Below are 57,671 nucleotides of genomic sequence, written 5' to 3'. Positions count from 1 at the left end.
TAAACTCCTAACGGAGTTGAATGAACTTAAAGCATAACATATAAATTTTATATCTCGGAGAGATTATATATTGGTAGCAGAAAAAATATAAAATCAGATAGAAATGTTGTAAATTAAATTTAGGTTTCTCAGGTTATCTTTACAAGTCTAAAAGATAATATTATGAAAAATAGATATATAGCTCCGGTTCTTATTGGGGCAGGAGTTGCACTTGCGCTTTATTCCTGTGGAGCGACAATTCCGGAAAAAGCAAAAGCAGTCACTAATTTTGACAAATCGAAATACTTAGGAAAATGGTACGAAATTGCCAGACTGGATTTTAAGTATGAAAAAGATCTCAACAATGTCACAGCCGAATATTCTTTAAACGATAACGGAACGATAAGAGTAGATAATAAGGGCTACAATGTCAAAAAAGACAAATGGGAAGAAAGCATAGGAAAAGCCAAATTTGTCAAAAAAGACAATATTGGTATGCTTAAGGTCTCATTTTTTGGTCCTTTTTATGCCGGATACAATGTAATTGCTATTGATGAAAATTACAAGTATGCACTTGTTGCCGGTGAAAATTTAAAATACATGTGGTTACTTTCAAGAGAAACTACAATGCCGGAAAGTATAAAAGCAGACTACCTGATTAAAGCTCAGGATATTGGTTATAAAGTAACAGATCTGGTTTGGACAGAACACAATAAGGCAAATTAATAGAGATTATAACGTTGAGTCTTTATTAAATAAGAAACCCGATGCTCAAGAAAGTATCGGGTTTCTGTATTTTAAATATAAAGATTATCTGGTAAAAACTGATTTATAATTATCCCAATATCTGTAAATCAAGAATAAGTTAGCCAGGAACAATAAAACCGCAATTGGTAAACCTTCCGGAGCTAAAAAATAATTGATGAACAAAATGTTTACCGTAATAGGTAAGATCAAAATATTGGCCAATGTTACATAACGCCCGGTTACAAAAGCAATTCCGCAAAGCAATTCAATCGACTTTGCTAAAGGCATAATATACGTAGAGGCCATTAAACCAACATTAAAAGCTTTAAAGTTTCCTGTTGTTTCCTGTTCAGGTGCCAGATGAAAGAAATAACTTATCGAAGCAAAAAGCAATAAAAGACCAATTAAAACGCGGACAATAATGGTAGCGATTTTCATAATAGTAGATTTAATAAGGTTAAAAAAATATAATTTATTTGCTGATAAACATCTTAAATCTGAATTCCCTAATAAAATGAAAATCTGTTTTTATCGTTATTTTATTGAGGATTCAATAATCATTATAACTTTAAATTGTATTTAATTTAATGCTATATCAAATATAACGAATTTTTCATTATGAAATTGCTAATTTATTAACACTTTTCTTATTTCTTCCCGTATTTTTTATAAAGAAAAAATCCACCTAAACCAATTAAAATGAATGGCCAAAGATTAATTAAGAAAATAAAAACTGATTCAAGAATATACCAGCCATTTTTAAGCGAATCGAGAATTTGCAAACATAGATTTGGTTTGTAAGCATTGCTGTTTTTCTCGCTTGCCATTGTTTCTTGTCTGATGGTTTCATTTTGATAAAGCTGCAAAGTAATAGTGCTAAAATTAATCTGATCTTTTAATGATAAATTATCAATGGTACGATTGTCGTTGGCTTCTTTTTGGTTGGCCAGCGTATTTTCGGCTTCAATAACATCATTTAGTTTTTTGCCTTTGGCATCAATTGCATTTTCAACTCTTTTTTCGTTCGTTGCACTTCTTTTTTGCGAAAGCTGATTCGATAATAATTTCAATGAAACATCATCGGCTTTAATTACCCTGAAATCAAGAAAATCAATTTGTTTGGCAATAGTTTTTATAACAGTATCAAGCTGCGTGTTAGGAACACGAATTGTAATATTATTTTCGACCGTATATTTCGTAGTTTCAAGCGTACTATCCTGACTGATTTTCGTTTTAATCTGATCGTGAATATTGCTTTGTAAATTGGTGTAGGTAACATAACCGCCAAATTTTTGAGTAGCGTTTTCAATTGCATAGGTAGACTTGACGACATTCTTGACCTTGAATTTAATATCGGCAGTTCGAATAAATTTTTGCTTACTGTTTTTATCGACTACCGCTGCCGATGATGAAACAGCCGTACTATCTGCTGAAACTTTCATATCTGCCGATTCTCCATACGAAGAATTATCAGCTTTTTTACAAGAAAATAGTAATGCGATGATTACTACAGAAGTCAATCCTAATTTTGCAATTGTTTTCATGGGTTTTTTAAAATTTGATTAATAAATAATGTTTTTTAGAGTTATTAATTGTGATTTTATGTTAAAAATCTGCTTTCATAATAAGTCTTAATTCGGTGTACTAAAAAGTGTGCCAATAATTTTTGAGTATTATTTTATCGAAGGATTTTTTTTGTCGTAATTTTGAAATCTAAAAATTATACTTTTTTGAGAGTTTCTATTCATAAACATATTTCAAATCCAGAGCACTTTAAACAACAACTTTTAAGCTGGTCGCAACAATTTCGCGAGGTCATTTTTCTGGATAGTAATTCGTATCCGCAAGAATATTCCAGTTTTGATTGTGTCTTGGCTGTGGATGCTTTTACATCTTTAAAAACCGATTTTCATAACGCTTTCGAGGATTTAAAACAATATCAGCAAACGACCAAAGACTGGCTTTTTGGTTATCTTACATATGATTTAAAAAATGATGTTGAACCGTTAAAATCTTCTAATTTTGACGGTTTAGATTTTCCGGATTTGTTTTTCTTTCAACCAAAAAAAATATTTTTATTGAAAGAAAATCAACTCGAAATTCAGTATTTATTGCTTTGTGATGATGAGGTTGAAGATGATTTTGAGGAAATAGTTAAAAGTAATGATGAGCTGTTTGTTACACTGAGCGGATTCGAAGTGGAGCAACGAATTTCAAAAGAATTTTATATCGAAAAAGTAACAAAAATGCTGCATCACATTCACGTAGGTGATATGTACGAAGCGAATTTTTGTATGGAATTTTATGCTGAAAATGCAGTTATAAATCCGCTTGAAAAATTTCAGAAACTAAATGGCATTTCGCAAGCGCCGTTTTCTGTTTTCTTTAAAAATAATAAACAATTTCTGCTTTCTGCTTCGCCTGAAAGATATTTAAAAAGAGTAGGAGAGACTTTGATTTCGCAACCTATAAAAGGAACTTCAAAACGATTTTTAGATCCTGTTGAAGATGAAAAATCAAAACAATTTCTGGAATCCGACTCAAAAGAACGTGCAGAGAATATCATGATAACCGATTTGGTACGAAATGATTTATCACACACGGCGCAAAAAGGTTCGGTTGAGGTTGTTGAACTTTGTAAAATCTATTCATTTTTGCAAGTGCATCAAATGATTTCTACTATAACTTCAAAATTAGATCCGCAATATTCGCCAATCGATGTTTTAAAAACCACTTTCCCAATGGGAAGTATGACGGGCGCTCCAAAGATTTCGGTAATGAATATTATCGAAAATCTCGAAGAAACCAAACGCGGTTTGTATAGCGGATCGATTGGATATTTTACTCCGGAAGGCGATTTCGATTTTAATGTCGTTATCAGAAGTATTTTGTACAATCAAGAGAATCAATATGTTTCGTTTTCTGTGGGAAGTGCAATTACAGCACAATCAATTCCTGAAAATGAATATGAAGAATGTTTGTTGAAGGCGAAAGCGATGCATGAAGTTTTAAGATAAAAAAGGTTTCCCACGAATTATTTTTGCCGCAAGGACACTAAGACGCAAAGTTTTTTAATCTTTTTAATCCTTTAATCTGTGGCAAAATAAATCTGCACAATCTGCGTGAAAATAATTAGCGAAAATTCGTGTAATTCGCGGCAAAAAACAAACGCTTAACATTTCATTTAAAAATAGATCGAATTTAATTTTTTACATTTATCGAATGTTTTCAAAATTTCAAAATCATATCGCTTCAAGATTTCCATTTCTGGAAGATCAAAAAATATTTCTTGCTGTTAGCGGAGGATTGGACAGTATGGTTTTATTGCATTTAATGAAGCAATTGCCTTATGAAATTGCCGTTTTGCATTGCAATTTTCAGCTTCGCGGATTAGAAAGTTTTGGCGATCAGAGTTTTATTCAGGAATATTGCGATCAAAATAATATTCCTATTTACACCACACAATTCGATACCGAAGCTTTCGCTAAAGATTATAAATTATCGACGCAAGTTGCAGCACGTGAATTGCGTTACAGTTGGTTTTACGAACTTTTAGAAAAAGAGAATTTCGATTATATCTTAACTGCACATCACGCCGATGATAATCTGGAAACCTTTATTATCAACCTCACCCGCGGAACAGGATTAGAAGGTTTAACGGGAATTCCGGAACAAAACGATCGAATTATTCGTCCGCTTTTGCCATTTTCAAGAGAAGAAATCCTGAAATATGCAGAAGAAAATAATATCGAATGGCGGGAAGACAGCAGTAATGCATCTAATAAATATCTTCGAAATAAGATTCGCCATGATTTGGTTCCGATGCTCAAAGAAATCAATCCTAATTTTTTGACTGCTTTCCAGAAAACACAATCGTATTTGCAGGAATCGCAGGAAATGGTCGAAGATGCTTCGATAATGATTTATCAGCAAGTTGCGAAAGAAGAAGGTGATGACATTCATTTTGATTTGAATCAGCTTAAAAAATTACCCAACTATAAATCGTATTTGTACCAATGGCTTAATGAATTTGGCTTTTTGGCCTGGAATGATATTTATGATTTGGTGGATGGGCAATCTGGAAAACAAGTACTTTCGGCAGAATTTCGCTTATTAAAAAACAGAGATACTTTGATTTTAAGTCCAATTTCTGAAATGTCAGAAAAGGAAGAATTTGAGATTACTGCAAACGATACAGAAGTTAATTTTCCCTTAAAATTGAGGCTTTGTAATGTAAGTCACATAACAATAGATTCAAATAAGGCTATATTTGTCGACGCTGAAAAAATCCAATTTCCGCTTGTTTTACGTAAATGGAATGAAGGAGATGTTTTTCAGCCTTTTGGGATGAACGGAAAATCGAAAAAAGTGAGTAAACTTTTTAAAGATGAAAAATTATCCTTGATCGAAAAAGAAAAAACATGGATTTTGTCTTCGGATAATCAGATTGTCTGGGTTGTTGGAATCAGACAGGATGAACGTTTTAAAATTGAAAATACCACAAATAAAATACTTAAAATAGAATTACATAATGAACTTTAATCAATACCATCATACGATAATGTCGAAAAGTGTTTGGAATAAAATCATCATATTTTTCCTGTTTTTTGCTTTTGCAAAAGGAAATGCGCAAATCCTGGAACCAGTAAAATGGACTTCTAAAATTGAAAAGAAATCAGGTAATAATGCTGTTTTGATTTTTGATGGAACAATAGAAAAAGACTGGCACATGTATTCGCAATTCACGCCTGATGGTGGACCGCTTGCGTTGGAAATTGCATTTAAAAATCAAAAAGGAAATTATACTTTAGTTGGAAAAGCGAAAGAAGGAAAAACAAGAACAGCTTTTAATGATGTTTTTGGTGTAAACGAAACTTTTTTTGAAGGTAAAGCACATATCGAACAGGAAATCACCATCATAAATCCGAACTTAAAAACGGTTGATGTTGAGTTTGATTTTCAGGTTTGTAAAGAAGTTTGTATCAATTCGAATAAAAAATTCTCTATTCCAATTCCGTCAACATTTAAGATGGATGCGGTTGCCAGCGTAGCGGAAGTAAAGAAAGATGAAACTAAAGTAGAAGGCTTGGCTGTTGATACAGTAAAACCAACTATTGAACCGGTTAAAACTGAAACTGCAAAAGCAGCTGTTGCTGATGCTTCTGCCGAAGAAGATATTCCCGGACCAGCTCCTGCAAGAAGTTTATGGTCGATCTTTTTTATTGCTTTTATATCAGGATTCGCAGCGTTGCTAACGCCTTGTGTTTTCCCGATGATACCAATGACGGTAAGTTTCTTTACCAAACAAAGTAAAAGCAGGGCAAAAGGTATTCGTAATGCAATTTTTTACGGACTTTCGATTATTGCTATTTATGTTATTTTAGGATTAATTGTAACTAAAATATTTGGTGCAGATGCATTAAATGCTTTGTCTACAGATGTTTGGTTTAACTTAATCTTCTTTATTATATTGATCATTTTTGCTACTTCATTTTTGGGCGCTTTCGAAATTATGCTGCCAAATTCATGGGGAAATAAAGTAGATCAACAAGCAGACAGAGGCGGAATAATCGGAATATTGTTTATGGCTTTGGCTTTGGCAATTGTATCTTTTTCTTGTACAGGACCAATTGTAGGGACATTATTGGTTGAAGCGGCTTCAAACGGAGGAATTGCTCCAGTGATTGGAATGTTAGGATTTTCTTTAGCATTAGCTTTGCCATTTATGTTATTTGCGATGTTCCCGGGCTGGTTGAATTCTTTACCAAAATCCGGAGGATGGCTGAATACTGTAAAAGTAGTTTTAGGATTTTTAGAATTGGCTTTGGCATTTAAATTTTTATCAAATGCCGATTTAGTGCTACAATTGCATTTATTAGAAAGAGAAGTTTTTATCGCGATCTGGATTGCCATTTTTGCAGCATTGACTTTGTATTTATTCGGAAAAATTACTTTACCGCACGATAGTCCGCTACAGCATATTTCAGTGGGAAGATTGTATTTAGGATTACTTACATTAGTATTTACAGTATATTTAATTCCTGGACTTTGGGGAGCACCATTAAAATTAATCAGCGCTTTCCCGCCACCGCCACAATATAGCGAAAGTCCGTTTGGAGTAGGAGGTTCTGCTAATTCAGGCGGAAGTGCCGAATCTATAAAAGGATTGCCTGACGGAGCTGAGTTAGGACCGCACGGTATTATGGTTTTTCACGATTACGAAGATGGAGTGGCATATGCAAAATCAATCAACAAACCAATTATGCTTGATTTTACCGGTTATGCTTGTGTGAATTGCAGAAAAATGGAAAACAATGTTTGGTCTGAGCCAACGATCTTACCCATCCTGAAAAACGATGTTGTTTTGATTTCTCTTTATGTAGATGATAAACGCGAGTTGCCAAAAGAGGAACAATTTGTAACTAAATCTGGCGATAAGATCATTACAGTTGGCGACAAATGGACCGATTTTATGATCTCAAAATATAAAACCAATACGCAGCCATTATACATTATTACTGATTTAGAAGGTAAGAATTTAAACACTTCAAAGCCAACTATTAGTTATGTAAATGCAGATGAATATTTGCATTGGCTGAAAGAAGGAATTGGAAATTTTAAATAATCTTTTTTTAAAGAAGATAGAATATAGATAATAGAATAAAGAAGTTAGGGAATCTAAAATCTGAATTCTAAAATCTAAAATTATAATAATAAGGTTGAATTAATTCAAAATAAAAAGCACTCTGGGTAAAGAACTTAGAGTGCTTTTTTTGTTTTTAGGAATGATGAAAATAGTTTTTTTCAGGAGCTAATCCCGCTATCCGTTCCAATCTTTTGTGCCGAACCCCGGCACAAAAGGATTTCCACTACTATCGGGGCTAGGACAAACAGTATGGATAATTGATATTTATAAAGAGAAATGAGATTTTTTTTGTCATTTTTAGAGTCTATCTTCTATTCTCTTTATTCTATTTTCTATTCTCTATTTTCTATTCTCTATTTTCTATTCTCTATATTCTATTCTCTATATTCTATTCTCTATATTCTATTCTCTATATTCTATCCTCCTTAATCTAACAAAAGCAAAAAGCACTCTAAGTCAGACTCAGAGCGCTTTTTTAATTTTGGCTAGGTTTTGGTTTTGGTTTGTTTTTTATAAAAATTCTCCGTGTTGAGAAATGTCTAATCCTAATTCTTCTTTTTCTTCAGTAACTCTTAGTGGTGTAATTTTATTTACAACAAAGAACAAGATGTAAGAACCTACGAAAGCGAAGATTGAAACGATTACTAAAGCGGTTAATTGGTTGATGAATAAAGTTGGAGTTCCAAAGATCAAACCTTGATTATCTCCAACAGCAGGGTTAATTGCTTTAGAAGCAAAAACTCCTGTTAACAACATTCCTACCATACCACCAACACCGTGACAAGCAAAAACATCTAATGCATCATCAATTTTACCTTTAGGGAATTTGCTTACTACAAGGTTACTAACGATTGCAGAGAAAGCTCCGATAAAAATAGCGTGAGGAATACTAACGAAACCTGCGGCAGGTGTAATAGCAACAAGGCCTACCACAGCTCCGATACATGCACCAAGTGCAGATAATTTGTGTCCTATGATTTTGTCAAGGAAAACCCATGCCATAGCAGCTGCAGCAGCTGCAACAGTTGTAGTTCCTAAAGCCTGAACAGCCAGGCCGTTTGCTCCAAGTGCAGAACCTGCGTTGAAACCAAACCATCCGAACCAAAGTAAACCAGTACCTAATAATACGTAAGTAATTCTGGCAGGATTTACTTTTTGAATTTTTCTTTTTCCTAAGAAGATTGCTCCGGCCAATGCAGCCCAACCAGCACTCATATGCACAACTGTTCCTCCTGCGAAGTCTAATACTCCCATTTTAAAGAAAACTCCATCAGGATGCCATGTCATGTGTGCTAAAGGAGCGTATATAAGTAAGATGAATAAAACCATGAATAATAAGTATGCCCAGAAACGTACACGCTCTGCAAATGCACCAGTGATTAATGCAGGTGTGATGATAGCAAACTTTGCCTGAAACAATGCGAATAACATAAACGGAATAGTTGGGGCAAGACTCCATGCAGTGTTAGTACCAACACCCTCAAAGAATAAATTAGTAGATGGATTTCCGATGATTCCTCCAATAGTAGGACCAAAAGCCAATCCGAAAGCAACAACAACCCATAAAATAGTAACAATTACCATTGCCATGAAACTTTGAAGCATTGTACTGATAACGTTTTTCTTACCTACCATTCCTCCGTAGAAAAATCCTAGTCCTGGTGTCATAAGCAATACAAATGCAGTTGCTACGATCATCCAAGCTGTATCTCCTGTGTCAAACTTTACAGCCTCTGCCGGAATAGGATTATCAGACAGGATAAAGTTGGATATAAAGGTTAGTACCAAAATAGTGATAAGGATCACACTTAAAATAATTTTTCGCATAGTTATTTAGTTTTAAATTTTTTATAAAAGTATAAAATCAATCGACATCCCTATGAAAAATAGGGTCAGATGTTTAATTTTTGTTAATTTTAGAATTTAACCCCCTGTATTTTGCGTGTATTTGTTAAAATCAACTTAAAATTTATAATTTATTAATGAGAAACATCAAAATTTGCCTCTGAGAAGCTTTTGTTAACAGAAAAATGAAAGAATAGTTTTAAATTTAAGAGTAATTATGTTCAACTATTTAAAGATTTGATCACAATGATGATAATTTTAAATAAAAAAGGCATCAAATGAATTGCTCAAATGATGCCTTTTTTATCGAAAAGAGTTTACTTATTTCTGGTTGTACTTTGCTTTGAATTTATCATTCAATTTGGTTTGAAAAGTTTCTAAATTAATTGATCTTCCCTGAATGAAAGCCGTTGTTAATTTATTTGTTTTCATATCAAGTGCATCACCTTCAGATATAAATAACGTTGCGTCTTTACCTGTTTCTAATGTACCGCAAGTAGCATCGATACCTAATAATTTGGCTGTATTTAAAGTAATAAGCTGTAATGCTTTTTCTTTGTCCAGACCAAAAGCTGCGCAGGTTCCTGCCAGGAAAGGAAGGTTTCTTACGCTCATACGTTCGTGATCACCGCTATTTTCAAGTCCTACTACAATACCTTTATCAGTAAGTATTTTAGCCATTTTATACGGAAGATTTACATCCTGGTCGTCACTTGTTGGCATATCGTGAACACGTCTTAGTAAAACACCAACATTGTATTTTTGCAATACATCCGTCGATTTATAAGCTTCGAATCCTCCAACAATAACAATCTTTTTGATCTGATTGTCAACTGCTAATTGTATGGCATCTACAATTTGTTTTTCTTCATCTGCGTGAATGTAAAGTGTTTGAGTTCCGTCAAAAAGCCCTTTTGTAGCTTCCAGAACTACATTTCTTTCTTTTGAAGGAGCTTGATTGTATGCTTTTGAATTGATTAAAAACGCAGCGATTTCTTCGACCTGTTTAGGGTAATCTTTGTTTGCTTCGATTATTCCGGGTTCAAACCATGATCCTGATCTTTTAAAGTTCGATGGAAAATTAAGATGAATCCCGTCGTTCTCTTTTAAGATAGCATCTTGCCAGCTCCAGGCATCCAATTGTACTACTGAAGAAGTTCCTGAAATTCTTCCTCCTCGAGGTGTAATCTGAGCAATTAAAATACCATTAGGACGAACCGTTTCTACTACTTTCGATTCTGAGTTATAAGCAATAATACTTCTCACATTCGGGTTAAAACTACCAATTTCTTCCTGATCGTCTGATGATTTTACAGCATCAATTTCTACCAAACCTAATGTTGCGTTAGGAACAATAAATCCCGGATACACATGTTTTCCGAGGGCATCTATAGTAGTATCGTAGGCATTCGCAGCAAGTCTTATGGTTGTAGCATCGGCTACTAAGGTAATTTTACCGTCTTTAAAACCAATCGCACTATTTTGAATAACAGTTCCGTTACCTAAATGTGCAGTGGCATTTAAAATTAAAACCGATTTAGTTTGTTTTGGTGCCGGTATTTGTTGTGCTTGTATTTGTACCGAAGCACAAACTGCGAGCAGCATTATATATATGTTTTTATGTATCATATTGTCTTTTTTTAATCTTTTCGAATTTATAACACCTTAATTATTGTTCTAAAGTATCACAGTGGTATTCTGTTTTCTCTTTCTTTGTAGGTTGTTGTGTGCTCATTCCTTTGTTTTTTTCTTGTAGCATTTGCCCAATCAACAAGCTTCTTTCTTTGGTAATGGCCAATTGTTTTTCGGCATCTTTTTCAATATCAAAATAAACAACACCTTCAATAATTGTTTTTTCGGCTTTAGCATAAATCGATAAAGGATTATCACTCCATAATACAACATCGGCATCTTTACCTACTTTAAGACTTCCTACTTTATCATCAATATGTAATAATTTGGCAGGATTCAGGGTTACAAATTTCCAGGCATCTTCCTCAGAAATGTTTCCGTATTTTACTGCTTTTGCAGCTTCCTGATTCAGTCTTCTTGACATTTCGGCATCATCAGAGTTATAAGCTACAACCAATCCTGCGTTGTGCATAATTGGCCCGTTGAACGGAATTGCATCATTTACTTCAAATTTATAAGCCCACCAGTCAGAGAAAGTCGAAGCTCCAACGCCATGTTCTTTCATTTTATCAGCCACTTTGTAACCTTCAAGAATATGCGTGAAAGTATTTACTCTAAAATTGAATTTCTCGGTAACATTCATCAACATCAAAATCTCAGATTCTACATAAGAGTGACAGGTAATAAAACGCTCTTTATTGATGATTTCAGCAATAGTTTGTAATTCTAAATCAACTCTTGGCGCTTTTCCTTTTTTCGAACCGCCGTTGAATTTTTTCCAGCTTTCGTCATATTCTTTTGCACGTTGAAAATAATCGGTAAAAACTTGTTCAACACCCATTCTGGTCTGCGGAAAACGAGTTGGATTGTCAATACCCCAATTGGCTTGTTTTACGTTTTCTCCCAAAGCAAATTTGATAAACTTAGGTTGGTTTTTGTATAACATATCATCTGGTGCAGATCCCCATTTCCATTTTACAATTGCAGAACGCCCGCCAATAGGGTTTGCAGATCCGTGTAATAATTGTGAAATAGTAACACCTCCGGCAAGATCCCTGTAAATATTAATATCTTCAGAATTCACAACATCCTGAATCGTAACTTCGGCAGTAGAGTTGTGCCCCATTTCGTTTACACCTTTAGAAATCGCGATATGAGAGTGCTCATCGATGATTCCGCTGGTGATATGTTTGCCTTTAGCATCAATAATAGTAGCAGAAGCATCTGAAAGATTTTTGCCAACAGCAGCGATCTTACCGTTTTTAATTAAAACATCAGTTTCTGTTAGAATACCTTCTTTTTCATTCGTCCAAACCGTAGCATTTTTAAACAATAAAGTTTGAGCCGTTAGTTTTTTAGCATCGCCAAAAGCCACGTTCGGGTAAGTTACAGGTAGAACAGGATTAGGTTTTTCTGGTTTTACAGTATCTTTTACAGCAACAAATGCACTTGTTTTTAAAGCTGTCCAAACCAATTCGTCTCCGTTCGCAAAAACGGCTTTTCCGGATAAACTTTCCGGTTTTTCTATAAATCCTGTCAAACGGGTAAAGTTAGCTTTAATAGTATCTGCAGGTTTAATCAAAAGGGAAATCCAATTTTTAGAAACTGCAAAAGTGCTGTTTACTTTTTTGTCGTCAGTTGTCGTTATTTCAGATTTTGGAGCATTAGCAGTTCCTTCAATCTTCCATTTGTAAGTATCTTTTCCAACCGTTAAATTGTAGTTGCCGCGAATGTCTTTTGAGTTAATATCATTTACGACATATTTAGTTCCCTGAACCCAGTTTTCGTATAAAACTGTTTTTTCGTCGAATATTTCACCTGAAGTAATCACAAAATTGGCATAACTTCCGGTTTTTAAACTTCCAATTTCATTGCTTTTTCCAAGAATTGCCGCCGGAATTGTCGTCAGTGCTTCTAAAGCTTTTGTTTTATCAAAACCATATTTAATGGCTTTTAATAAATTAGGTTTAAAGTCTTCGGTCTTTTTTAATTTGTCTGTCGTAAGGGCAAAAACAACACCATTATCAGATAATACTTTTAGGTTTGATGGTGCCTGATTCCAAAAACGCATATCGGTCAATTCGATTTGATTTGATAAATACGGATTTGAAACATCATAGGCTTCCGGAAAACTTACCGGGATGATAAATTTAGCATTAGTGTTTTTGATTTCGTCGATGCGTTCAAACTCATTTCCGCTTCCTTTTAGAATATAGTTTAAACCAAATTCTTTGGCAATTTTAGCTGCTCTCAAACTGTTTAATTTATCTTCTGTCGTAAAAATCTGAACTAGTTTTTCATTATTTGCCAAAGCTTCTAATGATAAATCTTTAGTATCAGAATTTCCTTTTTTGTACCAATCCAGATCCAGGTACATTTGGCGTAACAAAGCCATCATACCCATTAATGAACTTGGATAAGCCTGATTTGTTAGAGCGCTTCTTGAAAAAGCAAGGTGATTGGTAATTTTGTTAGCAATAATTTGTTTACTGTTTTCAGTATTATTCAGGGCAACCAAAATTCCGGTTCCCTGAGCAATTCCATCAGGAATATGCGTTCCCACAACTCCAAAACCAGCTTTTAATAATTCTTCGGCTTTAGGCTGATCGTATTTAAAAGTTTCATAAGTGTTTATTTCTGGTCTAACGCTTTCGTTCCAGTAATAACCCACTCTCTTTGTATCGTACATAGGATCGCGGTAACGGCCTAAATTGCTTTTTGGTTTTTCAATTCCAAAACTCGTGTAGATATCAATAAACGAAGGATAAATTGTTTTTCCTTCAAGATCGATCGTAATACTGTTTTTAGGAATGTTAACACTATTGCCAACTGCAACAACTTTACCATCCTGAACGAGTAAAGTTCCTTTTTCGATTTTTTGAGTTGGAGTAACATAAATGGTGGCATTGGTAAAAACAGTGTAATTTTTGTTTTTGTTTTGCACACTTTCATTAATAGGGAAATAATCCTGAGCGTATGTTTTTGTTAAAAAAACGCTCAAAAAGAGTAGGAGTAGGGCTTTTTTCATAGGTAATTTGCAAATTTGTTGCTAAAAATATGAAATATATGTTATCTATGATTTATTTTTATAAATGTTTTTTCTTTATTTACACAACAATTTTATTAAACCATTGATAAGTAGCTCTTATAACATAATATGAAAAACGACAATAAAGTAAAGTGGGGTATTATTGGCTTAGGAAATATTGCAAATCAGTTTGCTGCTGATTTATTGTTACTGCCAGATGCAGCATTATTTGCAGTAGCTTCAAGAGACCATAATAAAGCAATTGAGTTTGCCAAAAAATACAATTGCACAAAATCGTACGATTCTTATGAAGCACTTTTTCAGGACGATAAGGTTGATATTATCTACATTGCAACGCCACACGATTCGCATGCTGAATTATCTATAAAAGCATTAGAAAACGGCAAACATGTTTTATGCGAAAAGCCAATGTCGCTTTCTTATAAAGATGCATTACGAATGATTGAAGCTTCAAGAAAACATAATAAGTTTTTTATGGAAGCATTCTGGACACGTTTTATCCCGTCTGTAAAAGAAATTCTCGAAAAAGTAAATCAGGGAATAATTGGCGATGTAAAATATGTAAAAGCAGATTTTGCTTTTTATGCAGATGAAAAACAAGGAGGACGGCTTTTTGATAAAAATCTTGGCGGAGGAGCTTTGTTTGATATTGGCGTATATCCGTTATTTCTTTCCTATATATTACTCGGAATTCCAAAAGAAATAATAGCAAAATCTATTTATAATAAAAACGGAATCGATTTACAGACTTCGATGATTTTGCAGTACGAAAATGCCCAATCAGTTTTGCATGCTTCCATAATTTCAGAATCTGACATGAAAGCGACGATAAGCGGAACGCAAGGACATATTCAGCTTAATTCTCCGTGGTACATCGCTGATGGATATTCTGTTTCTAAAAATAATAAAGAAGAAACTTTTAGTTTACCAAACTTAGGCATAGGTTATACACATGAAGCAGTCGAATGTCATAATTGCATTAGAAACAACCAAATCGAAAGTAAGCTTTGGTCACATCAGAATAGTCTGGATTTGAGTAAGATTGTAGAGGATATTAAAAATAAAATTGGGTTAGAGTTTTCTTAACCCGATTGTATTCAAAAAAGAATAAATTTCTGCAGAATAATAAATAATACATTTACAAGTAAATTTTAAATAAATAAAATGAGTTTCAAAATTACAAAAATGCAAGATTTAAGTATAGCCGATTTAAAAGCTGCTTATGATTTTAATGAGATGAAAATAAAAAGTTTAAAGAAGTCATTTAAAAAAAGTGGTGCTGTTGATTTTAAGAAAAGTGGAGGTTATCAAGACCTATTAGTATATAAAGAAAATCTTTATAAAGAATTGGAAAAAAGAGTTAATTCTATTGAAGTAATATGGTAGAATTTTTCTTAATCGAACACATTATTTATTTTAATAAAAATCACAATAAAACACCCATTCTTCGGTCTTTCTATTTTTGGCTAAATAAATATTTCCGCTGTCTACAATATTTAAATTTGCTTTTTCATCAGAAGCAATTTGGAAAACAAATTCAAAACCTTCTCCAAAATCAATTCCGGATTGACAATATGTTGCATATCCGCCAATTTTATGGCTATAATTGTTTTCGATAATATCGTAATAAGAATCAATAATTCCTGAGTCCTCAAGTTGATTGATTTTATCTGATATGTCATCTGGTATTTCAGGATCTTCCCAAACCGGATAATCTTCTTCAATTAGTTTATTTGAAAGAGGAAATGGCTTTACAAACGAAGCTTCATTTTTTAAATCCTTAACTACAATATTATCTACGCTTTTATATTCACGCAAAACCCAATTATTTACATTAGGAGTTAAATCCATTGGGAATTCTTTAGAAATGAAAACGGTAATAATTTTAGTTTCTTCTAAAATTTCAGGAACAAAAGGCAGTTGATTTAGGCATAATTGAAAAAGGGGAAGCATCAATTCACCATTATTATCCAAAGGAATTTCTTCATTTTCGTGATATAAATAAACGCTTCCAATCCAGCTTTCAGAAATTGAGTTTGTTGGTTTAAAACCGCCTGCCGTAAACCCGGTTGCTTTTTTTGCAAGGCTGTTTTTTATTTTTTGAATTTCAGTCATTTCTTTTACTCTATATTTTTATCAATATAATTGGAATTAAGCAAGTACAAAGCCCCCATGTATTTAATATTAAAAGAGATTAAATCGCCCACTTTGTATTTTTGTTCTGAATGCGAAATATCAATTACCAGCATATCAGAGCTGGCATCTACAATCGTAATTTCTTTATCTACGGCTTCTAAATATTGAGGTTGCATGTCCAGCAATCCAACATCTAGAATAGCACGTAATGAAGTTCCTCCAAAGCTCTCGATATCCTGCATAGAAAAACTATTTCCGGCTACATTTTCGCCTAGTTCTCCCGTCGGAACATCTGGTTTTTCGGTTATTTCGATAATTTCAGCAAAAAGTTTAAAGACATCATTGTGCATACCTTTGATCGTTTCTCCGGTAAATAAATCCTTTCCAAAAAATAGTGCTTCACCAATTCTAAAATGATTCACAGCCATTGGTCTGGCATTTTTTAGAAGTAAAGGAATAGCAACCGAAGTCCCTCCGGAAACCCACGGAATTGTAATATTGAATTTAGCCTCAATAAGTTGTTTGTACAAACTCAATTGTATCAGTTTATCCTGCGTTGGCATTACACCGCTAAGGCAATTTAAATTCGTGCCAATTCCACGAATTTCGATGTTGGGCATACTAATAATTTTGCCGTAAAATTCGATTAAATCTTCGCCCATAACACCTTCCCGCAAATCTCCCATTTCGATCATAATAATGATTTTATGAACCTTATTTTGTTTTTGGGCTTCTTCTGAAAGGAGTTGAATCGTATAAAATTCAGTATTAAAACTTACATCAGCATATCTTACAATGTTAGCGATACTGCGTTTAGCGGGCGGTTTTATATAAACAGTCTGTATAGTAGGATCAAGCGATTTAATTTTCTTTAGATTACTAACTCTTGAATCATGTATTTCTTTAGCTCCCAGTGAGATAATTTCTTTTAAGTACAATTTGTTTCCACATAAAAGTTTTGACACCACTCCCCATTGAATATTTTTAGATTCAAAAATTGAATTCAGGAAATCGTAGTTCTCTTTTAGCTTCTTTCGGTATAATTTTATGAATGCCATTAGGCTTTGTTTTTTATTGAATTAATGAATTTGCGATTATTTTACTAAACGCATTTCGAGATACTTATTCGTAAAACCAAGTTTCTCATATAGAACTTTCGCAGGATTATCCGGTTCTACGTGTAATGCAATATTGCCTTCGACTACAGAAATCGCTTTTTCCATTAGTTTTTTTCCATATCCTTTTCCTCTTTCAGAGTTGTCAACGGCAATATAAACCAAAATGTTTTCAGGAATATAATCCTTCATTCCGGTATTGTTTAAAACTACAGCTCCAACAATTTTTTGGTCCTCTAAACCAATAACGATATTACCGCCCTTATCAGGATTCATGGCATAAGCAATAGCTTTTAGAATATCTTCTATTTCGTCGCCATATTGTTCTAAATGCGTATGTAAAAAAGTGGCAATTATTTTTTGAGTATAGGTCGCGTCGTCTCCAGAAATTGGATTAATTAATTTAAATTCCATTTTTTAAATTTTAGATTATTTGTGCTGATAGTAAATTTTCAGCTTATATAAGATGCAAAATCAATTGCAGAAGATTTCCAGAATTAGAAATCGAAATTATCACGAGAAATCGATGATATTTTCGCAAGATAGGCATAAATACTGGTTTTATTGTAATGAAATCTCGTTTTTCTGGCTTATGAGACTCTTAAGTCTTATTCTCATTAAACAACGAAATTATTTATTTGTACTATTTTAATTGTTAAATAAATTATTTTCATTAGTTTTAAAACCAATTAATGAAAAAGATTTTATGTTAGTAAAAGTTTACGGAAGTGCCGTTTTTGGAGTAGAAGCTACTACGATTACAATAGAGGTACATATGGACAAAGGGATTGGTTATCATTTAGTTGGATTACCAGATAGCGCCATAAAAGAAAGCAGTTTCCGAATTGCCGCTGCCTTAAAAAACAACGGTTTAAGTTTGCCTGGAAAAAGAATTACCATAAATATGGCGCCTGCTGATCTTCGAAAAGAAGGTTCTGCCTACGATTTACCCCTTGCAATGGGAATTTTAGTAGGTTCAGATCAGATAAAAGCACCCGCAATCGACGACTATATTATTATGGGCGAACTTTCTCTCGACGGAAGCTTACAACCCATTCGCGGCGCTTTGCCCATTGCCATAAAAGCCAAGGAAGAAGGTTATAAAGGATTTTTTCTTCCTATTCAAAACGTAAAAGAAGCCGCAATTGTAGCAGGATTAGATGTTTATGGAGTTTCGAATTTGCAGGAAGTAATTGATTTCTTTGCAGGGAAAGACACGCTTAAGCCAACAGTAATCGATACAAGAGCCGAATTTTATAAAACTTTAGATTTTCCTGAACACGATTTCTCAGACGTTCGCGGACAGGAAAGTATAAAACGCTGTATGGAAATTGCGGCAGCCGGAGGTCATAATATTATTTTAATTGGTCCGCCCGGAGCAGGAAAAACGATGCTTGCCAAACGTGTACCGAGTATTTTACCGCCAATGACATTGCGCGAAGCATTAGAAACTACTAAAATTCATAGCGTTGCCGGAAAATTAAAAGAAGTTGGACTAATGAATCAGCGGCCATTTCGTAGTCCGCATCATACTATTTCGAATGTAGCACTTGTAGGCGGAGGAAGTTATCCGCAGCCGGGCGAAATCTCGATGGCACACAATGGCGTTTTGTTTCTGGACGAATTGCCGGAATTCAAACGAGATGTTCTCGAAGTGATGCGCCAACCGCTCGAAGATCGCGAAGTAACCATTTCACGCGCTAAATTCACCGTAACTTATCCGTCATCTTTTATGTTAGTGGCGAGTATGAACCCAAGTCCGAGTGGTTTTTTCAACGATCCAAGTATGCCCAATACTTCGTCGCCGCACGAAATGCAGCGGTACCTCAGCAAGATTTCCGGACCTTTATTAGACAGAATAGACATTCATATCGAAGTGACGCCGGTTCCTTTCGAAAAATTAGCCGATGATCGAAAAGCCGAAAGCAGCGTCGAAATAAGAAAAAGAGTTACAGCAGCGCGCGAAATTCAAACCAAGAGATTCGAAGCGCTGGAAAACATACATTATAATGCACAAATGAGCAGTAAATTAATCCGCGAATATTGTGCCCTCGATGAGCAATCAAAAGAACTACTAAAAACCGCCATGGAGCGTCTCAATCTTTCTGCACGAGCCTACGACAGAATTCTAAAAGTTGCCCGCACAATTGCCGATTTAGATAACGCACCAACCGTAGTTTCGCAGCACATCTCCGAAGCCATTCAATACAGAAGCCTCGATAGAGAAGGGTGGCTGGGATAATATTTTAGATTTTAGATTTCGGATTTTAGATTTTGAAACTTGGAATTGCACAAATTTTGGAATTTAGTCCCGATAGCTATCGGGATTGGAATTTGGAATTTAAAATTTGGAATTTAATCTTTAGTAGCAGAAAAATCAATTTTCATAAGAACCTCCAGTCCCGCTGTACACTATATCTTTTTCTGTCTAAAGGAGCCAGAAAAAGGATACCGCTTCCATCGGGGCTAGGCGAGAGGTTTTGTCATTTACAAGAAAAACCATAAATCAGCATTAAAAGAGAAATATAATTAATAACTAAAAAAAAAAACTGCGATAATCAGTTTAAATCTGTGCCAATCTGCGTGCTATTTCTTCCACAGCTTTGTGAATTCTGCGTTTTGTCAGCATAATCTATTATAAAAACCTTGCTCCCGATAGCTATCGGGATTGCGGTTAAAAATCTCACTCAAATTTTAAACTTGCATTTCTCGACATCAAATACGAAGTCAACTTTTTTATTTTTCCTTTTTCCATTTCAAAAACATCACAAAAGACAGCATCCAGCATATTTCCGTTTTTCATGTTTCCTTGTACAGCACCTTCTGCAATGACAATATCATTTTCCTCTATCAATTTTATAATCTGAATAGTAGGACTTCCAACAAAATTATCATTCTCAATTTCTTTATCAAACGCTTCTTTGCCAACATGCCGGTAAATACCAGGCATTTCCCAAATAACATCATCGGTGAGGCAGGCAAGTATTCTTTGATGATCACTTACTCTAAAAGCGGCCATGTATTCGTTTACAGTTTGTTTGTTTAATGTCATGTCTAAAACTAATAAGAGTTAATCGTCTATTCACTAACCTTTTTATATTCAAAGGTTCCTATCTGTGGCGTTGTAATGATACGTTTATTAGTATCAAAATAATTGACAGAAAATTTTACAGGCATTAAAACGGCAATAATGGTAAGTTCAGAATTATCCTTTGATAGTTTCCATTTTGCTTTGTGAGATTCATCACCAACCAAACTTTCAAAATCTCCATTCTCTTTAAAAACCTGATACACCTGATCTGTTTTATAATACTCCTGAATGTTTTTTTCTTTTCCTTTTTTGGTCCATTTTACCAATTGCCATTTTCCTATAAGTTCTTTTGAAGTTTGGGCATTTACAGAGAATCCTATTATAGTGATAAGAATTAAAAATATTTTTTTCATTGTTTAAATAATTAGAGGTGAAATATAAAATTACTAATTAATCTGTTTTGTACGTGTAAGTTAAGTGAGTTTTCTATTTGAAATTTATGTTTTCCAATTATTAAATCCAAGTCTGATATCCGGATGAATATGCCTTATTTATACTTTTTTTAACACGAATCTCATAATCTGATAAATATCATTTAATTGTAGGAATTCCTCATGTAATTTTGATCGTAAAATTAAGGGAAATTATTATGATTAAGATTTTAAATTATTTATTGCCTCCACGTAAATGGGTACCCTTTGTTATAGTGGCAGTTGGAGTAGGAACAGGATTATTTGCTTATTTATTATATGTGTCTAATGCAGTATCCTATCTCTCAGATGATCCTAAAACATGTGTGAACTGCCATGTAATGACTCCTTTTTATGCCACCTGGCAACATAGCTCGCACGGACGTGTGACCACTTGTAATGATTGCCATGTACCTCATAACAATGTTTTTAATAAATATTTTTTTAAAGCTAAAGATGGTATCTACCACGCAACAGTATTTACATGGCGTGCAGAACCACAAGTTATTCATATTAAGGAAGCAGGAACAGATGTGGTTCAAAAAAACTGTCAGCGCTGTCACGGAGATCTTAATGCCAATGTAAAGACAACAGGAGTTACACTTGAAAGCAAAAGTCATGGCGAAGGAAAATTATGCTGGGATTGTCACCGCGAAGTTCCGCACGGAAAAGTAAATAGCCTTTCATCGGTACCCAATGCAAGAGTTCCTTTATTAGAATCTCCAATTCCGGAATGGCTGCAAAAACAAACCGATAGCACGGCAACAGAAAAAAAGAAAGAAACAAAACAAACTAAATAAAAATCAAACAAAACAATTAATTAAATACAGATATAATTATGGCACCACTAAAAGAAACTATAAAACGCAAACCATGGTTAGGATGGGTAATGTTTGGCGTTACAATGCTGGTTGTATTTATGCTGGGATTACTGGTAAATAGTGTAATGGAGCGCCGTACAGAAGCTTTATTTGTAAACAAAGTATTAGCTCCTGTTGGTGAATTTGAATCTAAAAATGAAGTTTGGGGAGCCAATTATCCTCGTGAATTTCAAACGTATTACGAAACAGCCGATACAACTTTCGCAAGTAAGTACGGAGGAGGAAAAATGAAAGATATGTTGCATGAAGATCCGCGTATGGTGGTGCTTTGGGCAGGATATGCTTTCTCTAAAGATTACAATCAGGGAAGAGGGCATTTTTATGCGCTGGAAGATATTTACAATACTTTAAGAACAGGAGCTCCAAAAGGACCTCAGGACGGACCACAACCTGCCAGCTGTTGGGTATGTAAATCACCAGACGTACCACGTATGATGGATAAATTAGGTATTGATGAGTTCTACAAACAAACATGGGCTGCCCTGGGGCCAGAAATTGTAAACCCTATTGGATGTGCAGATTGTCACGATTCTAAAACTATGAACCTGAAAATTACACGTCCAGCGTTAATTGAAGCATTTAAAGAACAAGGGAAGGATATTACAAAAGCTACTCACAACGAAATGCGTTCATTAGTTTGTGCACAATGTCACGTTGAGTATTACTTTGATAAAAAATCTGTAGAAGGTGCTGCTAAAGTAAAATTCCCTTGGAAAAATGGTATGGCAGTAGAAGATATGGAAAAATACTATGATGGTATTGAGTTTTCAGACTTTACACATGCCTTGAGTAAAGCTCCTATCCTTAAAGCACAACATCCTGATTACGAAATTCATCAAATGGGTATTCACGGACAAAGAGGTGTTTCTTGTGCAGACTGCCATATGCCATATAAAAGCGAAGGCGGACAGAAATTTACAGATCACAAAATACAATCGCCTCTTAATAACGTAGCAAATTCTTGTCAGGTTTGTCACCGTGAAGAAGAAAAAACATTGGTAGCAAACGTAACCGAGCGTCAGGATAAAATTTATCAAATACGTATTGAGCTTGAAGATCAATTGGTAAAAGCACATATCGAAGCAAAATTAGCCTGGGATAAAGGAGCAACAGAAGCTCAGATGAAAAATATTTTACAACTAATTCGTCAGTCTCAATGGCGTTGGGACTTTACTGCAGCATCACACGGAGGATCATTCCACGCTCCGTTAGAAACTGCCAGAGTAATTACCAACGGTTTGAACAAAGCAGCAGAGGCAAGAATTGCTTTGGGTAAAGTATTAGTTTCTTTAGGACAAACAGGACCAATACAATATCCTGACATTTCGACCAAAGCAAAAGCACAGCAATTTATTGGTCTGGACATGGCTAAAGAAAGAGCGAATAAAGCGGAATTCAAGAAAACACTTTTGCCACAATGGCTGGAGCAGGCAAAGAAAAAGTAATTGCTGTAGTCAGCAAATAAATATAAAATATATTGGAGAGGGTTCATACAAGTTTTGATAAATTGTATGAAACCCTTTTCAAGTTAAATGTTTCAAATTCAAAATAAGAATGAGAATAGTTAATTTAGAAAATCAGAAAGTTGCTAAAAAGAAGCTTTGGCAATTTCCGTGGGATTATAAAGAATCATTTATAATCGCTGCCGGATTACTGATAACGGGATACTTATTACAGATTACTACAAGAACAAGTATAAAAGCGGTAAGTGCGCCGGTAAATTATATCATTGGCGGGTTGTTTATAGTGATGCTGCTTTTACTGCATTTTACGAGCAGAACACATCCCTGGGTAAAATGGCTAAGATCTGTTCCTGCATCTGTAAGTGCTATTGTTTTAGTATTAATTCAGGCCATTATTATGGGAACACTTCCGCAACAAAATTTTGTTGAAGGTGTAAAGCCTGATTTATTTGGTTTTTCTTTTGTACTAACGAGCTGGCCATTTATAATAGCACAATTGTATTTTCTTACTACTCTTGGTCTTGCAACTCTTAATAGAATGACACCCTGGCAATGGAAAAACTGGGGATTTATACTAAACCACTTAGGACTTTTTATCGCAATGACAGCAGGTATTCTGGGAAGCGGAGATCTACAGCGATACACAATGAAATTGTATGAAAATCAGTTGGTTTGGGGCGCTGAAAATGAAGAAGGTGTAATGGTACCAATGCCAATTGCTTTTGAGCTTACCAGTTTTGATATGGAAACCTTTACTCCAAAACTAGCATTAGCTGACATTACAAATAATAGTATTGAAACAAAAGGAGTCAACGCGTTACGAATGATTAGCAAAGGCGACAGTTATGATTATAAAGGTTATAAAATCAAGATTGTTAATTATATCGAAGATAGTAAGTTTACAGGAAACGGTTATTTTCCTGTCAATGAAGAAGGTGCAACGCCGGCAGCTCTGGTCGAAGTAAAGTCTGCAACAATAGACACTACTGCATGGATTAGCTGCGGAAGTTTTGCAACCGAATATTCTTATTTGCAATTGAATGATAAAGAGGCCATTGTAATGTTACAGCCTGAGGCAAAAAAATACAGTTCGCATGTAAATGTATATGTAAAAGATGGAAAAAATGACAAAACGGTAATCGAAGTCAATAAGCCTTATAAAGTTGGAGGATGGAAAGTATACCAGTTAAGTTATGACGAAAAGTTTGGGAAATGGTCTAAATTAAGTGTTGTAGAATTGGTACGTGATCCTTGGTTACCCGTTGTCTATTCTGGTATTTTTATGATGATTATTGGGGCGGCTTATTTGATATTTAAAGGAAGAGGAACTGTGATTTAACTCCATTACGAGATAAATTAAGTTTGAATTATATATAAATAAAGATTTTTTTGATGAATTACTGGATCTATTTTTCTCATTATGCATTTTTAGCCATTATTTGCTGGCTAATTTGTATGCTTTTTCAGGTTATAAAAATTAAGCGTAATAAAATGTTGCCTATTCTGCTCTTTGCAGCGTTGGGAGGTGTGTCGATGATTGTTTTTACGTTTAATTTATGGCAAAATCTGGGACGTCCGCCAATGCGAACCCTTGGAGAAACCAGGCTTTGGTATGCTGTGTTTTTACCTGTTATTGGAATAATAACCTATATAAGATGGCAATATAAATGGTTGCTAAATTATAGTTTGGTGATGGCCACGGTGTTTTTAGGTATTAATTATTTTAATCCGGATACTTACAATAAAGCATTGATGCCGGCTTTGCAAAGTGTTTGGTTTGTGCCACATGTTTTGGTGTATATATTTTCGTATGCCTTACTTGCCGCTTCTTCAATTGTGGCATGTTACGGATTATTCGAATATTATAGAGGCAAGTATAAAAACAACATCCTTCAGTTGGCTAATAATTTAGTCTATGTAGGTTTTGGTTTTCTTTCGTTAGGTTTATTGTTTGGAGCTTTGTGGGCAAAAGAAGCCTGGGGACATTACTGGACCTGGGATCCAAAAGAAACCTGGGCAATGCTTACCTGGTTAGGGTATTTAATTTATATACACATGCATTACCGTTATCCGGATAGTGTTAAACCAGTTTTGATAACTTTGGCGCTGGCGTTTGTGGTATTATTGCTTTGTTGGTTTGGGGTGAATTATATGCCATCTTCGGCACAAAGTGTTCACACTTATACCAATGGGTAAACTAAAAAAAAGGAGCAGAAATCTACAACAAATTTCTGCTCCTTTTTCTATCTATTGATTTTTAGAGATATTCCAAAAACTCATTTTTCTTCTGGTTACAAAACCTAGTTTTTCATACAGCCCAATTGCTCCAATATTGCTTTCTACTACGTGCAAATAAGGAGTTTTATTTTCATTAAAAATGTTATTCACACAATGGGCAATTAATTGTTTGGCATAGCCTTTTCCGGTATGGTCAGGATGGGTAATAATAGCGCTGACTTCTGTAAAATCATTCATTTTCATGCGTTCGCCTGTTATGGCAACCAATTGATTTTCTTTAAAAATTCCGTAATAGTTGCCTAATGTAGCTGTTTTGTTTTTAAAATATCCGGGCTGAACTAAATTGACCAACTGAACCAATTCTTCATTATGTTCTTCAGTAAGTTTTACAATTTTATCCGTTATTGATAGTTCGATTTTGTTGTAAACAATCATTTGCAGGCAAATTAATTCTTTTACAATTTGTAATGAATTCGATGTTTCAGGTTTTTCTCCAACAATAAAGAAATTTTCTGTTGCTACTGAATATTGATTTGATGCTTCTAAAGTACTTTCGGAATTTATAAAACCTCCAAAAGGACAATAATCCGGATTGTAAAATTTGGTTCCGTTATAATCAATAGCAAATGCTGAGTGGATTTCTGACAATGAATTCCAAACAGGATTGTCTAGTTTGTTTTCTTGTATACTTTTCATTCTTGTAAATTTTATCTTTTGATAAATCTTAAAATACTTTTTTACTCTTTATCTTGTAGTGGATAAAAGAACTTGAAAGAATTTGAAACTGCGGGATGCAAAATAGTGCCATGATTTTCAAGAGGGAAATAATCAAAATAAACTTTTATGTTTTTACTTTTTGATGCCTTGATTTTTTCAGTTAGTAAGTTAGCATCTACTTCCATCACTCTCGGGATTTCGGTAGGAGTAAGGCCTTCTTTACCAACAGCGACATAAACCTCAGTTTTTTGATTAAAGTTTTCCTGAAAAATAACACTATCCTGATTTAGAATAGAACCATTATTCCACCAAATACTTGGGCTCACAATAACGTATTTATTAAAAAGAGAGGGCTTCTTTAATAAGATTTCAGTTTCTAATAATCCTCCTAAGGATTGTCCGATGATAGTTTTAGAATCGGTTGTTTTATATTTTTTATCTATAAATGGTTGTAATTCCTTTTCGATAAAAGCAATAAAATTATCTGAATGTCCGGAAGTAGCAAAACGTTTTTGATCTTTTTCTATAGTTGTCGGGAAAGTAAAATCTCTTCTTCTGTCAACCGTTGCAATTCCCACCACAATTGATTTCGGAACCTGATTGACCCATTCAAAACTATTAAATTGTACCAAACCAGCAATATGAATAAAGTCTTCATCTGCCGAACCGTCTAATAAATAAATTACAGGATATTTTGTAGCATCTTCTGGTTTATAACCTTCAGGAAGATAAATGTTCAGGATTCTTTTTTCGCCCAGTTCTTTCGATTGTATTTCGTCTATGACACCTAACACAAAAGGTTTAGCGGTATCTGTCGATTTAGATTTACTCGTTTGACTAAAGGAAATTGTTGAGGTAAAAAGGAGAAAAGCAAGGGCAATAATTTTATTCATTTTGTGGTATTTGGCAATCTTCACTAGCTAAATAAGATCCGTAAATTTTAAAAAAAGGAGTACCCCAATATTAGAGAAGCCGTTTTAAAAGAAGAATTCCAAGTGACATAATTTTCAAGAATCCCGCGACCTGTTTGATATCTAAATTCTAAACTATATTTATCTTTAATTTTTCCTCCAATTCCAATTGAAAAACCACTTCCAGATTTAATATCAATTGAATTTATTTCTGATCCATCAATTCTGGTGAATTCCATTTTTGATTTTGAACTAAAATCGAATACTACAGAAGCATTTGCAAATATTTTAAATCCATTTTTTAAAAAAAAGTAATGTCTGATACCCACTGGTAATTCTATTGAAGTGTAATCAACTTTGCCAACTACTTCTCCACCTAAAAAATTAGCGTCTTGTTCCTTTTTTTCAGTATTATAATATTGATAAGTGGGTTCTACAATTATAGCCCATTTGTTTTTGTTAAAGGGAAGAATAAATTCAGCTTCAATTCCTAAACTAACATTAGTATTATTGTCAAATTTAAAATCAAATGTATCAGACATTGAATTACTGACTGATAAGGAACTGCTATTTATTCTTGGTCTTACATTCAAATTGAATAAATCCTTTTTTTCACTAACTTCATAATTTACAAAATTAGAATCATTGCACTTATTGTATTTTATAAAGAATTTTTCAAGATCTTTCTTTTCATATGTCAGACTTTCATATTCTCTTTGAGTAATATTATCACATTTAAAATCAATATAAAGCTGTTCTCTGAAATAATTATTTTTTGCAATTGAATAATCATTTTCTAAGTATAATTTATGTACTAACTGTTTAATTTCGCCATTATTATTTTTGTAAAAAAATCTTCTTAAGTTGCCATCATCATATATATAAAGAGATGCCTGACCTTCGATAAGAGCTTTTAAGAAAAGTTTCTCTTCATTAAATTCAGGGTTTTTCACTTTACTCATTGATTCAATTTTTTTCCCCGAGCGATCTATTTTTACGATACCTCTAATAAATTTTGATTGACCATCTACGGCAAACTCTTTAATAGTTTTGATGTCGGCAGTAATTATCTGTTGGTTATCTCCCAATTTGTACTTAAAATTAGAGGGATTATTTTTCCAATCCTGATTTTCAATTAAACAAGTAATTTTTTGATCATTCTCATTAATGAAATATCCATTTTCAAAAATTATTTGCGAATAACAATTGTGGCTAAAAATAAAAAATAAAGCAAGTAGAGTAAAGTTTTTAATCATAAGATAGTTTTTAATATATTTAGTTAAAAAGATTTTCATGAAATTTGATAGCTGTACCAATTGAAATGAATTACTTTGGTAGCAAATATAGTATATAAGAAAAGCTATTTTTTACGGGAAACCGTAAAAAATAGCTTTTGCTTTCTTTTTATAAAACTATTAAGCTTTCGAAGCAAAAACTTTGTCTAAACCTTCCAAAGCAATGGTAAAACCTTCTTTGAATCCCATTTCGATAATTTTCTCTAAATCGGATAGTTTTTCGTGTTTAATAGCAATGTCTACAAAAGTAGTATCGCCTTGTTCTGAAAAATTAACATCCCAATCAGAACGTGGAAAATCATTGTTTAGATTCCCTTCGTTATCGCAAAAAGCATCCAGATATTTAAAATTTTTCTTTGGAGTTATCGAAGTAAAATCAGCCAAAGCCCAATGTTCTTCGCCTTGAGGCCCAACCATTGCGTAAAGTCTTTGTCCGCCTTCTTTAAATTCCATTCTTTTTGTTTTAGATTTCCAAGGGGCAGGAGCCCACCATTGATCTAAAATTTCAGCTTCTGTCCAAGCCGACCAAACGTTGGCAAGTGATGCATTGAACTCACGTTTTACATCTACCGTACTGGTTTCTTTGTTTACAGTAAAATTCATTAATAAGTTAGATTTCATTTTCTTAAGATTTTAAATTCATTACTATTTACCGGGCTTATTGCACTGTTTACTTCTGTGCTTCAAGGATCTTATCTAAAGTTTCCAAAGTGCTTGTAAAGCCTTCTTTAAAGCCCATTTCAATTATTTTTTCTAAATCAGATAAGCTATCGCGTTTGATTTCAATATCAACAATTACGGAATCTCCTTGCTCAGAGAAATTGACACTCCAATAAGAACTTCCAAAAATGGAATCCGGATTACCTTCAGAATCACAAAAAGTAGAAGCGTATTTAAAATTCGTTTTTGGAGAAATCGAACTATAATCAAGAATACCCCATCGTTCCTGATTTTCAGGCCCAACCATGGTGTACAATCTATGTCCGCCTTCTGTAAAATCCATACGTTTTGTTTTAGATGTAAATGGGGCAGGAGCCCACCATTGATCTAAAATTTCAGCTTCTGTCCAGGCCGACCAAACATTGGCAAGCGATGCATTGAACTCCCGTTTTATATTTACCGTGATAGTTTCTTTGTTCACGGAAAAATTCATTAAAAGATTAGATTTCATTTCCTTTAGATTTTAGATTCATTAATACCTGATCGAGTTGACTGAAACGATTTTCCCAAATTGCTTTAAACTGCTCTAGCCATTTGTCAACTTCTTTCATTTTGTCAATTTTGAGTTGATAATATATCTCACGGCCTATTTTTTTCTCGGCTAATAAGTCGCATTCATTAAGGATTTTGATGTGTTTAGAAACGGCCTGTCTTGTGGTATTAAATTGCTCTGCAATCGCATTGGGTGTCAGTGCATTTGTAGCCACCAATACTAAAATAGCCCTGCGGGTTGGGTCAGCAATAGCCTGAAAAATATCTCGTTTCATTTTTTGATGAATTTTAATTAGCAACCAATCAGTTGCAAATATACATAATGTATTGGTTTTGAGTGATATTTTTTTGTTTTTTTTTGAAATAGACTGGTCCAAACAAAAAAAAAGACGCAATGCTGCGTCTTTAATGGTATTGAAATTTTATAATAATCGAATGAAAAAGCGAGTAACTACTCAGATTTTGTGTGCCAGGACTAACCCAATATATTTTAGTTATCCCATTTTTCCATGAGATTTTCTTTCCATAAATTTTGAGCATATTCCCTGAATACTTTCGGTCCATTTTTAAAGTTGGCATCCAATTTATATTCACCTCCAATAAAGGATGCCTTATCGTTTACATCGCTTCCAACCTGAACTTTGTTTTCTCCGCGCATGGCATATTTATTATTTCCTTCGTACATGATTATTTTCATGTTAGACGGACTCACATCACCATGGCAAACGGTTTTATACATGAGCCATACTTCGGCAATTCCGTTTTTATTTAAGTCGGTGATTTTAAAAGTTTTTTTAACAAAAGAAGCAGTAATATCCACGGGACAATCAGCAATAAAATCCTTCACTCTCCAGGTTTGAGTTGCTAAATTATTTGAAAGTATAAAGTGATACGCATATAATTCAGCATCACTGCTATCTTCAAATTCATGTTTCAGTTGTTCATTTCTGTAGATTCCGGTTTCGGTTGTAATGACAATATTATCACCGGATTTATCTTTCCAGCGAACGGCATTTTTTATAAAACCTTCGTATTTTATAGAAGCAGGAAATTGAGTAGAATCGATTTTATTTACAACTAAAGAAAAATCTTTAGCCTCTGTTGATGTTGAGGTTTGAGATTCTTCTTGGTAATCTTTTTTATCTGATTTACAGCTCGAAAAAGTAATAAGTAATAGACATAAAACGGCAATATTCTTCATAGAAAAGTGTTTAAAAAAATGATTTATTCCTGCTGAATCCATTCGTATTTCCCGTCTTTCAGATAAATCACGCCACCGCCGCAGCTTTCTTCGGCATGAATATATATTCCGTCATTCAGGAGTTTTATCTTATCTTCTTCTTTGATTTCTTCGTCGCCCATAATTTCACCATCGTCATTTACATTGTTCCAGTAAACCTCATTTTTAGGTGCTTTTTCGAATATTCCTGCCCAGTCAATTTCATCGAAACCTTGGTGCAGAACATTAGTCCCTAACCCTAAATAATCCGTCTTATTTCCGTTGCCAAATGTTATTCTCAAACCGCTTTTTCCGCTTTTTGTGCTTCGTACAATTTCGACAGTTTCATTGATATTATCTCCGTCAAGAGCACAGACAATTTTATTTACTTTATGCTTTGTCGAAATAACAATAGTGTCGGCATTGTTTGTATTTTCAACTGGCTTTTTGATACTGTCGGTTTTTACAGTTTTTATTTCTGTTTGTTGTTTCTCTTCTTTCTTGCACGAAATGAAAAGAAGCGTAATAATTACCAGAATTCTAATTTTCATAATTTGCTTCTTTTTTGAATAGCATAATATTTTTAAAAACTTATTTCAACTCTTCAACAATCTCTGTAAATTTCATTTTTGCAGCAATTTGAATTGGTTTTTCTCCGTACGAAATATCATCTCCGGCATCAAAAGTTTCAGGTTTGTTTTTATCTGCACCTTTTTTTAAAAGGTATTTCACCATCTCCGGATTATTCTTTTTTACAGCAATTATCAATGCAGTTTCTCCGTCGTAATTATGATAATCTATATCACCTTTATTGAATTTTAAAGCATTCAAAACCTCATAATCAGACCTTCTTACAGCTTCTTCAAATACATGAAATTTCCCTCGAATATCTCCTTTTTCCTGATTGGCACCTTTTAATAAAAGCAGTTTTGCACAGTCGTAGAAATTACCAAAACCAGCAGTGTTAAAAGCATCAGAGTTGCTTATATTCCTCCTTTTTCTATTAGGTATTTCAAGATTTCCAAAGTGCCTTTATCAGCTGCAGTTTCAACATACGATTCGTCCCTTTTAGGTTTGTTAATTACCGCTCCGCCTTCTACAAGAGCCTTAACCACCGCGAGATTATTTTGCCAGATGGCAGCCTGCAGAGGCGCAATTTTATTTTTTGGTTCATAATTGGCAGGGAATTTTGTACCAATCATTTTAAGTGCTTTTTGAGTATTATTTGCAAAAACAGCATCATAAAATTCATCCACAACTTCTGGTGAAGGAACGACTTGTTTTGGTTTTGATTCCGAAAAACAGCTACTCAAAGAAAAGACCAGAAGGGTTAAAACAATCAGTTTTATTTTTTTCATAACTAAGGTTCTTTTTTTATTTTTTAGCATGCCGAAAATATTCTAAAATCCATGTTGGAATACCGCAGAATATGATTTTATCCCCTAATTTTATTACTGACAATTATATTTTTAAGTCTCGCTTTTAAATCTTCTCCCGTATCAAAAACCATTTGTTCATTATTAGGGAAAGGCACTGCGCGTTTATTAAAATACGACATATAATTCTCCTCGCAAGCGCTTCTGTCTCCTTTATAAGTAGAATAAATATTCTCAAAAATAAATTCGCTTGTTATCGGAAATGATTGTAGTAACTGATTTGTTTTCACATCAACATAATCTATTTGAGCCGTTACCTGACAGGATTTAAATTGTCTGAATTCATATACATTTGCACGAAGCATTCTGTAGTTATCGACTTTTATTTCCTTGCCCAAACTATCTTTTACAGGTCTTCCTCTGCTGTCTAATAGTGTTTTTACACCATCTTTAACTTGTCTTTCTTTAATAAATTCTTTCTCCTTAATTTGTTCCGGCGAAATATTAATTTGTCTAAAATTGATCACCAAACTATAATCGTACGTAACGTTTTTTTGTCTCAGGTTGTGGTAAACCGTCCATTTATCATTTAATCCGTAGGTTTTAAAATCCAGTAAATCATCCTGAAGCACCTTCGGAATCACCATATTAGTCTCATTTTTGGCATAAACATCCACAAAATCAGTTCCTTTAAACTGTGCATCCTCCATCAATTTTCTGGTGTTTTTATAATTTGGACTCAGACTTTCCAAATAGAAAAAATCATCATATGCTTTTCTAAAATCCAGTTTGTTTTTTGATTTTAAAAGTGCCGAAGCATTCTCATATAAGTACTTCGAAAGCGCAATTTTGCTGCTCACAATCTGATCCGAATAATTATCAAATACAAACGAAGCATTTTTACCCTGTTTTAGTAAAGGCAACGGCAGTAAAGGCCTAATTTTTTCCTGACGATTATTCAATTGCAAATACGTATTGTAAACTCGTTCTGCATTGGCCGGAGTAGCTTCTTTTATCATCAAGTCAAGATTGCGTAAATCCCTTTCCTTTGCTTTTGCAAAAGCCTCTTCGAGCAAAAACACATAATCTTGTTTCCCTTTTGAATCTTTTTTGGTTCTCAATGCCTCTACGGCGCGGTCTATTGCAGCATCATAATTTCCGTCGCTTAGCAACGATTGGGTGGTTTTTACACCGCATGACGAAAGTGCTAAAAATAATATAGAAAACAGTAAAGTAATTTTTTTCATCCTAAAAGACCAATTGATTTTGAAGCTGTAAATATATCAGTTTTTGGATGAATTAAGATAATGTAAATTTTAAATTTCAGGAGCAGAAATTTCTGTTTCCACAAGAATAAGTCGTCCCGCTTTCACCTTTATCTCTTCTCCCGATAGCCATCGGGATACGAGGATACCGGCTCTATCGGGGCTAGATTAGAAATTTAGTTTTTCATAATATGAACTGTAATGTTTTTGCAAGTAAAGACTGTTTTAATTAGGACAAATAGGGGATGAAAAACATTTTGTACAAAGTATTTTATGTAAATAATTTTTTACAAAAAATAGATCGAATTCTTATCTTTGATAACTTTGTTATTTCGTTTTTGAAAGCAAGAAAAAGAGATCAACGGGCAATCAATTAAATAATTTAAAACAAACAAAATCTAATGGATTTAAAAACAATAACAAAAAAAGTGGTAATGGTATCTGATCAGTATGAAAAAAACTGTGATATTAAAAGAGATGCAGATTGGTATATTTTAAAATTACATGAAGAAGTTGGAGAATTGACACAGAATTATCTTTCCTATACGCTTAGAGGAAGGAAAAGAAATCTAACACAAGCAGAATTAAAGCAAAATATTTCGAATGAAGTGGCTGACATTCTGGGACAGATTTTATTATTCGCAAATTATCACGATATTGATATAGAGAAGTCTATGGAAGATAAATGGTTTTCGTATCTCAAATTAAATGATGGGGAATAAATTAATCTTTCAAAAAATAAAGAATAATTTATTCATTTAGAAGTTTATAACGTAGAGTGCTTTAGAACAAAAAAAATTAAATTAAAATAAAAAAAGCGCAAAGTCAAGATGATATCTACGCATTTTTTTACAATAAATTTTTAGAGAATGTTAGATTAGAAATTTAGTCTTTCATAGAAAGTACGCTGTAGAGACGCACAGCAGTGCGTCTAACATTAAGGAATATGTTATTTTATTCAGGCCAATACAAAACATTAAATTTGTGACCATCAGGATCAGCAAATCCAAAGAAATATCCTTTTTCAAAACTTTGTGGCTCTGCAAAAACTCTTCCTCCTGCATTTTTAACCGCGAGTAACCATTGATGTACTTCATCTACACTTTCGGCCGAGAGAGAATATGATTTCATTTCCAAGTTTTAAGTCAGACGCTTCATCATTAACAGCCCATTTAAATCTTTCTTTTGTAAAAAAATGAATGATAAAATTGTCTTGTCCAAACGTAAAACTTGTCAGCATATCATTAGTACCATTAGGCTGAAAGCCTAATTCGCTATAAAATTTGGTAGTTCTTGCCAAATCTTCTACGCCTAAGTTGGCCCATATTTTTTTAGTTTTCATAGTATTTACTTTAAGAGATTGATACTCATTAGATCTAATAGTAAATTTATGAATTTATAAGTCATGTCTCATCAAATGGAACCTTTTATAAAAAAAAAGGATTCAATTCGATATAGTTTCCAAATTAATTATTGATTTATTTCGTTTGCAATCACATTAAGTTCATGATCTATTTCATCCTGCGTTGGATTTTCGGCAATTCGAGTAATCTCCTGAACGACCCATTTATTTTTGATGTTTTTTCCAAAAACTACAAGAATCCAATACTTCCACATTTCGTCTTTGCCTTTTATTATTTTTACTATTTCAGGAGCAATTTTTTCAGAGAACGGAAGTAAAAATGCAGCAATGGGTTGACTAACTGGCCAGTTCATATCTTGCAGCCATTCTAATAAATCCGGAATAATAGGTTCGATATCTTCAAAAGAATACTGTTTTAGTTTTTCAACAGTTTCAAGATCAAATTTATCTTTTGGTATCAAGCTTTTAATATTCATAAAAGATTCATTTATAAACGATCAGCAAGAGATAAGTTTCCGTTTGTGCTTAAAATAATCGCTTTCCTGCTTTTAGGATTGAAAATAATATTGGATTCATCTTCATATAAAAATGAAATCCAGTATTTGCAAATCAAAGCCCATTTAGATTCTATTCCCGAAGTTTTGTTCCAAAAAAAGATAACCGAATCATCATCTTCCCAATCAATAAGATTTTTTACATTTTTGTCGAATGCGTCAATATTAGATTCATTCCAGTCGTTTTGCCAGTTATATTCCTTTTTAATCTCATTTTTTATTTTCAATTCTTCAGGATGATTGATAAGCATCAAATGTCTTTTATTTTCCGAAACATATTCAGTCCAAAGCGCAGCACAATAATCATCAGTCAAAGCCTTTATTTCAGGTTTATCAACATCGGTTAATTGAGGTTCACAATAATCATTTTCAAAATAATAGAATTTTTCGAGAACGTCATATTTATTTATATTCTTTTCCATTAAAAATTAATTTTGATGTCGATTTTTTAGTCGTTTCCTTAGAGATACAATCATCATTTGTAGGAGTGCTGATGCTTTTTACAGTTGTGGTCTTCACTATGATATTGTTGTAATTATTGGTTTGCGTTTTGTCTATATCAAAAGTCGAATTACGATCCTCAAATTCTCCTGCACAATTGGTATCCCATTCTCCGCCAGATCGCGAAATAGAATAATTGTTGAGCACCAGTTTCAAAGAATTTTTGTCTATAATGTACAATGATAATTGCGTTTCACTAAAAGGATTAGGCCTGCTGCTGCCGTTATAAGACACCCTAACTCCAAAGGCTCTCGTAGTGTTATTAAAGATGATATAATCCGGTATCAATCGAAATACTGCTTAACATTAATGCATCAGATGTCCATGCATTGGGTTCGATAAATTTACAGATTATTTTTCCTGTCACATTTTCGATCACAACGATATAAGCATCCAACACAAAATAATCATGACCTTCATTATCTTGTTCGTTAATGTCATATTTAGGAATAACCAAAACACTCTTACCCTTGTCATACGGTAAGACTTTTTGAGTGAAAAATTCCTGATGTACTTCGCTTTTTTTAATTTTAAGTTGTTTTAAAACAGTATTCAAGTGATCTGTATTTTGAGAAAACGAAAACTGAAAGCAAAGCATCAGAGCAAATAGATATTTTTTCATGGTTTTACGTATTCTGTATTTACTAATTCGAATTTTTTAATTACCGGATTAAATTCATAATCCAAAGTATTTCCTTTAAAACAGCTTTTCGATTCTTCGAGCAATGAATTTGTAATGTGTATTTTTTTTGTTCCAACGAAATCATATTCAAAACCAATGTAATTGTCTTCAAAAAATTCTACACATTTTTCGTCATTAGGATCAATTATTAATGTCGTCAAAAAGTGATCAAAGATATTTTTGAACGGGATGTATTTTAATTCTCCATTGAGATATTCAAATGCCATAAACTGATTTCCGTCACCAACCACATCATCAGTAATCACAATATAATTATTAGGTCTTACTTTATAAATCGATAAGACCCAATACCCATCTACGACTTGAATGCTAAGCGTGTTGGGTTGTATAAGTGATATTGTAGAAAAACGCGATCTGGGAGGCATTGTATAGTTGTTTTTTTGTATTTTTTTTACAAATTCAACCCTTTCCATTTTATTCCATTCCCAACTTCCCATTGAGCTATCTGGTAAAATAGTAAGAATATCTAATAAGTTTTTATGCTCGAGATAATTAATTTTTAAAGTATCCTGCTTTTCAAAACCCTCGTTTTCTTCTTCGGTTTTTAGAGTGTCTTTTGCTTTTTCGTTTGAAATTTTTGAATCTGATTTTTCTTCATTCTTTTTGCATGAAAATAAAAACAGTACTAAAAGCGACAGCATTAATTGTTTTATTAAAATGGATTTAAAAAGTGGTTTCATTATTAGGTCTTTCATAATTTTTTAGGGCTAGCACAACAATCGTATACAATTACTGCTAAAGTAATTAATGAAGATTTATAATCTAAAAACCGAAGTTTTTATTTGATAGATTATTTTAGAGAATAATTCGCAGTTGCTCCTGTAAAAATATCAAAAAATAATTCTTACAAGTCATAATGTAAGATTTAAATTTCTTTCGAAAAACAGACCTTGTCAAGGCTAGGAGAGAGGTATTATATTCATTAGGAAAAATGTCCGGTTGGTATAAATAGCAACTCCTGGAGATTGAAATTCAGACAATCCGGATTTTATGCTTTTCGGTTTTCTGGTTTTGTATCGGCTCCTAAATTTTGGGTTGTTTTTAGATAAATATAAATTCCGGGTAAAGAAATAATATAGTAAAAAACGAATAGTGCAAAAAGGATAAAGCAAATTCCGGGAATTAAATTCGGAAATGTATTTGGGTATTTGGCATTGAATTTAGAAAATGAAAGAAGACTTAAAGAGCAAAAAAAAAGAATTCCAAAGACGTAAAGAATTCTATTGGAAGTTTTAAATTTTGAAGCCGTTTTTAGTCTTGACATACATGTAGTTTCTTGCCGTTTTTAAGCAATTAAAAAAGTAAAAGGATAACATTCATTACAGAGAATGTATTTTATAATTTCCTGCTTTTTACCTGATACACAATTTCCCAAAAGAGTATGGATAAAATGGCATTTGTAAATATTGCTGTTTTAACCAAATACGGATCGTATTTGGCCAACAAATGCAAATTGGCAAATTGTACCGCTAAAAATAAAGATGCTGCTGCAATTGCGATAGAACAAATGATATTCAATAAAGGTGTCCACTTGAGAGCGAAGAAAGTGTAAATGAGATTTAAAACGGCAAAACCACAGCCTAAAGTAATGTAGGGATCTGTTTTTAATAATTCTCCTAACGAAAGTAAAGGTGAAGTTGTAGAAAGATATAGAAAAAATAGGATCGAATAAATTAGAATTCTTATTTGTGGTTTCATTTGAAATTTATTTTGCTTTGGCGAAATTACGAATTAAAAATGAAGCTGTAATTAAGGTAGATTTAAAAAACGTTTTTTGTTTATAGTTGTTGTTGCGAAGTTTAAATGAATCGTTTATAAAATTGCTGATGATCTGTTGAATCGATTACAATTGTTTTTGCCCACAAATCTCCCAGTCTTTGATTGTATTTTGTGTTTTTTATTAATAATATTCCCAGCAATCCAAAAAACCAAATGTCTAATAAATCTACCAAATGTCTTTTAAAGGATTGTCCAAAAGTCAAACTTGAAGTACTATTATCCCGTATAGAAACGACTTGTAAATCAAACACAAGATTACCAAGAGTACCTCCAAATTTTAATTCAAATCCAATCATATAAAAACACCAAATTAGTGACGTTGTTAATGCCGGAAATCCCTCTAGTTTGTATCCCGTTGAAGTTTCTTCTCCAAAATAGATAAACATAACCACAGACATTCCAAATATTAAAGAATAGTCAATTAATCCTGCAAATATTCTTTTTCTAAGATTTGGTTTTGTAGCAATTTTTTCTTGTTCCATTTGCTGTGTCATATTTACTTACTTTAAAATCCCTTCTATTTTAGTTTCAGATTTTTCCTTTAAAGCGCTGTCCGGACGAAAACTCCAGATTACGAGAAATTTCCCTTTTGCAAGATACTCTTCAGGACGTTCGTCAGTTGGCTGACCGTCTTTTCCCCAAAGTAATCCTTGCAAAAATCTATCGCCTTTGAAAGTGTGTTCAAATTCAAAATACATGATAGATCCGCGATCTGTTTTATTTTTAAAACTTTGAATCGATTTACTCTTTAAGGTTCCAACAATGTTGCTGTAGGTTTCGATATCATTATAGAAAGTGCAGGCTTGAGGTGTAATGCAAATATTACCATCATTTAAGGTATAACCTTTGGGAATTTCTTTTGGTTTTAGTTTTAAATCAGCAATAGTTTGGCTGAATATATTGGTAGTAAGTAAAAGGAATAATAGCGATAGGGGAATCGTAATTTTCATTTGTTTTTGGGGTTAGGTTTGTTGAGCTAAAATAGTTTTTTTATTTGAGTTTGGATTTTTTGTTGAGAAAAAATATTAGCATGCTACCGCGAGCGTCTCGCTATAAGTGCTCAAACCTTGTTGCTCTGAAAAAGCCTTAGCAATAGCATGGTGCGAAGCACTATGAAGGAAAAACGATTATAATTTTAAGCCCTGTAAGGGCGAAAGCATAATTTCAAAAAGCACGTTTACCATATTTTGCATGATATTCTCTAAAAAAAAACTCTTTTTCTTTAAATCTTTATTCTAACTTTCTTTTGCCCTTTCATGGCAATTCCCACTTTTAATTTAATTCATAGTGCGTTGCACTACGCTATTGCTTTTTAGGGCTTTCAGCCCATTTTTAAAAGTTTGGCACACTAATGGTGTCTGGCTTATAACTGCAAGTTGTTTAATTTTATTATTTGACAGGATTATGTTCACGAGCGACGTTTTCGTTCATAAAAAAAGCACAAAGTTGAAAACTTGTGCTTTTGTAAAATTTATATTTCGAAGGAATTATTTTCCTTTTAGTAATTTTTCTAAATATTCATTTTTTTCTTTTTCCACCTGAACCAAACGTTCGTAAAGCTCAACTACTTTATCAAGAGGATTAAAATTACAAATGTTGTTGTGTCCAAAATTGCTGTTTGAAACAGATTCATTGAAAGTATTAAAATAATTAAACACATTTTCTTCAGAAAAACTCTTAATAGCTTCTACTGTAACACCAAGGGCTTCTGCAATATTTGCAAGTTTTTTATCATCAATTTCCTCACTTCCTTCAATTCCTGAAATAGCTTGTTGATTTGTGCCAATTGCCTGTGCAAGTGCTTCTTGTTTCATACCTCGAAGTTCTCTGATTCGGCTTATATTTCTCCCAATATGTTTTGGTTTTGTTTCTGTGCTCATACTTCAAAGATATTTAAAATTCTTTTGCAAAATAGTGATTGGTAAAAAACAAGTTTTTTTGTATGATACTATTCCGTGTTTTTTGTAGAAAACAAATATATGATTTTTCTGGTATAATTATTTCGTTATTTTAAGTTTTAGATTCGAGATTTCCTCTGCGAGTCGAGATCTCATAGGTATGGAATTGATAGATTTTTTTAACTTGTCCATTCAGTATTTTTAATAATATTAGTCCATTTATTTGAATCGATCCCAAGCTCGCGTTCAGTTTTCCTTGCTAAACAATATTCTCCTATTGTATTAAATAAAAATATGCTATCACTGTCAAATATTCCAACTTTTCTAATTTTTAAGTCTATTTCTAATAATTTTTTAGTGTAAAAAGAATTATTAATAGTTTGGAGACCAAATGATAATGAGAATTTGCCAATTAGCCAGTTCTCATTTTCTTGTGGAAATACAATTTGCATTGGCCAAAAAGGGAATTTATCTGTTATTTTAGCTATTTTTATTTTTACTGGATTAAATTGTTCATTAATTAGATCTATTTCTATACTTGTCATTTCTACAGATTCAGAACCTCCATATTCATATGCCTCACTTAACATATTCATATATTTATTATAATTTTTTTCATAATATCTTTTTTCTATAGAATCTCCTATAATAACATCAAGTATAGAAATCCAATCTCCGCTTTCGGATAAAATATTACTTTCATTATATGAAATAACAATAATTGGAATTTTATTTTGAGAACATAAACTAAGTTTGGTTTCCATTTTGAGTTTCCGATACGGATCAGTTTTTGGATTTGATTCTGTGTAAAACTTACCTTCTTGTGAGAACCCACCAGTTAATCCATCAAACTCAATAATAAGAATAGGAATTCCTGTATCCAACTCACATATTACAAAATCAAATGAAGTTTTTAATAAGAAATCAATAGCTTTTGGATTTTTTGAAAAGTTTTTAATGACTTCATAATCAATTATATTTCTAACAGGAATCTGTGGAAAAACATCTACATATTTACTCCAAAAGGTTTTAAGGCGTTTGAATATTATTTTTTCCGATTTACTATCAAAAATTGACTTTTTCATTTTTATCTTTTAATCTAAAGCTAAAATACTCATTTTAAGAATAATATTTTTTGTTATTGAAATTCTTTCGCATCAGGGATAGAGGCGGTATCCTTTTGTGAAGTGAAACGGAACAAAAGATATAGCCGAAAGCCCGGCCCGAAGGGAGATGCCCAAAAAATGAAATTCCAAAGTCCATTCTTTGTGGAGTTACTTGCGTAGATTTTTCGTTCCTCAAGAATGACAAACATTATGGTTACTTTGCGTGGGCTTCGACTTCGCTCAGCCTGACAAAATTGAGTCTAGAATATTGTCATAAAAAATTCGTTTTAATCCGTGTTTTTGCAAAGCAAATCCGCATCATCCGTGTTCTATACTGGCGACTTGTTTTTTGGTATGGTCAACTTTGCGTGGGCTTCGACTCCGCTCAGCCTGACAACAGTTTCAAAATCTAAAATCAGCAATCTAAAATCTAAAATAAAAAAATCCCGCTTCAAAATGAAACGGGATTTTCAACAATAGATATTCTCTTTTTTTTTATTTTTAAACTGTTGCAGCAACTTCTTGTGGCAACGGAATTTGATTTTTAAGCAAATCTTCGAATGTTTCGTGTTGACGAATTAAGATTCCCTGACCGTCTTTCCATAAAACTTCGGCTGGTTTGTATCTTGAGTTGTAGTTCGATGCCATAGAGAAACAATATGCTCCGGCGTTTCTGAACGCTAAGATATCACCTTCGGTAATTTCCGAAATTCTGCGGTTGTTAGCAAAAGTATCTGTTTCGCAAATGTATCCTACAACAGAGTAAAAACGCTCTTTTCCTTTAGGGTTTGAGATGTTTTCGATATAATGTTGTGAACCGTAAAACATAGGACGAATTAAGTGGTTGAAACCACTATCGATTCCGGCAAAAACTGTCGAAGTTGTTTGTTTTACTACGTTTACTTTTGCTAAAAAGAAACCTGCTTCGCTCACCAGGAATTTTCCTGGTTCGAAAATCAACGTTAAATCTCTGCCATATTCTGTACAGAAAGCATTGAATCTTTTTGATAATTTTTTACCTAATTCTTCGATGTCTGTTTCGATATCGTCTTTTTTGTAAGGAACTTTGAATCCGCTTCCGAAATCTAAAAACTCAAGATCTTTGAAGTGTTTTGCAGTATCAAACAAGATTTCGGCAGCATACAAGAATACTTCGATATCAAGGATATCAGATCCTGTGTGCATGTGAATTCCCACGATGCTCATTTTTGTATTCTCTACAATTCGTAAGATATGCGGAATTTGGTGAACAGAGATTCCGAATTTACTATCGATATGTCCTACCGAAATATTAGCATTTCCTCCCGCCATTACGTGCGGATTGATACGAATACATACCGGAATTTGTGGATATTTTGTTCCGAATTGCTCCAGAATAGATAAGTTGTCAATATTGATTTGTACACCCATTGCGGCAACTTCTTCGATTTCTTCAAGAGAAACTCCGTTTGGTGTAAAGAAAATTTTGTCAGGATCATAGCCAGCATGAAGTCCTAATAAAACTTCCTGAATAGATACAGTATCTAAGCCAGACCCCATGTTCTTTAATAACTGAAGAATCGCAACGTTCGACAATGCCTTCATGGCGTAATTAACTCTCAAGTTTTCTACCTTAGAGAAAGCTTTAGTTAACCTATTGTACTGTGATTGGATTTTTTCGGCATCATAAACATATAATGGACTTCCAAATTGGTCTGCTAACTGCAGTAAATCTTTTGCTTGCATTTGTTTAAACTATTTTGAGCAAAGTTATTACACTTTTGACTAACAGCAAATTTTTTGTAGAAAAATAACAAATTGTAACAAATTGTTTGTTTTTAAACAAAAATCGACTTAAAATGATTTTTTATAAAACTACAATGCGTGCCTAGTAAAAAAGATTCTAAGTTGCTGAGGTTCTAAGGTACTAAGATTTTTATTTAGATGAAAAGTTTTTACCACAGATTTTTATATTTTTTTGGAGCAACACAATTGGCATTTTAAGAAACATAGTTCCCGCTTTCGGCTTTATCTCTCCGTTTCACTGCGAGGATATCGCCTCTATCGGGGCTAGATACAAACAATTGGTTTCTTTTGAAAAAAGTTGCTAAGGCGCTATCCCGATAGCTATCGGGACTAAGGGAATAAGTTTTTGCCACAGATTATAAGATTATCACAGATTTTTTATTTTTTTCTGCCACGAATTTCACGAATTCTCACAAATTTTTGTTTTCAACTTCCACAAAATACATAAAACATAGCCCGTGGTTTCAACCACGGGAAACGTTACGGATTGAACATAATCATATATTGCATTCCCGTGGTTGAAACCACGGCTATATTTGAAATAGAGAAATCAGCCAGAAAATAAAAATTTGTGAAATTTATGTAATTTGTGGCAAACAATAAAATCAATTTAATCCATATAATCTGTGGCAAAAAAACAAAACCCCTGAATATAAAATTCAAGGGTTTGTTAGTAGTTATGTTGTTTATCGGAATAAAGACTACCTGATAATTTTTGATTACGTTCTTAAGATGAAAGGCAATAAGAAAAACTTAGCACCTTAGTCCCGATAGCTATCGGGATAGCATCTCAGAACCTTAAAAATTATAAACTCGGTAAATCTCCGTTTCCTTTGGTTGGCAAGTTAGTAGAGCCCATTAAGAACAAATCTACTTCTCTTGCTGCTTCGCGACCTTCTGAAATAGCCCATACAATTAATGATTGTCCTCTTCGCATATCACCAGCGGTGAAAATATGAGGAACATTCGTTTGATAATTTTTTGCTTTATAGTTGCTTCTCATGTCAACTTCAAGACCTAATTGCTCACTTAAAGTTTTTTCAGGACCTGTAAATCCAAGAGCCAATAAAGCCAAATCGCAAGGCCAGATTTTCTCAGAGCCTTCTTTTTCGATTAATTCAGGACGCTGACCCGGAGTCATTTTCCATTGTACTTCAACTGTTTTTAATCCTACTAATTCACCTTTTTCGTTAGCTAAAAATTCCTTAGTATTAATTAACCAGTTTCTGTCGCAACCTTCTTCGTGAGATGAAGACGTTTTCAACTGCAAAGGCCAGAAAGGCCAAGGCGTAGACTCGCTTCTTCCAACCGGAGGTTTTGGTAAAATCTCAAAGTTAGTTACCGATTTTGCTCCGTGACGGTTTGATGTTCCAACGCAGTCAGAACCTGTATCTCCACCACCAATTACGATTACATCTTTTCCAGTTGCTTTTACCTGATCTGGAATTGACTCTCCGTATAAAACTTTAGTTTGTTGAGTAAGGAAATCCATTGCCTGAACAACGCCTTTGCTTTCGATTCCTTTAGTTGGCAAACTTCTTCTTTCGGTTGCTCCACCACATAATACGATAGAATCAAAAGCGTTTAGTTCTTCAACGCTAAAGTTTACTCCAACATTTACGTTAGTTTTAAAAGTGATTCCTTCAGCTTCAAGGATTAATACACGTCTGTCGATGATTCCTTTTTCTAGTTTGAAGTTTGGAATCCCGTAACGTAATAAACCTCCAATTGCATTGTCTCTTTCAAAAACAGTTACCGTGTGACCGGCTCTGTTTAATTGTTGAGCTGCTGCTAAACCTGCAGGACCTGAACCAATAACGGCTACCGTTTTTCCTGTTCTGGTTTTTGGTGCTTGTGGTTTGATCCATCCTTCTGCAAAACCTCTTTCGATGATGTTTTTCTCGATGTTTTCGATCGCAACAGGTTCTTTGATGATTCCTAATACACATGATTTCTCACATGGAGCAGGGCATAAGCGGCCTGTAAATTCAGGAAAGTTATTGGTTGACTGCAAAATATTTAATGCGCTCTGCCATTCTTCCTGATGCACCATGTCGTTGAAATCAGGAATTAAATTTCCTAACGGACAAGCACTGTGGCAAAAAGGAATACCACAATCCATACATCTTGAACCTTGTTCTTTTATTTTATCTTTTGCTAACGGAATTGTAAATTCATTATAGTTAGAAACACGTTCTGCTACTGCTAAATTACTTTCGTCGGCTCTGTTATATTCTTTAAATCCGCCTATTTTACCCATGACATTTTTAATTAAAATAAAGGTTTAAAATTCCAATCTTTTAAAATTCCAAATTCCAATTTTTTTAACCGCAAAGACCGCAAGGTTTTTGTTTTTGCTTTTTTGAGTGTTTTAAGTTCGCAAAGCTTTGAGGTTATTTTCAATCTAAAATCTGAACTCTAAAATCTAAAATTCCAAAATCATTTATCCAGCTATTAATTCTTCTATTTTTTTCTCTTCTGCAATTCGTTGCAATGCTTTTTTGTAATCAGTTGGCATTACTTTTACGAAATGGTTTTGTTCATTTTCCCAGTCTGCTAAAATTCTTTTTGCTAATGGACTGTTGGTGTACAAAGAGTGATTTTTGATTAGTTTTCTCAATTTCGTCACATCTTCTTCTTCGATAGGATCAAAAGCAACCATTTCCATGTTGCATACTGTTGCATCAAATTGTTGTTTAGGATCGTAAACATAAGCAACACCACCGCTCATACCCGCTGCGAAGTTTCTTCCTGTTTTTCCTAAAACAACCACTGTACCACCTGTCATGTATTCGCATCCGTGATCTCCAATTCCTTCAACAACAGCAGTTGCTCCGGAGTTTCTCACACAAAAACGCTCACCGGCCATTCCATTAATATAAGCCTCTCCGGTAATAGCTCCGTAAAGGGCAACGTTTCCAATAATGATGTTATCTTCAGGTTTGAAAGTTGCAGTAGGAGGTACTTTTACAATTAGTTTTCCTCCAGAAAGACCTTTTCCTAAGTAATCATTACAGTTTCCGTGAATTTTAAACGACAATCCGTTTGTTGCAAAAGCACCAAAACTTTGTCCGGCAGAACCTTCAAAATCAACTAAAATAGTGTCTTCAGGTAAACCTTGTGCGCCATATATTTTTGAGATTTCATTACTCAAAATAGCACCTACAGAACGGTCTGTATTTTTAATTTTAAATGTAACTCTTGTTTTTTCTTTTCTATAAATAGAAGGAATAGCTTCTTTAATGATGTCAAAATCCAATACATTTTCAAGTTGGTGATCTTGCGTAGTTGTATTATGATTTGGCTCTGTTTTCGCTTTTTCCGGTTTGTATAAAATTGATGATAAATCTAAACCATTTGCTTTGTAATGTTTGATTGCTTTGTTCACATTTAATTTTTGTGACTGACCCACCATTTCTTTTAAGGTTCTGAAACCTAACTGCGCCATGATTTCTCTTAATTCCTCAGCAATAAAATACATGAAGTTGATCACGTGCTCCGGAGTTCCTTTGAAATTTTTTCTCAATTCAGGATCCTGGGTTGCAATACCAACCGGGCAAGTATTCAAGTGACAAGCTCTCATCATGATACAACCAGAAGCAACAAGTGGTGCGGTTGCAAAACCAAATTCTTCAGCTCCTAACAAAGCAGCAATTGCTACGTCACGACCAGTTTTCAATTGTCCGTCACATTCAAGAACCACACGACTTCTTAAATCATTCAAGATCAAAGTCTGTTGTGCTTCAGCTAAACCAAGTTCCCAAGGAATACCTGTGTGTTGCAATGATGTCAATGGTGCAGCACCAGTTCCTCCGTCATAACCTGAAATCAGGATCACATCGGCTTTTGCTTTGGCAACACCGGCAGCGATCGTTCCAACTCCAACTTCAGAAACTAATTTTACGTTGACACGTGCTTCACGATTGGCATTTTTTAAGTCGAAAATCAACTGAGATAAATCCTCAATAGAGTAAATATCGTGGTGTGGCGGAGGCGAAATCAAACCTACATAAGGCGTAGAGTTTCTTGTTTCAGCAATCCAAGGCACTACTTTTTCTCCAGGTAACTGTCCACCTTCACCAGGTTTTGCCCCTTGAGCCATTTTAATCTGGATTTCTTTAGCGTTTGTCAAATAGTTGATCGAAACACCAAAACGTCCTGAGGCAACTTGTTTGATAGCACTGTTTCTTGAATCTCCGTTAATTTCTTTCTGGAAACGTTTAGGATCTTCTCCACCTTCTCCAGAGTTACTTTTTCCACCAATTCTGTTCATCGCAATCGCTAAATTCTCGTGTGCTTCTCTACTGATAGATCCGTAAGACATAGCACCCGTTTTGAATTTTTTTACAATTTCGGTCCAAGGTTCTACTTCATCAATAGAAATTGGATCTAAATTGTTAAATTCGAATAAACCTCTAATAGTCATTAAGTTTGAGCTTTGCTCATTGACCATATTAGAATATTCTTTATAGCTTTCAGGACTGTTTAAACGAACGGCCTGTTGTAATTTTGAAATCGTTGTTGGATTAAACATGTGTTTTTCTCCGCCACGTCTCCATCTGTAAATACCTCCAATTTCTAAAGAAAGCAAGTTGGCAATTTTAGAGTTTGGAAATGCTTTTTGGAAACGTTTTTTCACTTCTTTCTCTACTTCCATCAAACCAATTCCTTCGATTCTTGAAGGAGTAAATGGGAAATATTTATTAGTGAAAGTTTTGTTTAAACCTAAAATCTCGAAAATCTGAGCAGCTCTGTACGAATGTAAAGTCGAGATACCAATTTTGTTCATGATTTTAAGGATACCTTTTGCAATCGCTTTGTTGTAATTTACAATCGCATAATCAGCTTTTACTCCTGTAATGAACCCCTGGTTTACCTGGTCGTGAATGATCTCGTTTACCATGTAAGGGTTGATGGCACTTGCACCATATCCAAACAATAAAGCAAAATGATGCGGCTCGCGAGGTTCTGCAGATTCGATGATGATTCCGAATTTAGAACGAACCTGTAAAATGTTCAATGAGTGGTGAATGTAAGAACAAGCCAATAACATTGGTATTGGAGCCAATTCTTCACTTACACCTCTGTCTGATAAAATGATGATGTTGCATCCTTCAGAAACAGCTTTAAAAGTTGCCTGAACACATTTTTCAAGCGCTCTCTCTAAACCGTTAACTCCTTTTTCTATTTTGTATAAAGTAGAAATAGTAGCCGATTTAAAATCTGCGTGATCAATGTTTCTTATCTTATCCAAATCCTCATTCGAGATAACCGGATTTTGGATTTTTAGTTTTTTACATTGTTTAGATTCAATTTCGAAAATATTAAAATCGCCACCAATTGCTAAACTAATATCAGTAATGATTTCTTCACGAATACCATCCAAAGGCGGGTTGGTAACCTGAGCAAATAATTGTTTGAAATAGTTGTACAACAATTGTGGCTGCTCTGATAATACAGCCAACGGTGTATCGTTACCCATAGAACTAATGGCTTCAGCGCCCTGAGCTCCCATTGGGTTAATGATTGTTTTTAAATCTTCGATAGTATAACCAAATAATTTTTGTCTTGTTAAGAAATCTAGTTTCTCAACAGGAGTAGGGTTATTGGTATAAGGTATTTGAGATAATTGTAACAAGTTGGCATCGATCCATTCCTGGTAAGGACGTTTGGTTACAATTGCTTTTTTAATTTCATCATCTTCAATAATACGACCTTCGTTCATATCAACCAAGAACATTTTTCCTGGCTCTAAACGACCGTGTTGTACTACATCTTCCGGCTCAACATCCAATACACCAATTTCTGATGACATGATTACGAAACCGCTTTTTGTTAATGTATAACGAGAAGGACGCAAACCGTTACGGTCTAATAAAGCACCAATTACGTTACCATCTGTAAACGGAATCGAAGCTGGACCATCCCAAGGCTCCATGATACAAGAGTTAAATTCGTAGAATGCTCTTTTCTCAGGAGACATCGTTTGGTGTTTTTCCCAAGCTTCAGGAACCACCATCATCATCGCCTCAGGCAATGAACGACCAGTCATTAATAAAAGTTCTACCACCATATCCATAGAAGCAGAATCTGATTTTCCTTCTAAGATAATTGGGAATAGTTTTTTGATATCATTTCCAAAAACTTTGCTTTCCATCAATTCTTCACGAGCACGCATACGGCTTACGTTTCCACGTAATGTATTGATCTCACCATTATGACACATGTATCTAAACGGTTGCGCTAACTCCCATGAAGGGAAAGTATTAGTAGAGAAACGTTGGTGCACTAACGCCAAACGAGTCACTAAATCCGGATCTTTTAAGTCAACATAATAACGGCTGATGTCTTCCGGCATCAATAGACCTTTATATATTATGGTAGTTGTCGATAAACTAGAGAAATAAAACATATGACTTTCAGAGGTTTTTGATCCTCTTACGGCATGTTCAGCAATTTTTCTAGCTGCAAAAAGTTTTGCATTAAATTCGTTTTCAGTTAAATCCTGACCGTTCTTGCTAACAAAAACCTGTTTAACTGTTGGTTCTTTTTCTGCGGCAATCTGCCCTAAATTTTCTACTTCAACAGGTACATCTCTCCAACCCAGGATCTTTAAGTTCTGATCCTTAATAGTCGATTCGAAAGCGTTGATACAAAAAGAAACCTGGTTTTTGCTTTTTGGTAAAAAAACCATTCCTACTGCATACTCACGTGTTTCAGGGATTTCAAAGTCACATACTTTTTTAAAGAAAGCGTGTGGGATATCGAATAAAATTCCAGCCCCGTCTCCAGTTCTTCCATCAGAACTAACGGCACCACGATGTTCCAATTTTATTAAGATATCCAATGCTTTGTGAATAATATCGTTAGATTTAATACCATTCAAATTACAAATAAATCCTGCACCACAATTGTCGTGTTCAAATTCAGGCAAATAAAGCCCTTGTTCTTTAACTTTCATTCTTGATATTTTTTCTACAAAAATAAAGATTTCGTTAAATATAATGTAGTGGAATTGTAATTCGACTTACATTTTTATTGTAATACTAGAAAAACGCTTCTTAATTGATAATAATATTATATTAACCATTGCGAATTGATAAAATGATAACGGCTGTTAGAATATATTAAGAAAAATCGCCGTAAGGCTAGTAAATACAATGAAGTTTTTGTTAAATATCAAACGTTTTAGTGGTTTTCAGTTAATATTAACAAATTGTTTAGTTAACTATTTCTTTGCATTGAAAAAGAATAAACGTTTTATAAATATCTGACACGTTTTTTAATTGAAAAAGATTTTACTATTCAGTTGAATTTTGCTACTTTTGTCGCACTTTTATTCTGAAATAAATTCAGAACCAGACAAATTCTATATTATGAACATACACGAATATCAAGGAAAAGAAATTTTAGCAAGTTACGGAGTACGCATTCAACGCGGAATTGTGGCTAACAATGCAGTCGAAGCTGTGGCTGCTGCAAAACAATTAACTGCCGAGACTGGTACAGGATGGCACGTAATAAAAGCACAAATTCACGCAGGTGGTCGTGGAAAAGGTGGTGGAGTTAAGTTAGCAAAAAACTTGCAACAAGTGGAAGAAATTGCTGGACAAATCATCGGAATGCAATTGATTACACCTCAAACTTCTGCAGAAGGTAAAAAAGTAAACAAAATATTAGTTGCAGAAGATGTTTACTATCCTGGTGAAAGTGAAACTTCTGAATTTTATGTTTCTGTTTTATTAAATAGAGCTACTGGTCGTAACATGATTATGTATTCTACTGAAGGTGGAATGGATATTGAAGAAGTTGCTGAGCACACTCCTCATTTAATTTTTACTGAAGAAGTTGATCCTTCTGTTGGATTACAAGGTTTTCAGGCAAGAAGAATTGCTTTTAACTTAGGTCTTTCTGGAAATGCTTTCAAAGAAATGGTAAAATTCATCGATTCATTATACAATGCTTACATTGGTTCTGATGCTTCTATGTTTGAAATCAACCCGGTTTTGAAAACATCTGATAACAAAATTATGGCTGTAGATGCTAAAGTAAATATCGATGATAATGCTTTATACAGACAACCAAAATATGCTGAGATGAGAGATATCCGTGAGGAGAATCCAATCGAAGTTGAAGCTAAAGAAGTAGGTTTGAACTATGTAGATCTTGACGGTACTGTAGGATGTATGGTAAACGGAGCAGGTCTTGCAATGGCAACTATGGATTTAATTAAATATGCTGGTTTTGAGCCTGCTAACTTCTTAGACGTTGGTGGAACTGCTGATGCAAAACGTGTTGAAACTGCTTTTAGAATTATCTTAAAAGATCCTAACGTAAAAGCTATTTTAATCAATATTTTTGGTGGAATCGTTCGTTGTGACCGTGTGGCGCAAGGAGTTGTTGACGCTTACAAAAATATGGGTGATGCTATCAATGTGCCAATTATTGTTCGTTTGCAAGGAACAAATGCTGAAATTGCAAAAGAATTAATTGACAATTCAGGTATGCCAATCTTATCAGCTACTCAATTTCAAGAAGCTGCTGACCAGGTTAAAGCTGCACTTTCTTAATCAAATAAGAAATCAATTATATAGAAAATCCTTCCAGTCATTGGAAGGATTTTTTTTTGGAGTCTATTTAACCGCAAAGAACGCAAGATTTTATTTTTGTATTATGTTTACAAACGCAAAAGTTCGCAAAGCTTTATCAATAAAAAACTTAGCGAACTTTGCGTAAATCTTAGCGCTCTTTGCGGTTAAATTCTTCGCAGTTACAAAATTACTTAAGCACAGTACCCAATTCAATAATTTCAAATTCAGGATTATGCTCAACAAATTCTCGAATCATTGCCGTATGTCCGGCGCCTAATAAAACCATTATTTTATCGTCTTTACTTTCGGTTAGTTTTTGAATTAAAGCATACATATAAAGATTTCTTCTGTACCATTCTGAAACTAAAAAAGCTCCCACAAAATTATCAGTTTTGCCACCTTTGATGGCAGTTTGAAGATACCACTGAAGATTGTCGTCATTTGATGCTTTTGTATTAATATCTAAAAGAAGTTCTGTTAAAGAATACTTTGTAATTTTTGTATTGAAATCTGTTTCATAATCCTTCATAGTCTCGTCATTCCTTTTGATTAAATCAAGCTGACCAGCTTCTTTCATTCCTTTTACCAAACTGTCATACGGAAAATCAGCGCCTTTGTAATCAATTCCGTATAGCTTTTTATGGCCTAATTTTTTAGCTGATCTTAAAGCTATTTGTACGATTTCATCTGAATCATTCTTAAGTAAACTATCAGTGTTCTTGGCATAAAATTGATCTAATTTGGCTTGTTTTTGATAATTCCATTCAATGAAGATTTTATCGGGGCCAAACTTTTTAATTTTATCGGTGATTTTTTCCAGCTCTTTCTGGCTTTTGTCTGACATTACATTAAAGGTATTTACTTTAGCAACGTCAAGTCCCGGATTTTCAAAATGGAAACTTCCAAATAATAATATTTGTTTCTTTTTTGATTGAGCAGAAACAGTCGTTAATACCATTGTAAAAACGAGTAATAAAGCGATTTTTTTCATGATGATTTGTTTTAAATTCAAGGCAAATGTATCGCAGCTTTTCTCATCATATTTTAGTTTTTGATGAACATCATATTTCAAATCACAAACATTTAAAATAAGCTGTCAAAAAATTTCGTGTATCCTTTTTGATAGTTCGTCACAGAAAATAGCTATTTTATATAAACATAGTATTCATGTAATTGCATAGTTGTATTTTTGAAATAACAACAACATTATTATGAAGCTGAAAATTCCCTTTTATTATCATATTCTCCTTTTCTTAGGATTGTTTCTAACCTTTTATCTTTGGGATATTGGCGTGAGTAATCGAAAATTGGAGTCTGTTTTCAGTATGATGTATTTCTTTTTTAATGCAGGTTTTTTGCTCTCTATTTTCATTGTTTATCTTCTTAATTTTTATACATTTTGTGACTGGTTTTTAAATAAAAAAAGGATGTTATGGTACTTTTTAAGCGTTCCAGTTTCATTATTAATTTTTGCCGGAGTCCGTTATTTTTTGCAGGAAGTAGTTGTGTTTGAAATTACAGGAATTCACAATTACGGAGAGGAAACACGTAAAATAGGATATTATATTCGGGATAATTTTTTCTTCGGATTACCGTCTGTAATTTTAAGTGCTCTTAGTTATTTGTTTTGGCAATTTCAGGATGCTAATAAGCAAAACCAGGAATTGTTATTAGAAAATAAAAAGGCGCAGCTTCAAATGCTTAAATCTCAGGTTAGTCCGCATTTTTTATTTAATACGCTTAATTCGTTTTATAGTCAGTTGATTTTGAAAGACGATAAAATGGCTTCGGATATTTTAGTGTTATCTGATTTGTTGCGCTACGTGATTACAGAAACAGAGAAGGATGAAGTGTTGCTTTCTAAAGAAATTCAGTTTGTGCAAAACTACATTCATTTGCAGCAAAAACGATTTGAAGATCAGCTTTGTCTGGACTTTGAAATTGAAGGAAATTATGCAACCGAAAAAATTCTGTCATCGGCTTTAATTCATTTTATCGAAAATGTTTTTAAACACGCCAAACTCAATAATCCGGATGAAAAAGCGATTATTTCGATCCAAATAAAAGGAGACTTTTTAGAGCTATCAACCTTTAATTATAACGTAGGAGGAGAGAATTATTCCTCGACGGGAATTGGTTTTGAGAACCTGACCAAACGTTTAGAGTACACGTATAAAGATCAATTTATACTGGAGAAAACAGCAGAAAATAATACCTTTAAAACCTATTTAAAAATACCACTAAAAAAATAATTCCATGAATTTTAAATGTATCATTGTTGATGATGAACCGCCAGCAACGCGAATACTCGAAAATTATATCGAAAAAGTATCTTTTCTCGAAAAAGTTGGCGTTTTTAATGATGCATTAAAAGCATTAGAATTTCTGAATACACAAAGCGTCGATGTTATTTTTTTGGATATTCAGATGCCGCAACTCACAGGCTTGCAGATCTCCAGGATAATTTTAAAAGATATAAAAGTTATTTTTACAACAGCATATCCTGATTTTGCATTAGAAGGATTTGAGCTTAATGCGATTGATTATCTATTGAAACCAATTGCTTTCGAACGTTTTTATCAGGCTGTCTCGAAACTAAATGCTGAACCAAAAACAGAGGTTGTTACCAACAATTCATCTGAGTTTATTTTTGTGAAAACCGATGGAAAAAATAAATTCCAGAAGTTATTTTTGGAGGAAATTTTATATGTAGAAAGTCTTCAGAATTATGTTTGTATTCATACTCAAAAACAACAGTTAATTACACATTCGTCTTTAAAAAATGTGATTGAATCATTGCCCGAAAAAGACTTTATCCAAATACATAAATCCTTTATAATTGCGTTAAAACAAATAGAATCTACAGATAGTTTTTCTGTTTTTATTAATAGTAAAGAATTGCCGATAGGAGCAACGTATAAAGATGCTTTTTTTGAACGAATTGATCAGAATAAGATATAGATCTATTTTATTTTGATGATGATTTAACCGCAAAGGGCGCAAAGTTTTTTTATGTAAGGTTTAAATAAAAACGCAAAGTTCGCAAAGCTTTATCAAATATAGCTTTGCGAACTTTGCGTTTATAAAGATTCTTATAATTAAAAATCCTTGCGCCCTTTGCGGTTAAAAAGCTTATTTCTTATTCTTCCCGTTTTTGTAAACAACTTTTTCTACAACCTGTACTTTAGGAGCAGTTTTAGTATTGTTTTTCTTGAAAGGTTTTTTAGCTGCAGGTCCTGTTTTAGAAGGAGCTTTATCGCCTCTTCCTTTTTCAGCATCTTTTGCACTGGCTTTAAATTCAGGTCTTTCTTTAGTACTGTCTTTTTTAGGAATTTCAGCTTTATGTTTCGCTAAAACGTCATTTGGGTTTTTCGGGTTTTCTTTCGTTCCTCTTAAATGAATTACCAATCCGTTTAAGAAATTACGCAAAACCTGATCACCACATTCCATGTAATTTTCATGATCTTCGGCTCTAAAAAAAGCTCCCAATTCAGATTTTGAAATTCTAAAATCTACTAATTCTAAAATTTCAACTATTTGGTCGTCACGGAGCATCAAAGCCACGCGAAGTTTTTTTAGGATATCGTTGTTCGTCATCGTTTAATTTTTTACAAAGGTACGTTTTAAAAGTAATTTGATGACAATTTATTGAGATAGGGAAAGTTTTTTTGCCACAAATTTCACAAATTTCCGCAAATTCTATTGCGCTTAAATTTTAATTCGTGAAAATTTGTGAAATTAGTGTCAAACCTTTTCGTTTAAGATATTTATTAATTTGTCTAAATCTTCAGGAAGATGATTAGCCGTAACTACAATTCTGTTTAGATTATTGGCGTTTTCCTGATATTTAAAATTGGCAATAATGATTTTATTGGCTTTTAATGTTTCTATCAAATTCTCGTTTTCTAAATAAATCAGAGGATAGGTTTTGTTAAATTTAATGTGTTGACTTTTGATTAACTTTCGATCAATATAATTCAGATTCTCCAGTAATTTTTGATGTTGAGTTTTATAAAGAGCTGAAGCATCCGCTAGGGTCTGAACAAAAGCAGGATTCATTCCGGCAGCAGAAATAAAAATGTCCAGATTTTTTATTTGATTAATAAAAGCCGCATCACTTGCAATAACACCGCCGCTTAAACCGAATGCTTTTCCTAACGAAGAAATCATAATTTTTCGTTTGATAGGAAGATTGATTTCAGAGTAGATTCCACGGCCATTTTCGCCTAAAATTCCAAACGAATGCGATTCATCAATAAGAAGCGTAATTTCTTTATGATCAGGAATTGTTGCCAAAACAGACAAATCAATCGCTTTAGTCTGAAACCCTGAAACACCATCAGTTAGAATCGTAATTTTTTCTGATTGAGAATCTAACAAACGTGGGTTTATATTTCCATTAAAAAAAACAGGCAAACTATCCTTAATCTGAATTGCAGGATGCATATTCGGAAAGTGGAAAAAAGAATCTGTTTGTTTTTTTAGTTCATCTATAACGAGTTTGCCTGCAAGCATTCCGGACGAGACCGTAACGGCACTTTCTGCCTTGATGTGTTGGGCTAAAAAAGTCTCGCCATTTTCATAGGCTTTTAGTTTTATATTCGCGCTTCTGGAGCTACCGTAAGTTGTTCCCCAATTCCGAATGTTTTTAATCACCAATTCCTGAAACTCCTTATTGGTTGGTAATCCCAAATAAGCCGTTCCTCCAAAATACAAATACTGTTCCTGGTCGATTTCGATAATTCTATCCGGAAATTGATTGACATTCATAGCTTTTATAATAAAGTAACTCCGGTTCCGTTGAGATCAGAATAGTGAATAACACCATTTTTTATTTTTACTCCCGTGGCAATATCTTCTGCCAAAAGTAATGCCCCATCCATGTCTACATAATCCAATTGAGGTAACAAATGCGCAATTGCAGAGATTCCCACGGTCGATTCGGTCATACAACCCACCATTGTTTTTAAGCCCAGTTTTTTAGCTTCTTCGATCATGCGTTTTCCGGGGGTCAGTCCGCCGCATTTTACCAGTTTTACATTTACACCATGAAAATGGTTGAAACATTTGGCAACATCTTCTTCGATAATACAGCTTTCATCAGCAATTACAGGCAGGACAGAATGTTTGAAAACTTCTTTATGCGCTTCCCAATTATCAGCTTTCATTGGCTGTTCCAGAAATTCGACACCAAGTTTTTTTAGTTCAATGGCATTGTTTATCGTTTCGTCAACGCCCCAACCGCAATTGGCATCGATTCTAAAAATGGCATTCGTATGTTTTCTGAGTTCCTTTACAATGGCAATATCTTCTTTGGTTCCCAGTTTGATTTTATAAATAGGCCAGGGAAGTTCCTGCATTTTCGAAACCATTTTTTCTATCGAAGCAATCCCAATAGTATAATCTGTAAGCGGATTTTTTTCGATAGTATAATTCCATAATTCATATAGTTTTTTGCCTTTTTTGCGTGCATACAAGTCGTTATACGCCAAGTCTAAAGCGCACAAAGCAAACATATCACCTTTTAAATACGGATAGATTTTTGCCCAAAATACTTCAGGAGTTTCATTTTCGGTCGTTTCAATAATGTTTCTGATTTCTTCTAAATCCTGCATCATCATAGGAACCGTAGTTTTATAATAAGGATTTGAAGTGGCTTCTCCAAAACCCGAGAAACCATCACTTTTGAGTTCGACAATTAACGACGGCTGAAAATCAATTGATTCTCTTGATATAGTGAAAGTATGTTTTAGTTTTAGATTGTATTCTCTTAAAATTAATTCCATAATATTTTTTGATTGTTTTTTATTAATAACCTAGCCAAAGCACTGCTTTTACGAATCCATCCCGCCAGAGTTTCTCGTTATGTTCGCCGCCTTTTACAATTTTAGACTTGGTAAGATGTAAGCAATAGCAACGTTTTGTATCTAATAAACGTTCCATTTTGGTCATATCTTTTACCATATCATCACTTTCTTTATCTCCACACAAAAAATAAATTTTGGTTTTTATTTTGGGAGCTTTTTCCGTTAAAGTATAAATGTCATTCGAAAACCAAAAGGAAGGCGAAAAAACGCCTGCTTTGCCAAATGTTTCGGGATATTTTAGAATCGCATAATAGGAAACTAATCCACCAAGAGAACTTCCCATAATGATCGTGTTTT

55 protein-coding genes (1 of these 55 running past the window's edge) are annotated in these 57,671 nt (G+C 33.7%); 15 read left to right on the top strand and 40 right to left on the bottom strand.

Annotated elements, in window-relative coordinates; translation table 11 throughout:
* The first annotated feature begins 162 nt into the window (after window positions 1–162).
* Window positions 163–705 carry a lipocalin family protein gene (locus tag ACIDC4_RS04910; RefSeq protein ID WP_412041995.1) on the top strand — a complete coding sequence of 181 codons (543 nt, stop codon included), beginning with the start codon at window positions 163–165 and terminating at the stop codon, window positions 703–705.
* An 84-nt stretch (window positions 706–789) separates the two neighbouring features.
* Here ACIDC4_RS04910 and ACIDC4_RS04905 read toward each other — a convergent pair whose 3' ends face one another.
* Both ACIDC4_RS04905 and ACIDC4_RS04900 read right to left on the bottom strand, forming a co-directional pair.
* Window positions 790–1,164, bottom strand: a complete 375-nt coding sequence (locus tag ACIDC4_RS04905) for a DoxX family membrane protein (protein ID WP_412041994.1) — start codon at window positions 1,162–1,164, stop codon at window positions 790–792.
* A gap of 209 nt (window positions 1,165–1,373) precedes the next feature.
* Window positions 1,374–2,270, bottom strand: a complete 897-nt coding sequence (locus ACIDC4_RS04900; protein WP_412041993.1) for a DUF4349 domain-containing protein — start codon at window positions 2,268–2,270, stop codon at window positions 1,374–1,376.
* A 186-nt stretch (window positions 2,271–2,456) separates the two neighbouring features.
* Here ACIDC4_RS04900 and ACIDC4_RS04895 point away from each other — a divergent pair, with 186 nt between their 5' ends.
* The 3 genes from ACIDC4_RS04895 to ACIDC4_RS04885 all read left to right on the top strand — a co-directional run bounded on the left by ACIDC4_RS04895 (window position 2,457) and on the right by ACIDC4_RS04885 (window position 7,351).
* Window positions 2,457–3,743 (top strand): anthranilate synthase component I family protein, encoded by a 1,287-nt coding sequence (locus ACIDC4_RS04895; RefSeq protein ID WP_412041992.1) that lies wholly within the window; start codon window positions 2,457–2,459, stop codon window positions 3,741–3,743.
* 205 nt (window positions 3,744–3,948) lie between these two features.
* The gene (gene tilS / locus ACIDC4_RS04890; RefSeq protein ID WP_412041991.1) at window positions 3,949–5,268 is read left to right on the top strand and encodes a tRNA lysidine(34) synthetase TilS; all 1,320 of its coding nucleotides are present in this window, start codon (window positions 3,949–3,951) and stop codon (window positions 5,266–5,268) included.
* Window positions 5,258–7,351, top strand: a complete 2,094-nt coding sequence (locus ACIDC4_RS04885; RefSeq protein WP_412041990.1) for a protein-disulfide reductase DsbD family protein — start codon at window positions 5,258–5,260, stop codon at window positions 7,349–7,351. The genes tilS and ACIDC4_RS04885 overlap by 11 nt, the downstream gene beginning before the upstream one ends.
* Before the next feature lie 531 nt (window positions 7,352–7,882).
* On the opposite strand, the gene ACIDC4_RS04880 is transcribed toward ACIDC4_RS04885, so the two are convergent.
* From ACIDC4_RS04880 to ACIDC4_RS04870, 3 genes are all read right to left on the bottom strand, one after another.
* Window positions 7,883–9,199 (bottom strand): ammonium transporter, encoded by a 1,317-nt coding sequence (locus ACIDC4_RS04880; protein ID WP_065448139.1) that lies wholly within the window; start codon window positions 9,197–9,199, stop codon window positions 7,883–7,885.
* A 339-nt stretch (window positions 9,200–9,538) separates the two neighbouring features.
* Window positions 9,539–10,846: an amidohydrolase family protein gene (locus ACIDC4_RS04875; protein WP_412041989.1), complete on the bottom strand. Its 1,308-nt coding sequence runs from the start codon at window positions 10,844–10,846 to the stop codon at window positions 9,539–9,541.
* A 40-nt stretch (window positions 10,847–10,886) separates the two neighbouring features.
* Complete coding sequence (locus ACIDC4_RS04870; protein ID WP_412041988.1) at window positions 10,887–13,877, bottom strand: amidohydrolase family protein; 2,991 nt, start codon at window positions 13,875–13,877, stop codon at window positions 10,887–10,889.
* 129 nt (window positions 13,878–14,006) lie between these two features.
* On the opposite strand from ACIDC4_RS04870, the gene ACIDC4_RS04865 reads away from it, so the two are divergent.
* Window positions 14,007–14,984 carry a Gfo/Idh/MocA family protein gene (locus ACIDC4_RS04865; protein WP_412041987.1) on the top strand — a complete coding sequence of 326 codons (978 nt, stop codon included), beginning with the start codon at window positions 14,007–14,009 and terminating at the stop codon, window positions 14,982–14,984.
* 78 nt (window positions 14,985–15,062) lie between these two features.
* Window positions 15,063–15,284, top strand: coding sequence for a hypothetical protein (locus ACIDC4_RS04860; protein WP_412041986.1), 222 nt, complete (start codon window positions 15,063–15,065; stop codon window positions 15,282–15,284).
* Between the two features lie 30 nt (window positions 15,285–15,314).
* On the opposite strand, the gene ACIDC4_RS04855 is transcribed toward ACIDC4_RS04860, so the two are convergent.
* Genes ACIDC4_RS04855 through ACIDC4_RS04845 form a run of 3 tightly spaced genes read right to left on the bottom strand, consistent with a single transcriptional unit; the run spans window position 15,315 to window position 17,563 of the window.
* The gene (locus ACIDC4_RS04855; protein WP_412041985.1) at window positions 15,315–16,013 is read right to left on the bottom strand and encodes a DUF1963 domain-containing protein; all 699 of its coding nucleotides are present in this window, start codon (window positions 16,011–16,013) and stop codon (window positions 15,315–15,317) included.
* Window positions 16,014–16,018: 5 nt separating this feature from the next.
* Window positions 16,019–17,092 carry an alanine/ornithine racemase family PLP-dependent enzyme gene (locus tag ACIDC4_RS04850; protein ID WP_412041984.1) on the bottom strand — a complete coding sequence of 358 codons (1,074 nt, stop codon included), beginning with the start codon at window positions 17,090–17,092 and terminating at the stop codon, window positions 16,019–16,021.
* Window positions 17,093–17,128: 36 nt separating this feature from the next.
* Window positions 17,129–17,563: a GNAT family N-acetyltransferase gene (locus ACIDC4_RS04845; protein WP_412041983.1), complete on the bottom strand. Its 435-nt coding sequence runs from the start codon at window positions 17,561–17,563 to the stop codon at window positions 17,129–17,131.
* 292 nt (window positions 17,564–17,855) lie between these two features.
* Here ACIDC4_RS04845 and ACIDC4_RS04840 point away from each other — a divergent pair, with 292 nt between their 5' ends.
* Complete coding sequence (locus tag ACIDC4_RS04840) at window positions 17,856–19,391, top strand: YifB family Mg chelatase-like AAA ATPase (protein ID WP_412041982.1); 1,536 nt, start codon at window positions 17,856–17,858, stop codon at window positions 19,389–19,391.
* A gap of 441 nt (window positions 19,392–19,832) precedes the next feature.
* On the opposite strand, the gene ACIDC4_RS04835 is transcribed toward ACIDC4_RS04840, so the two are convergent.
* Complete coding sequence (locus tag ACIDC4_RS04835; protein WP_412041981.1) at window positions 19,833–20,201, bottom strand: nuclear transport factor 2 family protein; 369 nt, start codon at window positions 20,199–20,201, stop codon at window positions 19,833–19,835.
* A 26-nt stretch (window positions 20,202–20,227) separates the two neighbouring features.
* Entirely contained in the window at window positions 20,228–20,593 is a 366-nt protein-coding gene (locus ACIDC4_RS04830; protein WP_412041980.1) for a hypothetical protein, read from the bottom strand.
* A 236-nt stretch (window positions 20,594–20,829) separates the two neighbouring features.
* Here ACIDC4_RS04830 and nrfH point away from each other — a divergent pair, with 236 nt between their 5' ends.
* The 4 genes from nrfH (at window position 20,830) to ccsA (ending at window position 25,190) form a co-directional block, all read left to right on the top strand.
* Window positions 20,830–21,450, top strand: coding sequence for a cytochrome c nitrite reductase small subunit (gene nrfH / locus ACIDC4_RS04825; RefSeq protein WP_412041979.1), 621 nt, complete (start codon window positions 20,830–20,832; stop codon window positions 21,448–21,450).
* A 59-nt stretch (window positions 21,451–21,509) separates the two neighbouring features.
* Window positions 21,510–22,976, top strand: a complete 1,467-nt coding sequence (gene nrfA, locus ACIDC4_RS04820; protein ID WP_412042022.1) for an ammonia-forming cytochrome c nitrite reductase — start codon at window positions 21,510–21,512, stop codon at window positions 22,974–22,976.
* Between the two features lie 109 nt (window positions 22,977–23,085).
* Window positions 23,086–24,333, top strand: a complete 1,248-nt coding sequence (locus tag ACIDC4_RS04815; protein ID WP_412041978.1) for a cytochrome c biogenesis ResB family protein — start codon at window positions 23,086–23,088, stop codon at window positions 24,331–24,333.
* A gap of 53 nt (window positions 24,334–24,386) precedes the next feature.
* Window positions 24,387–25,190, top strand: coding sequence for a cytochrome c biogenesis protein CcsA (gene ccsA / locus ACIDC4_RS04810; RefSeq protein ID WP_412041977.1), 804 nt, complete (start codon window positions 24,387–24,389; stop codon window positions 25,188–25,190).
* Between the two features lie 51 nt (window positions 25,191–25,241).
* On the opposite strand, the gene ACIDC4_RS04805 is transcribed toward ccsA, so the two are convergent.
* The 11 genes from ACIDC4_RS04805 to ACIDC4_RS04755 form a co-directional block, all read right to left on the bottom strand.
* Window positions 25,242–25,928, bottom strand: a complete 687-nt coding sequence (locus tag ACIDC4_RS04805; RefSeq protein ID WP_412041976.1) for a GNAT family N-acetyltransferase — start codon at window positions 25,926–25,928, stop codon at window positions 25,242–25,244.
* A gap of 41 nt (window positions 25,929–25,969) precedes the next feature.
* A complete protein-coding gene (locus ACIDC4_RS04800; protein WP_412041975.1) occupies window positions 25,970–26,842 on the bottom strand; it encodes an alpha/beta hydrolase in 873 nt (290 codons plus the stop codon).
* Between the two features lie 47 nt (window positions 26,843–26,889).
* Entirely contained in the window at window positions 26,890–28,116 is a 1,227-nt protein-coding gene (locus tag ACIDC4_RS04795) for an outer membrane beta-barrel protein (RefSeq protein WP_412041974.1), read from the bottom strand.
* 159 nt (window positions 28,117–28,275) lie between these two features.
* Window positions 28,276–28,776 (bottom strand): SRPBCC family protein, encoded by a 501-nt coding sequence (locus ACIDC4_RS04790; protein WP_412041973.1) that lies wholly within the window; start codon window positions 28,774–28,776, stop codon window positions 28,276–28,278.
* A 49-nt stretch (window positions 28,777–28,825) separates the two neighbouring features.
* Window positions 28,826–29,326: an SRPBCC family protein gene (locus tag ACIDC4_RS04785; protein WP_412041972.1), complete on the bottom strand. Its 501-nt coding sequence runs from the start codon at window positions 29,324–29,326 to the stop codon at window positions 28,826–28,828.
* On the bottom strand, window positions 29,316–29,642 hold the full coding sequence (locus ACIDC4_RS04780; RefSeq protein WP_412041971.1) for an ArsR/SmtB family transcription factor: 327 nt from the start codon (window positions 29,640–29,642) through the stop codon (window positions 29,316–29,318). The genes ACIDC4_RS04785 and ACIDC4_RS04780 overlap by 11 nt, the downstream gene beginning before the upstream one ends.
* Window positions 29,643–29,857: 215 nt before the next feature.
* The gene (locus ACIDC4_RS04775; protein ID WP_412041970.1) at window positions 29,858–30,568 is read right to left on the bottom strand and encodes a M949_RS01915 family surface polysaccharide biosynthesis protein; all 711 of its coding nucleotides are present in this window, start codon (window positions 30,566–30,568) and stop codon (window positions 29,858–29,860) included.
* A gap of 23 nt (window positions 30,569–30,591) precedes the next feature.
* Complete coding sequence (locus ACIDC4_RS04770; RefSeq protein ID WP_412041969.1) at window positions 30,592–31,137, bottom strand: hypothetical protein; 546 nt, start codon at window positions 31,135–31,137, stop codon at window positions 30,592–30,594.
* A gap of 40 nt (window positions 31,138–31,177) precedes the next feature.
* The gene (locus ACIDC4_RS04765) at window positions 31,178–31,573 is read right to left on the bottom strand and encodes an ankyrin repeat domain-containing protein (protein WP_412042021.1); all 396 of its coding nucleotides are present in this window, start codon (window positions 31,571–31,573) and stop codon (window positions 31,178–31,180) included.
* The gene (locus tag ACIDC4_RS04760) at window positions 31,570–31,944 is read right to left on the bottom strand and encodes an ankyrin repeat domain-containing protein (protein WP_412041968.1); all 375 of its coding nucleotides are present in this window, start codon (window positions 31,942–31,944) and stop codon (window positions 31,570–31,572) included. The genes ACIDC4_RS04765 and ACIDC4_RS04760 overlap by 4 nt, the downstream gene beginning before the upstream one ends.
* 77 nt (window positions 31,945–32,021) lie before the next feature.
* Window positions 32,022–33,209, bottom strand: coding sequence for a COG3014 family protein (locus ACIDC4_RS04755; RefSeq protein WP_412041967.1), 1,188 nt, complete (start codon window positions 33,207–33,209; stop codon window positions 32,022–32,024).
* A 419-nt stretch (window positions 33,210–33,628) separates the two neighbouring features.
* Here ACIDC4_RS04755 and ACIDC4_RS04750 point away from each other — a divergent pair, with 419 nt between their 5' ends.
* Window positions 33,629–33,949, top strand: coding sequence for a nucleoside triphosphate pyrophosphohydrolase family protein (locus tag ACIDC4_RS04750; protein WP_412041966.1), 321 nt, complete (start codon window positions 33,629–33,631; stop codon window positions 33,947–33,949).
* Window positions 33,950–34,181: 232 nt separating this feature from the next.
* Here ACIDC4_RS04750 and ACIDC4_RS04745 read toward each other — a convergent pair whose 3' ends face one another.
* The 14 genes from ACIDC4_RS04745 to gltB all read right to left on the bottom strand — a co-directional run bounded on the left by ACIDC4_RS04745 (window position 34,182) and on the right by gltB (window position 49,877).
* Window positions 34,182–34,358 (bottom strand): VOC family protein, encoded by a 177-nt coding sequence (locus ACIDC4_RS04745; RefSeq protein WP_412041965.1) that lies wholly within the window; start codon window positions 34,356–34,358, stop codon window positions 34,182–34,184.
* Window positions 34,359–34,697: 339 nt separating this feature from the next.
* Window positions 34,698–35,066, bottom strand: a complete 369-nt coding sequence (locus tag ACIDC4_RS04740) for a DUF5071 domain-containing protein (RefSeq protein ID WP_412041964.1) — start codon at window positions 35,064–35,066, stop codon at window positions 34,698–34,700.
* Between the two features lie 11 nt (window positions 35,067–35,077).
* On the bottom strand, window positions 35,078–35,566 hold the full coding sequence (locus ACIDC4_RS04735) for a DUF2947 family protein (protein ID WP_412041963.1): 489 nt from the start codon (window positions 35,564–35,566) through the stop codon (window positions 35,078–35,080).
* Window positions 35,547–35,933 carry a PA3715 family protein gene (locus tag ACIDC4_RS04730; RefSeq protein ID WP_412041962.1) on the bottom strand — a complete coding sequence of 129 codons (387 nt, stop codon included), beginning with the start codon at window positions 35,931–35,933 and terminating at the stop codon, window positions 35,547–35,549. Before ACIDC4_RS04730 ends, ACIDC4_RS04735 begins: the two co-directional genes overlap by 20 nt.
* Window positions 35,908–36,267 carry a hypothetical protein gene (locus ACIDC4_RS04725; RefSeq protein ID WP_412041961.1) on the bottom strand — a complete coding sequence of 120 codons (360 nt, stop codon included), beginning with the start codon at window positions 36,265–36,267 and terminating at the stop codon, window positions 35,908–35,910. Before ACIDC4_RS04725 ends, ACIDC4_RS04730 begins: the two co-directional genes overlap by 26 nt.
* Complete coding sequence (locus ACIDC4_RS04720) at window positions 36,264–37,043, bottom strand: hypothetical protein (protein WP_412041960.1); 780 nt, start codon at window positions 37,041–37,043, stop codon at window positions 36,264–36,266. Before ACIDC4_RS04720 ends, ACIDC4_RS04725 begins: the two co-directional genes overlap by 4 nt.
* Before the next feature lie 640 nt (window positions 37,044–37,683).
* Window positions 37,684–38,046, bottom strand: coding sequence for a hypothetical protein (locus ACIDC4_RS04715; RefSeq protein WP_412041959.1), 363 nt, complete (start codon window positions 38,044–38,046; stop codon window positions 37,684–37,686).
* 101 nt (window positions 38,047–38,147) lie between these two features.
* Window positions 38,148–38,621, bottom strand: coding sequence for an RDD family protein (locus tag ACIDC4_RS04710; RefSeq protein WP_412041958.1), 474 nt, complete (start codon window positions 38,619–38,621; stop codon window positions 38,148–38,150).
* 6 nt (window positions 38,622–38,627) lie between these two features.
* Window positions 38,628–39,077 carry a hypothetical protein gene (locus ACIDC4_RS04705; RefSeq protein WP_412041957.1) on the bottom strand — a complete coding sequence of 150 codons (450 nt, stop codon included), beginning with the start codon at window positions 39,075–39,077 and terminating at the stop codon, window positions 38,628–38,630.
* 537 nt (window positions 39,078–39,614) lie between these two features.
* Window positions 39,615–40,007 (bottom strand): helix-turn-helix domain-containing protein, encoded by a 393-nt coding sequence (locus ACIDC4_RS04700; RefSeq protein WP_412041956.1) that lies wholly within the window; start codon window positions 40,005–40,007, stop codon window positions 39,615–39,617.
* Window positions 40,008–40,204: 197 nt separating this feature from the next.
* The gene (locus tag ACIDC4_RS04695) at window positions 40,205–41,110 is read right to left on the bottom strand and encodes a DUF2726 domain-containing protein (protein ID WP_412041955.1); all 906 of its coding nucleotides are present in this window, start codon (window positions 41,108–41,110) and stop codon (window positions 40,205–40,207) included.
* Window positions 41,111–41,632: 522 nt separating this feature from the next.
* The gene (gene lysA / locus ACIDC4_RS04690) at window positions 41,633–42,856 is read right to left on the bottom strand and encodes a diaminopimelate decarboxylase (RefSeq protein WP_412041954.1); all 1,224 of its coding nucleotides are present in this window, start codon (window positions 42,854–42,856) and stop codon (window positions 41,633–41,635) included.
* Window positions 42,857–43,721: 865 nt separating this feature from the next.
* On the bottom strand, window positions 43,722–45,176 hold the full coding sequence (locus ACIDC4_RS04685) for a glutamate synthase subunit beta (protein WP_230036264.1): 1,455 nt from the start codon (window positions 45,174–45,176) through the stop codon (window positions 43,722–43,724).
* Window positions 45,177–45,359: 183 nt separating this feature from the next.
* Complete coding sequence (gene gltB / locus ACIDC4_RS04680) at window positions 45,360–49,877, bottom strand: glutamate synthase large subunit (RefSeq protein ID WP_412041953.1); 4,518 nt, start codon at window positions 49,875–49,877, stop codon at window positions 45,360–45,362.
* Window positions 49,878–50,292: 415 nt separating this feature from the next.
* Between gltB and sucC the strand changes: the two genes are divergently transcribed.
* Complete coding sequence (gene sucC, locus ACIDC4_RS04675; RefSeq protein WP_065448167.1) at window positions 50,293–51,486, top strand: ADP-forming succinate--CoA ligase subunit beta; 1,194 nt, start codon at window positions 50,293–50,295, stop codon at window positions 51,484–51,486.
* Between the two features lie 208 nt (window positions 51,487–51,694).
* On the opposite strand, the gene ACIDC4_RS04670 is transcribed toward sucC, so the two are convergent.
* Entirely contained in the window at window positions 51,695–52,498 is an 804-nt protein-coding gene (locus ACIDC4_RS04670; RefSeq protein ID WP_412041952.1) for a DUF5694 domain-containing protein, read from the bottom strand.
* A 436-nt stretch (window positions 52,499–52,934) separates the two neighbouring features.
* Between ACIDC4_RS04670 and ACIDC4_RS04665 the strand changes: the two genes are divergently transcribed.
* Both ACIDC4_RS04665 and ACIDC4_RS04660 read left to right on the top strand, forming a co-directional pair.
* Window positions 52,935–53,759: a sensor histidine kinase gene (locus tag ACIDC4_RS04665; RefSeq protein WP_412041951.1), complete on the top strand. Its 825-nt coding sequence runs from the start codon at window positions 52,935–52,937 to the stop codon at window positions 53,757–53,759.
* Window positions 53,760–53,763: 4 nt separating this feature from the next.
* Complete coding sequence (locus ACIDC4_RS04660) at window positions 53,764–54,468, top strand: LytR/AlgR family response regulator transcription factor (RefSeq protein ID WP_412041950.1); 705 nt, start codon at window positions 53,764–53,766, stop codon at window positions 54,466–54,468.
* 171 nt (window positions 54,469–54,639) lie between these two features.
* On the opposite strand, the gene ACIDC4_RS04655 is transcribed toward ACIDC4_RS04660, so the two are convergent.
* From ACIDC4_RS04655 to ACIDC4_RS04640, 4 genes are all read right to left on the bottom strand, one after another.
* Window positions 54,640–55,104, bottom strand: a complete 465-nt coding sequence (locus ACIDC4_RS04655) for a DUF1456 family protein (RefSeq protein ID WP_194616402.1) — start codon at window positions 55,102–55,104, stop codon at window positions 54,640–54,642.
* Window positions 55,105–55,251: 147 nt separating this feature from the next.
* Entirely contained in the window at window positions 55,252–56,277 is a 1,026-nt protein-coding gene (locus ACIDC4_RS04650) for an aminotransferase class I/II-fold pyridoxal phosphate-dependent enzyme (RefSeq protein WP_412041949.1), read from the bottom strand.
* Window positions 56,278–56,282: 5 nt separating this feature from the next.
* On the bottom strand, window positions 56,283–57,293 hold the full coding sequence (locus ACIDC4_RS04645) for a dipeptide epimerase (protein ID WP_412041948.1): 1,011 nt from the start codon (window positions 57,291–57,293) through the stop codon (window positions 56,283–56,285).
* Window positions 57,294–57,315: 22 nt separating this feature from the next.
* A protein-coding gene (locus ACIDC4_RS04640; RefSeq protein WP_412041947.1) for an alpha/beta hydrolase crosses the window boundary here: on the bottom strand, window positions 57,316–57,671 show its 3' end. 445 nt of this gene lie beyond the right edge of the window; 356 of the gene's 801 nt are visible here — the last part of the coding sequence; the start codon falls outside the window, past its right edge — the gene reads right to left on this strand; its stop codon occupies window positions 57,316–57,318.

It is taken from the genome of Flavobacterium sp. C3NV, from assembly GCF_046825355.2.
GTDB lineage: Bacteria > Bacteroidota > Bacteroidia > Flavobacteriales > Flavobacteriaceae > Flavobacterium.
This window is presented reverse-complemented; position numbering and strand designations above follow the sequence as displayed.

Coding starts and splice junctions, on each gene's coding strand:
- ACIDC4_RS04705 (WP_412041957.1), bottom strand. CDS start 39,077: ATGAAAATTACGATTCCCCTATCGCTATTATTCCTTTTACTTACTACC.
- ACIDC4_RS04695 (WP_412041955.1), bottom strand. CDS start 41,110: ATGAAAAAGTCAATTTTTGATAGTAAATCGGAAAAAATAATATTCAAA.
- ACIDC4_RS04710 (WP_412041958.1), bottom strand. CDS start 38,621: ATGACACAGCAAATGGAACAAGAAAAAATTGCTACAAAACCAAATCTT.
- gltB (WP_412041953.1), bottom strand. CDS start 49,877: ATGAAAGTTAAAGAACAAGGGCTTTATTTGCCTGAATTTGAACACGAC.
- ACIDC4_RS04860 (WP_412041986.1), top strand. CDS start 15,063: ATGAGTTTCAAAATTACAAAAATGCAAGATTTAAGTATAGCCGATTTA.
- ACIDC4_RS04850 (WP_412041984.1), bottom strand. CDS start 17,092: ATGGCATTCATAAAATTATACCGAAAGAAGCTAAAAGAGAACTACGAT.
- ACIDC4_RS04795 (WP_412041974.1), bottom strand. CDS start 28,116: ATGATTAAAAACTTTACTCTACTTGCTTTATTTTTTATTTTTAGCCAC.
- ACIDC4_RS04885 (WP_412041990.1), top strand. CDS start 5,258: ATGAACTTTAATCAATACCATCATACGATAATGTCGAAAAGTGTTTGG.
- ACIDC4_RS04790 (WP_412041973.1), bottom strand. CDS start 28,776: ATGAAATCTAACTTATTAATGAATTTTACTGTAAACAAAGAAACCAGT.
- ACIDC4_RS04855 (WP_412041985.1), bottom strand. CDS start 16,013: ATGACTGAAATTCAAAAAATAAAAAACAGCCTTGCAAAAAAAGCAACC.
- ACIDC4_RS04720 (WP_412041960.1), bottom strand. CDS start 37,043: ATGAAAGACCTAATAATGAAACCACTTTTTAAATCCATTTTAATAAAA.
- lysA (WP_412041954.1), bottom strand. CDS start 42,856: ATGCAAGCAAAAGATTTACTGCAGTTAGCAGACCAATTTGGAAGTCCA.
- ACIDC4_RS04685 (WP_230036264.1), bottom strand. CDS start 45,176: ATGGGTAAAATAGGCGGATTTAAAGAATATAACAGAGCCGACGAAAGT.
- ACIDC4_RS04775 (WP_412041970.1), bottom strand. CDS start 30,568: ATGAAGAATATTGCCGTTTTATGTCTATTACTTATTACTTTTTCGAGC.
- ACIDC4_RS04665 (WP_412041951.1), top strand. CDS start 52,935: ATGTTATGGTACTTTTTAAGCGTTCCAGTTTCATTATTAATTTTTGCC.
- ACIDC4_RS04770 (WP_412041969.1), bottom strand. CDS start 31,137: ATGAAAATTAGAATTCTGGTAATTATTACGCTTCTTTTCATTTCGTGC.
- ACIDC4_RS04660 (WP_412041950.1), top strand. CDS start 53,764: ATGAATTTTAAATGTATCATTGTTGATGATGAACCGCCAGCAACGCGA.
- ACIDC4_RS04700 (WP_412041956.1), bottom strand. CDS start 40,007: ATGAGCACAGAAACAAAACCAAAACATATTGGGAGAAATATAAGCCGA.
- ACIDC4_RS04745 (WP_412041965.1), bottom strand. CDS start 34,358: ATGAAATCATATTCTCTCTCGGCCGAAAGTGTAGATGAAGTACATCAA.
- ACIDC4_RS04870 (WP_412041988.1), bottom strand. CDS start 13,877: ATGAAAAAAGCCCTACTCCTACTCTTTTTGAGCGTTTTTTTAACAAAA.
- ACIDC4_RS04740 (WP_412041964.1), bottom strand. CDS start 35,066: ATGAATATTAAAAGCTTGATACCAAAAGATAAATTTGATCTTGAAACT.
- ACIDC4_RS04840 (WP_412041982.1), top strand. CDS start 17,856: ATGTTAGTAAAAGTTTACGGAAGTGCCGTTTTTGGAGTAGAAGCTACT.
- ACIDC4_RS04760 (WP_412041968.1), bottom strand. CDS start 31,944: ATGAAAAAAATAAAACTGATTGTTTTAACCCTTCTGGTCTTTTCTTTG.
- ACIDC4_RS04780 (WP_412041971.1), bottom strand. CDS start 29,642: ATGAAACGAGATATTTTTCAGGCTATTGCTGACCCAACCCGCAGGGCT.
- ACIDC4_RS04670 (WP_412041952.1), bottom strand. CDS start 52,498: ATGAAAAAAATCGCTTTATTACTCGTTTTTACAATGGTATTAACGACT.
- sucC (WP_065448167.1), top strand. CDS start 50,293: ATGAACATACACGAATATCAAGGAAAAGAAATTTTAGCAAGTTACGGA.
- nrfH (WP_412041979.1), top strand. CDS start 20,830: ATGATTAAGATTTTAAATTATTTATTGCCTCCACGTAAATGGGTACCC.
- ACIDC4_RS04750 (WP_412041966.1), top strand. CDS start 33,629: ATGGATTTAAAAACAATAACAAAAAAAGTGGTAATGGTATCTGATCAG.
- ACIDC4_RS04650 (WP_412041949.1), bottom strand. CDS start 56,277: ATGAATGTCAATCAATTTCCGGATAGAATTATCGAAATCGACCAGGAA.
- ACIDC4_RS04800 (WP_412041975.1), bottom strand. CDS start 26,842: ATGAATAAAATTATTGCCCTTGCTTTTCTCCTTTTTACCTCAACAATT.
- ACIDC4_RS04875 (WP_412041989.1), bottom strand. CDS start 10,846: ATGATACATAAAAACATATATATAATGCTGCTCGCAGTTTGTGCTTCG.
- tilS (WP_412041991.1), top strand. CDS start 3,949: ATGTTTTCAAAATTTCAAAATCATATCGCTTCAAGATTTCCATTTCTG.
- ACIDC4_RS04735 (WP_412041963.1), bottom strand. CDS start 35,566: ATGGAAAAGAATATAAATAAATATGACGTTCTCGAAAAATTCTATTAT.
- ACIDC4_RS04785 (WP_412041972.1), bottom strand. CDS start 29,326: ATGAAATCTAATCTTTTAATGAATTTTTCCGTGAACAAAGAAACTATC.
- ACIDC4_RS04900 (WP_412041993.1), bottom strand. CDS start 2,270: ATGAAAACAATTGCAAAATTAGGATTGACTTCTGTAGTAATCATCGCA.
- ACIDC4_RS04830 (WP_412041980.1), bottom strand. CDS start 20,593: ATGAAAAAAATATTTTTAATTCTTATCACTATAATAGGATTCTCTGTA.
- ACIDC4_RS04815 (WP_412041978.1), top strand. CDS start 23,086: ATGAGAATAGTTAATTTAGAAAATCAGAAAGTTGCTAAAAAGAAGCTT.
- ACIDC4_RS04805 (WP_412041976.1), bottom strand. CDS start 25,928: ATGAAAAGTATACAAGAAAACAAACTAGACAATCCTGTTTGGAATTCA.
- ACIDC4_RS04865 (WP_412041987.1), top strand. CDS start 14,007: ATGAAAAACGACAATAAAGTAAAGTGGGGTATTATTGGCTTAGGAAAT.
- ACIDC4_RS04715 (WP_412041959.1), bottom strand. CDS start 38,046: ATGAAACCACAAATAAGAATTCTAATTTATTCGATCCTATTTTTTCTA.
- ACIDC4_RS04835 (WP_412041981.1), bottom strand. CDS start 20,201: ATGACATTAAACAAACAAACTGTAAACGAATACATGGCCGCTTTTAGA.
- ACIDC4_RS04905 (WP_412041994.1), bottom strand. CDS start 1,164: ATGAAAATCGCTACCATTATTGTCCGCGTTTTAATTGGTCTTTTATTG.
- ACIDC4_RS04725 (WP_412041961.1), bottom strand. CDS start 36,267: ATGAAAAAATATCTATTTGCTCTGATGCTTTGCTTTCAGTTTTCGTTT.
- ACIDC4_RS04755 (WP_412041967.1), bottom strand. CDS start 33,209: ATGAAAAAAATTACTTTACTGTTTTCTATATTATTTTTAGCACTTTCG.
- ACIDC4_RS04845 (WP_412041983.1), bottom strand. CDS start 17,563: ATGGAATTTAAATTAATTAATCCAATTTCTGGAGACGACGCGACCTAT.
- ACIDC4_RS04645 (WP_412041948.1), bottom strand. CDS start 57,293: ATGGAATTAATTTTAAGAGAATACAATCTAAAACTAAAACATACTTTC.
- ACIDC4_RS04910 (WP_412041995.1), top strand. CDS start 163: ATGAAAAATAGATATATAGCTCCGGTTCTTATTGGGGCAGGAGTTGCA.
- ACIDC4_RS04880 (WP_065448139.1), bottom strand. CDS start 9,199: ATGCGAAAAATTATTTTAAGTGTGATCCTTATCACTATTTTGGTACTA.
- ACIDC4_RS04655 (WP_194616402.1), bottom strand. CDS start 55,104: ATGACGAACAACGATATCCTAAAAAAACTTCGCGTGGCTTTGATGCTC.
- ccsA (WP_412041977.1), top strand. CDS start 24,387: ATGAATTACTGGATCTATTTTTCTCATTATGCATTTTTAGCCATTATT.